Below are 56607 nucleotides of genomic sequence, written 5' to 3'. Positions count from 1 at the left end.
GGATGCCGCGTCGTCCCCTGACAGATCTGGCGCGTGCGAAGCTCGCCGTCTTCCTTCCATTCGCATTCGATATCGTGCCCGGCGCAGTAGGCCTCGACCTCCGCCTTGGACTCCGTGCCGAACACCTGCTGCCAGTCGACGTCGAGCCCGTTGCCGTAGTTCCGCACATACATCACGCCCTTCTCGGCGAAACGCTCCCGTATAGCCGGCGGCATATCGCGATAGATGGCGCGGCTGTCGGCGATCGGCGTTTCGCCGCCCTCCTGCGCCGGCTGCATGCAATAGAACCAGATCTTCATCGGCCAATCGCGCGTATAGGCCTGCTCGTTGTGCAGCGGGATGTGCTGGTGCGGCGGGTACTCCGTGGAGGTGTAGACGCCGGAGGTAACCTGCGAGCGCGGCGTCGATCCAAACTCGTATGTGAGCAGCGGATGACCGAAATCGGCTGCGAACGCCCGGAACGCGTCAGGGCCGTCGAGAGAGAAATCGCGAAACACGATGCCGCCGCAATCGGTCAAATGCCGATCGATGGTGTCGCGCAGCATGGGAAGCGCCGCGCCGAGCGGCTGCCCGGCCTTGTCGGCCTTCAGCAACAGCGGAAGGCTTTTGCCTTCAATGAGTGGCTGGACGGAGAATACGCTCATGATCCTCGCTCCGATGCGAACCAATCGATCGCCCCGACCGTCGGGCCAGGGCCGATCCGATCAGGCCGAGCAGTTCGGCTTGCTGCGTGTGAATGAAGAAGTGATGGCCCGGCAGCGTGTGAAGCGTGAATTCCGCCGAGGTCTCCTGTTGCCAAGCTTGTAGCGATTCGCGGCTGGTCTCGTCGTCGGCGCCGCCGAAGACGTGCACGGGACACGACAACGGATGCCGCCGCCGATAGACATAGGCGCCGCACATCAGAAAATCGGCGCGGAGCACCGGCAATGCCGATCGCATCAGCTCCGCATTCGACAGCGCCTCATCCGGCGTGCCCTGCAGATCGCGGAGCTCCTTCAGCAACGCCTCGTCGCTCAATGGCAGGCGCCATTTGCTGCCGTCTCGAACGGCCGGCGCCTCGGCGCCGGAGGCAAAGAGAATAGCCGGCGCGGGCGCGCCGCGATCACGCAGGAAATGCGCGAGTTCGAACGCAATCAGCGCGCCGAGGCTATGTCCAAACAGCGCATAGGGCGCATCGAGCTGGGCGTGAAGTTCTGCAGCGAGCTGCCATGCAAGCGCGTGGGGGTCCGTCGCCAGCGGCTCGTCCATGCGCGCGCCGCGCCCCGGCCACTCCACCGGGTAGACATCGATCCATGACGGCAAAAGCCTGCGCCACCGCGCATAGAACATGGCGCTGCCGCCGGAGTAAGGCAGACAAAGAAGCCGCATCGGAAGACAAGGCTCCGTTGGCTTAAGCCGACTTCTGCGGGACCGTCTCGTCCATGAATTTGCGCAACGTCAGCGGGCGCATGTCGGTCCACACCTGCTCGATGTGTTCAAGGCATTCCTTCTTGCTGCCCGTCTTTCCCACTGCTTTCCAGCCGTTCGGAATTTCCTTGAACGTCGGCCAGATGGAGTATTGCTCTTCGTGATTGATGACGACGGTGAAGGTGACGTCGTCTCTGTCGAACACCATCATGGTTCGGGCCCTTCTTCAGAAAACGAAAGCAATGGCGTGTTGACTAGGTCAGAAGCAAATCATGGTCAAAGCAATATCGACGACGAAGTTTTTAATAGCTCCAAGTTGGCGATGACGTGACACGATGCAACCTCCGCGCTTGCGCGGCCGAGCTCATGACCAAGTGACTGATGGGCAATGCGATGCGCAGTTTCTTGCAATTCTAACTCGCCAGGCGGGAACCTTTTCGATTTTCGAAATCGCACATCCAGCGTGCGACGATTTTCATCGCATTGTCATCAATTTCGACGAGTCAATTTTGCGACACCATCAGATCAAAGAAATGCCGCCGCGGATGAGATCCGCGGCGGCACAAATTGCAGGTGATTGGATTGACGCGACGCTCAGAAGTTGAACGTCGTCGACAAGAGATAGGTGCGCGGGGCAGCAAGCGTGATAACGCCGCTGTAGGCCGAGGCCCAATAGGCTTCGTTGAAGACGTTCTCGATGTTGGCGCGGACCACGATCGGCTTGCCGTTCCAGGGCGATGTGAAGGTATACCGCGCTCCAATGTCGACTCGCGTCCACTCCGGCAGCGAGAGCGTGTTGGTAATATTGACATATTGCGAACTGGTATAAATGACCCTAGCCGAGAGCGTCAGGTCACGCATGAACGGCGTATCCCACTCCGCTCCGATATTGGCGGTGATTGCCGGAACGCCTACCGCCGTCCTGCCGTCAGTGGCACCATTGGGCGTCTTGATCTGTTTGCCATCGATCAACGCGACACCGCCGAGCAACCGAATCGCAGGCGTGACTTCGCCGAACACATTGAGTTCGACGCCCCGATTGCGCTGCCTTCCGTTAAGCTGCTGGGACGGAGGGATTCCCGTCGCCACCGTGATGATGCTCGGCTGTTCGATATCAAACACGCTCATGGTCGTCGTCAGACGGCCCGCATCGATCTTCACGCCCGCTTCAGCCTGCTGGGTCTGCCCCGGCGGGAATACAGTCCCGGGATTGGAAAACCCCGGACCCACGACATGCGGCGTCTGGAGTCCTTCGATATAATTTGCGTATAGCGAAATGTTCTCGACCGGCTTGACGACAAGGGCGTAAGCCGGGGTCCACACGGTTTCATCCTGAAAAGGATGACTTAAACTGGGCGCAAGGATATTCGTCACCTCGCTTCCGGCCGTCTGACGACGAACACCGACCGTCAACTGAATGCGGTTATTCAGCATCGACATGGTATCGGAAAAGCCGATGCTTTGGAGATTTACGTTGGTATTTTGTCTTAGAGTCGGGACATTCAAGTTCGGACGGGGGACATTCGTCGGCGGGGTGTAGAGATTCCAGGCAATTAGCCCTGCTGAACTCAGGACACTCTGATCATAGGTCCGGTCATTGATCGAATAGTTCATGTTCAGAGCATGATTTATCGGGCCAGTGTCGATCGACGCGCGCACGCCCGTTTCTCCCGCAAAGGTCTCGAACGTCTCATGCCCAAGTCCCGGACGCCCTACCAAAGAGCCGTTGGCGTTGATAATGCTGGGAGAGGGATAAGTATAGTCGATCTTGCTGTCATGATAGCCAAACGACGCATACGCGGTCATCCAGTCAGTCACGTCCACTTCACCTTTTACGGTGGTGAAGAAGTCCTTCGGCTTATAGTAGGCCCACGGCACCTGGAAGTTCGTCCCGGCCTTCGGCGGCGCAGGAATGGATGTGAGGCCCGGGCCAATTCCAAAGAAGCGTAGCGGAGGAGTCAAATTGTCGGCTTGATAACCGACATCGACTGCGATGCGCGCGTTCTCGCCCCGGTAGTCGAGGCCGAGGACGACGTTGCCGAACTCGTCGGTCTGACGGTCCCACGGTGTATTGCCGTTCGAATAGGTGCTGTTGACCCGAACGCCCCATTCCTTGTGCTCGCCATAGCGCCGACTGACGTCCATATTCGCGCCGAACTGCGATTTGGAAACGTAGGTCCCCGTCAGCCGCGTAATGTCAATGTCGAGAGCATGTTTGGTGATGAGATTGATGCTGCCGCCGACCGCACCGCCGCTCGCAACACCGGTACCGCCAGTGGTCATGCCGTTAAGCACGGCGCTCGGGCCTTTCAGAACCTCAACCCGCTCGATGAAATTTGCCCCGATGGAGTAGTATGGCGCGATTCCGTACAGGCCGTTCAGCCCGAAATCGCCGCTGTCATAGTAGAAGCCGCGGACGAACAGACTGTCCGCGCCGCCGCCTGCTGCCTGGATGACCCGCACGGACGGATCATTCGCCAGGACGTCACGGATGGTTCGAGCCTGTTGATTTGCGATCAACTCCGCCGTGTAGCTGGTCTGGTTGAACGGCGTATCCATCACGCTGCGGTTGCCGAGAAGTCCGAGGCTCCCGCCCGTCGCCACCTGTCCGCCGGCATATGCAGGCGGCACTGTGCCAACTGTGCCCCTTGAAGGCACCACATACGGAACCGGCTCCACCCGACTCGGCGCCGGCGCCGCGACGCGCCGCTGCACGCGCGACGTGGACGTTTGCGTTCTCCGTGCTGGGGCGGGCCGCGCGCGTTGCTGGGTTGGAGCATCGACGGTGACGGGCGGCAAATTCTGCGCGAATGCTTTGTGGCCGCCGGCAAAATCCAGAGAGAGCGCAAGATAGCTCACCGCTCCCAGCGAAACAGCGCGCACAACATTTCTGGCAGCGACTTGATACGTCATACTTCCACCCCAAAAGCCCACAAGCAGGTCTCGGCTCGTTCTAACTTCTGAGGTGCAAACGGCGAGTAGAAGCCATCTAAGGTAACGAAGCGTGCACATAACGGATTGCGTTAGTGGCGATGAGGCAACACCTCACGCTTTTCGATTCGTTCTAAACCGTATGAAGTTTTTAAGCGTTCTAATTTGTGAGGTGAACGCGAAGTCGAATGCAGCGGTCGCCGAGTCGTGATGCTTTGTTGTGCAGCGATATCAGGAAATTGATTCGCGCCACATCAACCCAACAGATTGCGCAACGCGCGAATGAAGACCCGCGAGCCGACTTCGATCAGCTCGTCCGGAAAATCATAGTCCGGCGCGTGCAGGCCGGCATGATCAACACCTGCGCCCAGGAAAAACATCGCAGACTTCGCTTTTCGGTTGAACAGACCGAAATCCTCAGAGCCGCGCAGCGGCAGACCCCGCGTAGAGTGCGCGATCCCTTCGGCATCAAGCGCGTTCTTCAGATGAACGACGGCCTCCGGCGCGTTCATGCAGTGAGCGAATACGTCGCGATAGGCGATCTCCACTTTCAGCCGCTCGTCTTCCGCAACGCGCCGAACCAGACTCTCAGCCTGCAAGCGGATGCTTTCCATCTTTGCATCCGTCAGCGTTCTCAGCGTCAACCAAAGCTCGGCATGACCCGGCGAGATGCCAAACGCCGGCTCGCCCAGCCGGGCGTGGGTGACCGTGACCATCGAGAATTCGCTAGTCAGCTCGCCGCCCTGTCCCAGCGCTGGGATTTCGTTCAGCAGCCGGACCATGGCTCGTTGCGGCGAAACGCCGAGCTCCGGATTCGACGCGTGCGCCGTTCGGCCGAACAATGCGATCTGCATGCCGCGCGAGGCGCAATTGGCCAGGCCTTCTGCGATGGCAACTTCGCCCAGCGCAAGTCCCGGCAGATTGTGCAAGGAAAACACGAAATCCGGCTGGACCTGCTGAAATTTTTTGTCGGCAAGCACGGAAGCCGCGCCCGATCCATCCTCTTCAGCGGGTTGGAACAGCAACACGGCCCGCCCGCAGCGCGGACGCGTTCGGCAGAGATCGCGCGCTACGGCTGCGAGGATCGTCATATGACCGTCATGGCCACAGAGATGCGCTTTTCCCGGCACCTCGGACCGATGCGGAATCGCGGACGTCTCTTGAATCGGCAGTCCGTCCAGTTCGGCCCGAAGCATGATCGTCGGGCCCGGCGTACTCCCGTCATAGATCCCGCCCACGCCATGCCCGCCTAATTCCGTAATGATCTTGTCGGCCCCGGCCGCCCTGAGAAACGCCTGTACGGTTCGCGCCGTCTCCTTCTCCTGCCCCGACAATTCCGGCCTGCGATGCAATTCGCGGCGCCAGGCCACCAATTCGGCGAGGTCCTGTTCGCGCAAGAACATGAGCTATCCCAGGTTCGTGACCATCGAGACCATCTGGCGGACGTTGAAAAATTCATCGATCGTACGCAATCTGATTCAACCTCTCCTTCGAGATGTTCCAAACGAGTCAGTCCGCCGGCAGTGACGGAGGCAAAAGGAATTCGTCTCCGGGGAGTGCGGCATAAGCCGTCAAACCATTGCGCAGGGAATGCCGGAAGCCCCGGACGCCATGCGCCGCGGGAACGCTGACTTGCGATCGGCCTTGGGAGGGGAATCGGCGGTTGACTCGGGAACCGCCAGCAATCAGAAAAAGCCCTGAAAAATGAACGGCAAGTATAGTTGGCATAAATAATTGGTCGGAGTGGCAGGATTCGAACCTGCGACCCCTGCGTCCCGAACGCAGTGAGCATCTTCTAACTTATTGATCCTTCTTGATGTGGAAGCCGTATCGGTCGCGTTCTGTTCACGGTCGTTTCACCCAATTCGTTGCGATTTCGTTGCGGCTTTCCTGACCGAGAACGAGACCCGATGAGGAATTGGAATATTCAGATGCGCGCGGCCGAGACCGGGATCTGGGTTCGCCGACACGACGTTTCTTCCGATGGCTGCGTTCCGAATGACCTGAGCGCGCCGCAAGATCTTGGTTTTCGCGGCAGGACGAGCATGATGTCGACAGCACATTCACGCGCATATCGATTGGTTGCACCTGCCGCTCCTGAGCCGGCTTGGCGTCCCGTTTCTGACCACCTGCCATGGGCGCCTGGACTTGCCTGGCCTTCCGGATTTGGTCCGTCGCTTTCCTGATGCGCCGTTCGTTTCGATATCGGACGATCAGCGCGCTCACTTGGGCGAGGCCAACTGGATCGGCACCATTTATCACGGCTTGCCGGCCGACCTGTTTCGGCCTTCGTTCGAGGTCGGCTCCTACCTTGCTTTCCTGGGCCGGCTGACGGCGGAGAAAGAACCGGAAGCCGGAAGACTATCCGAGCTCGATCGGCGTCAGGTGCGAATGCAGTTCGAGGTTTGCCGCAAGACGAATGGCGCAGGACTATCTCCGCCACTACAAGGCACTGGTTCATCCGATGCCAGCGAAGTTCATCCCGGCATCAGGCCCACCTTGGCCCCGTCAGTGCCCGATCGCCTTCCGGCCCCGTAGCAGGTAAGCCAGCCGTCAGTCTCCGCGTGCGTTCCCGACCATTCTGGCCCCACGGGTTGCCAAAATGGCCATGTCGCTCTGGCATCCGGCAGAATTGCGAAGCCGTCGCGGTAGTCCATCAACACCTTGAGGATGGTATCACCTGAAAGTTCACCTGCCAGCCTAATAAGCTACGTTGGGATCGCGCGCCGTTCGCCTGCTTCAGTGCAGGAACCAACCTGCAAAACGGAGGTTGGAACGCAATAGCGACCAGAGAGAAGGCAGCCATGCTGAATTTTCCCCGCCCTCCGTTTCCAAACCAACACCAACCGATGCCCGGCAAGACTGCCGCGATGAAGCCGGCGCCCGATCATGGCGAAACGTCCTACAAGGGCAGCGGTCGCCTCAACGGCAAGAAGGCCGTCATCACCGGCGGCGACAGCGGGATCGGCCGCGCGGTTGCCATCGCCTACGCCAGAGAGGGAGCTGACGTCTTGATCTCCTATCTCGACGAGCACGAGGATGCCCGGGAGACCGAGCGGCTGGTGACGGAAGCCGGCAGAAAGGCTGTCCTGCTTCCCGGCGATATACAGACCTCCAGTCAATGCCGCGCCGTCATCGCGAAGGCCGTATCGGAGCTTGGCGGTGTAGATATCCTCGTCAACAACGCGGCGCATCAGGCCAGCTTCAAATCGATCGATGACATTAGCGACGAGGAATGGGAACTGACGTTTAAGGTGAACATCCACGCGATGTTTTATCTTACCAAGGCAGCGATAAGCCACATGAAGCCGGGTAGCTGCATCATCAACACGGCGTCAATCAATTCGGATGTTCCCAACCCAACGCTGCTGGCCTATGCAACGACCAAGGGCGCGATCCACAATTTTACGGCCGGACTGGCGCAGCTTCTGGCCGAGAAGGGCATTCGTGCCAATGCGGTTGCTCCGGGGCCGATCTGGACGCCGCTCATCCCATCCACCTTGCCTGGGGACTCCGTGAAGAATTTCGGCAAGCAAGTCCCGATGAAGCGCCCCGGTCAGCCCGTCGAACTGGCGACCGCTTATGTCATGCTGGCCGATCCCCTTTCAAGCTACGTATCCGGCGCGACGATTGCCGTCACCGGCGGCAAGCCCTTCCTGTAGAAGGCATTCCGCCGGCTCCTTAAGACACTGCCAAGTCGCCAGTGCTGAGTCAGGCGGCGTTCGACGCCTTGGTGTTGACGCCCTTTCGAAGCGCGATGGTATTGAGCTTCGTGTTCGCCGCCTTTTCCTCATTGAGGTTGGTGGTCAGGAAACGGACGACTTCGTCGTGACCGAGCTTATCGGCCCAGGCAATCAGCGTGCCGCCACAGGCGCCTTGAGGCCCTCGACGAGATCACGGAAAGAGAACGTAACCGCCGTGAAGAACTTCGCCGAGTACCTCGCGCCGGGCGAGCTGGCCGATGTCAGCGACCTGAAGGCCGGACACGGCGCCATCATCCGGCAGGGTACAAGCAAGATCGCAGCCTATCGTGATCCTTCCGGCGCGTTGTATGTCCGCTCCGCAGCCTGTACGCATGCGGGCTGCCACCTGCATTGGAATTCATTCGAGACCTGCTGGGATTGCCCCTGCCACGGATCTCACTTCGCCATCGATGGAACACCGCTCAACACATCGGCCCATTGGCTGAGGTAAGCATCAGGGCGGAACAATGCGGTGACGAAAAGCAGCACAGCGAACCCGGGAACCTCAATCCGTTCGGTAGTCTCAATCGCCTCACCTAGATCCACGGGGCAGACACCCGACGTTGCGCTATACGCTCCTCGGGGGCTGCACGCGGGCGCTCAGATACTGAATGAGCACGACTGTTTTTGCATCGATGATCTCGCCAGTCGCAACCATGTTCGCAGCGTTCTCCAGGGTCGTCTCGACCACCTCGATATCTTCCCCCTCCTCTTTGATTCCGCCGCCTCCGGAAACTCTTTGTGCGGGCGGGAGCAAGTGAAGAAGAAAATCTTCTCCATGATCGATGCAGGACTGACGTAGAGTTCGAACAATCGTTCGACCTCGACAATTCTATAACCAAGCTCCTCTTCAATCTCTTTCCGGATTCGCTCTTCAGCTGTTGTACCGTCAAGCTTCCCGGCGCAGGCTTCCAGCGCGTTCTTTTCTCCATCTTGAAGGAATATGGGCAGCCCTAATTGCCGGGTCAGCAATACTGACTTGCGAGCCGGATCATAGGGAAGAACGACAGCAGAATTTCCACTGTCGTAAATCTCACGCGTGCACTGCTGTTGCTCACCATCGCGCCTGCACTGGGTATAACTGACGCTCATCAGCTTGGCTTTCTTGGTCTGCACGAGCGTCTCGATGTTTCGGATATGCACCATTTCGCCGAACGTTCTCATGGCCAATAAACGCCGACGAGCAGGTTTCGATCCTTAGTCCGGACAGAGCCGACGCTGCTAAGCCCGCGTCCCTAAGCCGGCCATTCCACCCGCACGCTCGCAATAAAAATCTGACCGGCGGACCGTGCCGCCTCTCGCACAGGCGCACGGCATGGATGCGCCGCTGACCTTACCAACAAGCACCACGCGATGCTGCGAAACATAAGTCATCGGATGCCTGCTCTATGAAACGCAAACTGGGCTTCCTGAGCGGTCCAAAGATCCTTCATCGCTCATGACTTTCCAGACTCGTTAGAAGCTCGGGCAAATCATCTGCAACGATGGAGCATCCAGCCTCAAGCAGCGCTTCCTTGGCGAAACCGCCAGTAAGGAGACCGGCGGCTGCCACACCGGCTGACCTCGCGGCCTCGGCATCATACGGAGTATCGCCGATCATGATAGCCTGCTCGACCGAGACGCCTAACCCTCGAATCGCCAACTGCACCAGCCGAGGGTCTGGCTTGCCATGATCGACATCGTCCCCACACGCCACACAGGAGATGAGGTCGTCGACATCCAGAAGCGATCGGTAATGTTTGAGTTCTGGGCCTTTGCAATCCGTAGCCAGCGCAATTCGTCCGCCAGCTTTGGCTATCGCCTCAAGTACATGACGCACGCCCGCGAAGGGCTTTGCCATTGCCAGATATTTGCCGTCGTAAACTTTCTCCTTGGCTTCGAGCACCCTTTTGCGCTCTTCAGCGCTTATAGCGGGAGCAATGAGCTGAAGCGTCTGGTCGCCGTCCAATCCAGAATAGAGTTGCAAAATTTCATAGGGTACCGTTGCGCCAAAATTGGCCAATGACTCCTGCAGGCTCAGCAAATTCTGGCGCACACAGTCGACTAGCGTACCTTCCACATCGAATATGTAGCCCGAAAACAGCATACAGCCTCCCACACCTTACACCGCGAGCGGCCTGACGATGATAAAGCTGTGCGGTCGAAACGGTTCCTAGACAATGGCAAAGCAATCATGCTTCGATCTGAAGCGCCTTTTGTCGCGTTGGATCTTGGGGTTCGGGCGAACCGGCCGCGATATCAAGGCTCCCGCGGCGAGTCCGCGGCCAAGCTCGCAAAGCATCGATTGCCCGGTCAAGGTCAACTCCCAACCTGGAGTTAGACGCTTTGGAGCTGTTCAGTATCCAGGATCCCTGCGGTTGCCGACATCGCAGTGGAATGTGGTTGCATAGCACGTTTCCTTCCGCTTTCGCTAATGCAGCGAAGCGCGGCCGTCGAAACCAGCCGGTTACGATACCCGTCAAGAGGGCCGAAACCAACGGTTGCGAATTTCAATTCGTCCGCGGCTACAACCACTGCTCGCGACCTTATGTTGCACGAGCGATCACTTGGCTACGGATTCGAGGCGCTCCCGCAGGGCGAGAGACTGCGGAGATGACCGCCGCCTCCTGCTGGCGAGCTCCAAATGAGTTCCGCCAGCGGAACGTTTGTGGCGGCTGCCGATTTATCCGTCCAGATACGTTGCAAAGGAGGTTTGACATGGGGCCCGACGAGGTCCTGCGGGGAATGTTGATGTACTTCGTGCTGCCGCTTTGGCTGGTCGCCGGCTTTGCCGATTATCTCTGTCATCGCGCCGCCCATATCGAAAAGACAAGCGGATGGAGGGAGTCGGTCCTGCACCTTCTTCAGTTCGGCGAAATGGCTCTTCCGGTGCTGGCCGCGCTTTTTCTTGAAATTACATCGGGCGTGATCCTAATTATGACCGTTTCTCTAATTCTCCATGAAGCAACTGCCATTTGGGATGTCCGCTACGCATCGGCAACGCGCGAGATCCAGCCGGCCGAACAGCACGTCCACAGCGTTCTCGAAATGCTTCCCCTAACGGGCTTGCTGCTGGTGGTTGCACTTCACTGGCCGGCCTTCGCAGCTTTGTTCGGCTTTGGCACGCCGGATTTTTCACTCACGCTGAAGCAGCAACCGCTACCCGTCCCCTACATCTTCACGATGCTGGTCTTGACCGCGCTGCTCGAAATTTTCCCCTACGTGGAGGAGTTGATCCGCGGTCTGCGTCACCGGGATCGGCCAGCACAGGATTAATCCATGCGCATCCTGATCGCGGTACGGGTTTATTGGATCTGCCATTCACGCACGGCTTTCCGCTGAGGGCATATCGGTGTCGCCCTCGCCGACGGGGCTGGGCAGGCCGCGTCACCTCGCCGCTGACCTTGCTCAGACGACGGGCCCTACCAACTGGAGGCCAATTCTCAAAGGCATCGACCGCCCGATAGCCTCAGCGTTCGCCCATGCCGTTGCGGTTGGTGAAGCGGGCGTTGCCCAGACCGGTGCCGATCGTCAGTACCCCCCACCGCTTCACGTCCTGCATGAATGGGACCTCGGAGAGCCCCTGCACGACGCCATCATTGTGCATGACGACGGCCGTGTCGTGCTCGCCGATCCGGGGGATCGCTTCGACAAGACTTGCCGGCAGATTGAACTTGCTGCTCTCCCAGTTGCCCGGCAGGTTCTGCGCGCCCTTTTTGATCGAGCCGTCGCTCTCGATGACGCCGGGGCACGCGACGCCGATGAACGGTGCGAGCTTGAATCCCTCGTCTTCCGCCTTCGCGATCAGGTCTTGGAGCATCTTGACGAGGCGCTTGACGGCGTTCTCACGGGTCGGCTCGTCGTCGGCATGACGCCACAGCTCGAACTTCCACACGCACGCCTTGGAGAGGTCCGGCGCCTTCTTGCGACGGGTTTCCACGACGCCGCAGCGGATGTTAGTGCCTCCAATGTCGACAGCAAGGATGGAGTCATGAGCTTCGAAAACCCAGGAAGGAGCGAGATGTAGCGCGCCGATAAGGCCTGCGTCGTCCGGGTGACGGTGGATCGGCAACATCTCGACCTTGAAGTTCTCGGCCTTGAGGAGAATTTCGGCGCGCGCGATGGCGAGTTCGCCGAGCCGGCTATCGCGAAAGCCGCCGCCCACTACGATGCGCTCGGTCTTATCCCAGGCCTTGGTCTTGAGGAAGCGGCGCGTTACGTGGGCGAGATCCTGCGCGAAGTCCTCGACGGCGCTGTGGACTACCGCTGACGCCTCGGTGTCGTCGCCAATCAGGATAGCGTCGAGTTCCTTCTTGCTGATGTTTTCGGAAAGCTCCTTCCCGAACGGGTCGTTGCCAGACTTGCGTAGCGGCTTCCGCCACTCTTCGAGAGTTTCCCGGAAGGCGCCTTTGCTGGCGCGGTCCCCGAGGAATCCTTCCTCATCCTTCAGTTCGAGGTTGAAACTGTCGATCTCAACCCACGGGAGGCGGGAGGCGCCGTGAGCCGCGATGCCAGTGGTCGTGATCGTTTCGTCGGCCATGCTGAACCTTGAACAAGCCGCGGGCAACTAGGGCGGTTTGCATTCAACACGCGCCCCGGACCGCGGTTCCTCGCGTCCTTAGGCAGGCTTCGCCCGGGGGCACAATCCGGGGTGACGATTGTGTAGCAGGCGCGCTAGCTCCTTCCGCTCCCTCAACCCCCTTCATTGCGGTCTCGAAAGCGCTTCCTGAATGTCGCGCGGGATTTCGCCCCAGACCTCGACCAAGCAGGCGGCAATCTCATTCATCCGCCATTTCGGTTCTCCCGACGTATCGTCTTGAATGGAACAGCCGGCGGCCGGCGGCGGGAGGCCGACGAGATCGCGGGCGAACGAGACAAGGGCCGTGCCCGATCCGCCATCGTCGCCGCCGCTCGGGCCATCGAGCACTATGAGTGCTGCGATATGGGACGTTGATAGCCCAGGCCGAGGAGCTCGGCCAGGCGAGATCGAGCGTTTCCTCACAACGAACTTGATTGAAGAAAACGCGGCCTACACCAAACTTATCCAAGACTTAACACGGGGCGCTACGCAAAGGCGTCCAGGCCAAGGCTTCGACCGCGGCTTGATGCCGCCATCGTCCGATCAGTCGTGGCGGCGTCGCGAATTCGCGGAGCTGCTGGTCTGTTCCACTGTCCGCACCGATCGCATTTTCCGGCGCGCGTACCAAGCTACCACTGCGATAGTTAGCCACGCGAGCGACGCGCCGACGAAGGCGGCGGGTACGCTGCTGCGTATTACTAGCACCGAAAAAGCGATCGCAAAGGCCAGCATGCCCATCGCGCCGAGCGCGGCGCCAGCGGCGTCGACGGCGGCCGCCATTTGCCCGCGGCGCTCACCCGCGAGACCCGCTTCGCGCTTGCGGCGGATTTCATGCTTCTCGATCAACGTCGCGCTTGCACAGAATATGGCCGGAAGGGCGAGAAAGAGGCCACCGACGAATGCTCCATAGCGGCTGCTGACGAGGCCGGTGAAGACGGTCGCGGCGCCGCCGAGCGCGAAGCGGATCAGATATTCGTACCAGCGTCCTTCCTTGAGAGATGACGGCGAAAAGCGGATCGGGGTCATGTCTGACCTCCGGCGAAGATTAGTAGCCCGAAGGCGACGATCAGCCAGACGACCAGCGACAATAACGTAGCAGTCACCGCTCGCAACTTCGCGCGGACAAGCAGGTGGCACACGATGACACTGTAGATGGCGAGCGCAATCGCTCCTGCAATCATTGCCTGGGTTTGCAGGGCGGCGTAGTCGGTCCCGTGCTGATACACCGCGATTCCAAGCGTGGCGAGCGCGACCGACGGAGCTGCTCCGAACAAGCCCGCGAAGCTCTTTGGACGCAGAAGATCTCCCAGCATCGCGAAGGCCGATACAACGGCGCCCCCGACCAGAAAGCGGATGATGTACTCAGTCATTTCGCTCTCTTCCAGAGTTTTGAGAGCGGTCCACCGGCCCCGTAAACCGGATCCTTGCGTGGCACCGGCACCTTCGGGATGGTTTTCAGCGCGCGCGGGTGGTCCTCGACGGTCGTGCACTCGTCGTATGTGCCGGTCGGCGGGTAGGCTCCGATGACGAGGAAATCATCGTCCGCTGAAAAGCACTGATGGCCGGTGCCGGCGGGGAGAATGGCGACGTCGCCAGCTTTCAGCGTGTAGATCCTGCCCTTGTTGCCGCCGAACCGAACGCGCCCCTTGCCGCGCGCGATGCCCAAGACCTCATGAATCCTGGAGTGATAGTGCACGTAGTCGTAGATGCCGTCGCGCCAGGTGTCGCCCCATCCATTAGCTTCGAACAGGTCCTCGATCATCGCCGCCGGATCATGGCGCTCGTCAAGATCGACGGCGCCGCGATAGATGATCAGCGGCCATCGCGGATGATTGGGAACGAGACCGTCATCTTTGAAGCGGGCGGCATGGGGTTTTCGCGCCTGGACGTGTTCCGGAGCCTTTGGTTTGCCGGGGCGTCGGAGGCCGGTGGCGCGCTCAGCATATTCCTTCAGATCTTCAAGAATCGGCATCGTCATTCTCCATTGAAGCTTCGACTGGGTAAGGTCGTGGTATCCCGAAGTGCGTCCTCGCTCGCAGAAAATTTCAGGTCTGCTCGGCCGGTCTATACGCTCGGCTGAACGTCGGCTGCGGTCGGAGTTCCCTCATACGCGACTGCTCGAACGCCGGCCGGAATGCGATCGTTGCTGCCCAGAACCCTTCAGTCGCGCCGTTTTAAGGAGCCGCTGTGCTTTGAGTAACTGTGGGTGACCTCGGCGCCCATCAGGATGATCTGCGACGTGTAGTAGACCCAAATCAGCACGACAACGATCGAGGCTGCCGCGCCATAGGTCGATTCGAGTCCTTGCTTACCGATATAGAAGCCGATGGCCGCCTTCCCCGCCTCGAAGAACAGCGCCGTAAGGAACGCGCCCAGCCAGACGTCGCGCCAGCCAACGGACACGTCGGGGAGCCATTTGAACATCATCGCGAAGAGCACCATCACGACGCTGAACGAAATCAGTATGCTGACGACGTGAGGTGCTCCCTCCGGCAAGTAGCTGGCGGCATATTTGCCGGCCGCGGCGAGGCCCGCACTCACGACGAGCGAGATCAGAAGGAGAAAGCCGAGCGCCAGCACGGCGGCGAACGACAGCACGTAATTGCGGGCGAAGTGCCAAAGCTCGGTCTCCTCGGACTCGCCCACCTCCCAGACCACGTTGAGCGCGTCCTTCAGCTGCACGACAACGCCGATGGCCGCGAACAGCAAGGCTCCGAGGCCCAGGACGGTGGCTAGAGTACCGGCGGCCGGGCGACTAGCCCCCGCCAGCATCGCTTCGACGGCCTTGGCCCCCGTTTCTCCGAGCATCTCCTTGATCGCTGACATGACTTGGGAAGTGACCGCTTCATGGCCGAAAAGTAGGCCCGCTACCGCGATAGCGATCACAATGATGGGGCCGAGTGAAAACACGGAGTAGTACGCGAGGGCGGCCCCTTGCCTGGCATCCTTGTGGCTCGACCACTTGGTCGCCGCCTCTTTGACCACCGTCCACCACATGTCCGGTCCAACAGAAGCTGTCGCGCTCCGATTAATAAAGGCCGTGGGAATGGAATGTTCCTGTCGGCTACGACTGAGCGGAACCGGCACTGCGCCTAAACGGAGGATTCGCGCGCGGCGGATATACGTCGATACCAGCAAGGAAGTTGGCGATGTTGATCACATCAAGGTCTTTGCGAGCCAAGATGTCGAAGCCTGGTTTAGTGAAAACGATCCGGAAGGCGTGGCGTTCGAGTATGAGGTTTTGGAGTGAACCGGATCAATCGGATCGGCTGCCGAAACCAAATTGAGTCACTAATCCGGAACAAACCCTGCTCGGGAAAATTAGGCGATTGTTAAGAGAAGGGACCTTTGCGGCCCCAGCGCACGCATCCTCCGAAGCACTCCCCGAAGGACTGGGGCCGTTTTTGGGGTGGCTGTGCGCCTCTTTCTATTGCCCGGGGTGCACATTCACTCTCATCGGCCCCAGCGTCTCCCTCCCCGAGGTGCTGGGGCTGATCTGTTCAGGGCTCGCGGCCAGATCGTCTCGCAGGTGCTCGGATCGCAGTAGCGGCCCCGGCAATACGCAACGCACCGGGGCCGCCGACCTTGGAGATACCCCCGGCTAGGGGCTTGGGGGCATTTTAGCCAGGGGCCGTACAGAATAGACCGCCAGTTGGGGACGGTCGGTACGGTCACTGACAAGGCAGGCCCGCCAGCGTGAACCGGCGGGCCGTAGATGCTCTACAACTACCGCCGAAGCCGCCAGCACTCGTCCCGCAGCGGATGTCGGCAGATCAACAGCCGGATCAGGTGATCCCGAAGGCGTGGCTTTTGATTATGAGGTGATCGGCCCAGAATAAAAATGGCCCCAGCGCGAGGCCGTGCGCCGAGGCCATCAAAGTATTCCCATTTCAAATTGCCGGACAGGGTAGTGGGTACCCGCCAAGCACCCCGACAGAACCGGGAAAAAATGGCAACGTCTTGTCCAATAGTGAACGGAACGCGGGAAGATCCGTCGAGCTCCCAGCCCTGCGTCGGACCCTTCTTAGGAACCTACCGCTTTACTGAGAGTCGATTCCACCTCTGCGATTGAGAGGATCTTTTCCGGGCCCGGAGACGCAAAAGCCGCCGCTGGGATAATCCCGCTAGGTTAAGGATCGGCTGGTCGCTTATGACCGAACATTCCAACCACTATTATATACTTGCGTTTCCGAAGGGGGCGGAGAGCCTCCTCAAGAAATAGTTGATGACCACGTCTTGATGGTAACCTGCTCAGGCTTGAACGCCGCTGCTCGCTCGACAACGCGTTGCCACTGCTACCGACGGTGACGTTCGCGTGCCATCGCTTCGTGCGCAAGCACGGTTCTAATCGCTTCGTCTAGCTCGCTACCCGACATCGTTCTGCGCATCCTCAGAATGATCTGTAGCGACATCAATGTAGTCACGTGTTCGGACAGGAGATCGAGCGCCTGGCGCTCGCAGAACCTTAGAACTGTTCGATAGCTTCAGGTGACCGGCAAACTAATGAGACAAGCTCAATTGCCTGACGCCGATCGTCGGAAGCGAAGCAGGGCTCATCGAACAACATGCCTTCGCCTACTTCACCCGCCATCAGTTCGACGCGGGGAGACCCCTTTGCCAACTTATTCTTCGCACTTCGCCATTCGTACTTCAGTAGTAAACGACCAAGATTCAGTTGGGCGCGTAGCGCGTCCCTAGAACCGGATAGGCGTCACTCGTTCGCACTTAGCGGACACCTTCGGTTGCTCTCGCGCACAACTTTATACGCCGCGGTTCATCGATGAATTTCAGAAGGGCTAAGTCGTGGAACTAAGAGCGCACTTGTATCAGCATCGGTTTAAATTGGGTGACAGGGTGCGCCTGAGCCAGCTTGGGAAGCAGCGAACGCGAAAACCGACGACGGAAACGGGTACCGTTGTCGGCCTCGTCAATCACAATACTGGCAGCGTCCGAGTCCTGTTCGATGGTTTAAGAACAGCCAAGAGTTTGCACTGGACCTACATCGAGTCGCTATGCGAGCGGGCAGATTAATTCAGCCCCTTCTTTCCTCTCGGTGGTGGAATGACGACCATCGACGGCGGCCGCCTGGCGCGGGTTGCGAGCCGGCACGGAGCAACCACCAGTCAGATTGCCTTGGCCTGGTTGCTGGCTCTCTCGCCGGCAATGATCGCAATTCCCGGCACCGGGTCCATTGCTCACTTGGAAGAAAACACCGCCGCCGGCGACGTCGTCCTCACGAAAGAAGACCGAGCCGACCTTGCCTCGATGAGCCCGTCATCCCTGATCAAGCCGCTGGACGCTTCCACGCGGCACCGACTGACCCTGCGGCGGCGGGGGCATCCAAGGTGGCCTCTGTGGTGCCGTCCATCCTCCTCCCCTGAGTACCCGTACCCACTCCACGCATTCCCATCGGATTGGGGAGCCTGTCGGTGGAGGCTGAGGCCCGGAACCAGCGCGGCAACCAGAAGGCCGCCATGGTATGGGGACGCGGAGCGAATTCCTTCAATGGAGGAAATGCCCTTGAGCCGCCATAAGGCGCCGCCGTCGGCTCACCCATTTCGCCGGCCTCGGATCCAGTCGAAATCACGACGCCGCGGGAGACGTTGCAGATGCGGCAGATACTGATGGCCGAAGGCGCATCGAAGCGCAACGAGCTGCGGTAGTGGCCAGACGCTTGGTCGATTTCAAACCACGTTTTGTCATCCTTGTCATGGCTAATGGTACGCTGACGATGCAACCGAACGTCTGAGGCCGTCCCTGGATTGGCTTCTGGAATAGGGTTGCCGTTACCCTATCAGGCCCGCTCGAACAGCGGATCACTTCGAACCCAATTGGAACCTTCGACGTCACGCAACATTGATCAAGGGGACAGGGACTTCCAAATGCGGCGACAGGAGAAGTTATGGCAAAACGAGCGAAGAAGCGAAGATCGGCGGCGCGTCGCACGAGTCGGCCGCAGAAAAAGCTGAGCGATCTTTTCCACGAGATGCTCAAGGACATCTACTTCACTGAAAATAAGATCATCAAGACATTGCCCAAGATGACGAAGGCGGCGCAGTCCAAGGATTTGGCTGCAGCTTTTAATAAACACCTTCGGGAGACCCAAGGTCAGGTCAAACGTCTGGACCGCGTCTTTCGTATTATCGGCAAGCCGGCCCGCGGAAAGCCCTGCGAGGCGATCAACGGCATCGCTGATGAGGGTGCGGAAATCATGAAGGAGTTTCGTGGGATGCCTGCTCTCGACGCCGGACTTGTCGCTGCCGCCCAAGCGGTCGAGCACTACGAAATTTCCCGCTACGGCACCCTTCGTACCTGGGCTGAACAGCTTGGCATGTCCGACGCCGCACGTCTATTTCAGGAGACGCTGGATGAGGAGGAAGCAACCGACAAGGCGCTGACCGAGCTTGCGACGTCAGTGATCAACCTCGAAGCGGAGCAAGAGCAAGCGGAGGCCGCCTGACCTGAGGAGCCCGCGAATCACGGGGTGCCAAGGCTGGATACATTGGCCCTCCGACGCCGCGCCGGCTTGGTGTCTTGCAGCAAGGATGCCGTGGAACGACCGCGTTCAGCTATGTTGGACAGGCGAACACACTGACGTTTCCGGCTAGCGGAATCCATGGCGACGATACTGGCTTGGCTGCTGTTCGCATGTATGAGCACTTCGCCGGATGCTCGGATCGAGTGGCGCGTTCAATTGGCACGCCGCGCCGTTTTATCTGCCCGCCAGTTCTGCGCCGGTCCAACGGTATCGGCCATACGAGCACCACGAGCTCCCATTGGTTCGGCCACTCCCGTCGTCGTGTCGCGTGCGGTCTGGTGCTCCATTTCGGCGTTGAGTTCGGCCCCGATTAGGATCACGATCGCAGACAACCAGATCCAGGTCACGAACCCGATGACCGCGCCCAGGGAGCCGTAGGTCCGATTGAAGCTCCCGAAATTCGCAGCGTACCATGAGAACAGCATGGAGACCGCAATCCACGCAAAAGCGGCGAAGGCGCTCCCCCACGTGATCCACTGCCATCGCGGTTTCTCGCGGGATGGTGCGTAGCGATAAGCGAACGCAAGCGCCAACGTGAGAACGGCGAACAGTACCGGCCAGCGACCGGCCCACACAAGAAATTCTGTCAACTCCGACAGGCCCAGATACTTGAGTGCGGACGGCAGAACGACCAAAACGGCGATGGCCACGAGCGCGAAGACGATGCCGGCCGCGGTGAACGCAAGCGAGATGGCGTTCAGCTTGATGAGGCTTCGCGCCTCTGTTTCGGCGTAGACGATGTTGAGGGTGTCGAAGACCGACTTCATCGCCGCGTTCGCGCTCAACAGGGATACGGCAAGCCCGACGATGAAGGTTAGCCCGAGCGCGCCGCCACGCTGGGATGTGACCCAGTGAGTTCGTCCCGGATGACGTCGATCGCGCCGCCTGGCAGCAAACCCGACAGCTTTTCCAGATGAATGGTGAGCGTTGCGGGGTCCGAGAACAGCCCATAGACGGCGACCAGGGCCGCGATGGCAGGAATATTGCCAGCAGAGTGTAGAACGTCACGCCGGCGGACAGAGCAATGATCCTGTGTTCCGAGATGTTGTGCAAAACCCGGAGCAGAATGTCCTTCCATCCGCGCGCCGAAATCTTCGAGGGCTCGCTTGCCAGACGGCCGCGCCCTTCATCCGATGCCGGAGGCCGTAGCGTATGATCGATTGGTAGTGGCGAAAGCCGCCGCGGTGACACGAACGACCAGGGTGTCGAAGGTCCTGGCGCCCAACGGTCGCGCGGCGCCGTCTCCTGTCAGAAGTCTCACGCGGCGGATCGCGCGCAAGAAGTACAGGCCGAAGCCGACGCCCGTCGCGATGAGGCGCCGGAACAACCCTCCTGCATAACATCGTTTGTCGCCGTCCTAGCAGGCAAACAAAACGGCCCCACCGCCTCGGGGAGCGCTGAGGCCGTTTTGCATGTGTCCGGTATCCTCCAGACGCCAGCACAATTCGGGATCATTGCCACTTGTTCCCGATCGGTCAGCCTTGAGCAGGCATTCTGCCCGCCCAGAACTCGCAGCCAACCGTCGGACTTAGGCCTCCAGAACCGCCACGATCTCGTAGGTCTCGGGATCCACGATCACGATCTGCTCCTTGATGAGGATGTACTTATACCTGCGCCATTCCGGATAGATCGTCACCACTCGCTCCGGCAGCGTGTGGAAGGTCACGTCGCGCGGCACCTTAGTGCCGACCGAAATCGAGAAGTTCACGTTCGTCACCGGCTGAACGCGGGTCTCCTTGATCGCGCTGGTGATCTGGGTGCGTTGCTCGGTCGAGAGCTTCGCGGCGGCGCCAGCCTGGCCTGTCGTGGTGGCCTCCTTGCCCGCGGCTCCGCCCTGCGTCTGAGTCTGCATACGGTCTTCCTTGCCCTGGGCCTTCTGGTCCTTCTGAGGCGTAGTCTGCTCGCGGCCTTGGGTCGTGCTCTGATCACGCTGCTGCGTCGTGCTCCTATCGCGGTCTTGGTCACGTTGGGTCGTGCCCTGGCCGGTCGTCTGCTCACGATCACCCTTTTGTTCGGCCTTCATGCCGCCGCGGTCCTCCTTGCCTTCGGCTTTCATGCCCTTGTCTTCGCGGCCTTCCGCCTTCATGTCCTTGCCGCCCTTCATCTGGCCTTCGGCGCCCTGGCTCTTCTCAGCGCCCATCGACTTCTGTTCAGACTTCATGTCGGACTTTTGTTCTGCCGCGCCACTCTGCTGCGTTGCGGCACCGCCCGACGGTGATTCACGGCCCATCCCAGTTCCCTGCGCATTGGCGAAACCGGTCCCAGCGATCAGAGACGCCGCAGCGACCGAGATCAAAAAACGCTTAGTCATGGAAATCCTCCTCCACAGTTTGCACTGCCCTCGGCGATTAACGAAAAGGAGATTATGACGTTCCTTGGGTGCGTCCCATGCTCGAAATCCCTAGCGCCCCCACATGCGTTGAAACAAAGGTTCCAGCATTGGCTTATCTCTCCGTCTGGCGCACATGCGGAATGGAGAAAGTCCATGTCGATCAGTACGGTCATTCTGATTATTCTTGTGATTGTGTTGTTGGGTGGCTTTAGCGGCATCGGCGGCGGCCCATTTTATGGGACCGGCTACTACGGCGGCGGTGGATTGGGGCTCGTAATCATTGTCCTGCTGATTTTAATTCTGCTGGGCAGAATCTGAATCGTTTCGCGCAGCCCCTTTTGCAGTTTACCGGCACGGACAGGTTGCCCGGATTCCTGGAGCACATTTTGTTTGTCCGCCTGCCAAGTCCGGTTGCAGCAAAAACCGCCTTTGCAGTGTGGCAAGGCGGTTTTAAGGACACCGAGCGAGTTCGCGTTTGTCCTAGACGCGAGGTTCAGGGCAATGTCGAAAAACAATCATCAACATCCTTACGGGCTTGATCATTGGCGCAGCCGTAGCGCTTTTGCAGCCGACCTGCGAGCTCATCGCGCCGGCCGTACCCGCCGCAGCCCGCGAATGGCTGCAATCGGGAAATGGGTGCGTCCGGAGGAGGAGGATTACCTACCTTCCGGCGCCCTCGATTCCATCTCGAGCCGATCAGCATCCACATTCGCAACCACGGCCGCTGTTGCAGTGACGGCAAGGAGAGTCACGATTGCGAAAGCAAACCCGTTAATCCACTGGTATCCGCCATTTGGGCCCTCGTGGCGATAACTGGCCTTGCCCCAGTGAAGTTTCAATCGTGGCGAAACCCCATTGAAAAGCATGTTGGAGTGACGCTGTGAGACCGCCTGCCATGAGACTAGCTATCGCGAACAGCGTCCATTCTGGTCGGGCGCTGCGAGCAGCGAGACGGTTCAGAGCCTCTGCCAAGTTTGCCATCCTCCTTTCACCACCTCTCAGATCCTAGTCGTGCTAGATAGGAGGCCGCAGCATCTCAGTTCTTCAGGATCACTTTCAGCAGCTCTCCATTTTCCACTTAGGTTCCTCTCAAGCGAGCAACGCGTCAACCATCGTTGTGCGTTGCCAAATGCAAGGACCAAGTTCGATCCAAACAGCAAGCTTCAGCGGTAATTCTGAACTCCAAATATCCGTTCTAATTTCAATTCGATGGTCGGTTAAAAGTTGCCGCTTTTTCCCGATGTTGTTGATGTTTCTGAACACGGAACCTCGAATTTGCGCGCTTTGCCCGATGCTCAGCCTCGTGGCCGACCGGCACCTCGTCTACGGCTTCTTGACGAATCGCCGAACTCGGTCGTCGAGCCGATCCATCCGAATGCCATGCCCCAGAGGAACCCTCGTCCGACGCCATCGTTTTCTTCTTTTGAGGACAGCGTCATGAACGTACTGGACGAGCACAGCCGGTCCATCTGGATGGATATCCCGATCGCCCAAGCTCCGGCACTTTCGAGTGCGGCACGCGCCGACGTCGCCGTGATCGGCTCCGGAATTGCCGGGCTATCCGCGGCTTATGAGCTTGCCAACCGCGGGCGTTCTGTTGTGGTGCTGGACCGCGGCAAGATCGGCAGCGGCATGACCGCGCGCACTACCGCTCATCTGGCGTCGGCGCTCGACGACGACTACAAGGAACTGGTCGGCGTGCGGGGCCAGGACTGCGCCCGGCTTTGCTACCAGAGCGTCGCAGCCGCGATCGATCGCGCCGAGGCTATTCAGTCGACCGAAAACATCGATTGTGATTTTCGGCGATTGGACGGCTACCGGGTGCTGGCGCCGGGCACGCCCGCATCCCACTTGGACGAGGAATTTGATTGCTGCACCAAGCTCGGGATTCCTGTCGAGGACTGCAGGACACCGACGCCGCTCCACGTTGAAGGCATTGTGCGGTCCTTGCGCTTTCCGCGACAGGCGCGTTTCCATCCCACGAAATATCTCGCCGGGCTCGCAACCGTGCTGCAGCGTCGCGGTGCGCGGCTCTATGCTGACACCTGTGTCAAGAGCATCGATCAACAGCAGGGCGAGATTGTCGTAAAGACCATGTCCGGGCACGACGTCCGCGCGACCGACGTGGTAGTCGCAACAAATTCGCCTGTTAACGTGCGCGTGGCGATCCATACCCAGCAGGCACCTTACCGAACCTATGTGATTGCGGCGAAGAATCCGGCCGGCACGCTCGCGGATGCGCTCTACTGGGACACGCTCGACCCCTACCACTATGTCCGTCTGCAGCCGTTCTCTGACGAGGACGATCTCGCGATCATCGGCGGAGAAGACCACAAGTCCGGCGAAGCGGACGATGGCGAGCAACGCTTTGCCGCTCTTGAGCGCTGGGCGCGCGACCGGCTGCCAAACTTGCGCGAGGTGACTCACCGCTGGTCCGGCCAGGTTCTGGAACCGGTAGATTTTCTAGGTTTCATTGGTCACAGCGCCGACGAAGAACACATCTTCCTCGTCAGCGGCGATTCCGGACAAGGCATTACGAACGGGCTGGTCGCCGGCATTTTGATTAGGGACCTGATTACGACCGGATCGAGTCCCTGGGAACGGGTATATTCGCCGTCTCGAAAACTCCAAAAGAACATCGGCGAGTTCATCAGCGAGAACATTACGGCGCTGAAGAATTTCGCCGAGTACCTGACAGCCACCGAGATCGCATCCGTCGAACGGCTTCGGCCGGGAGAAGGCCGCCTCGTCCGCAGCGGGCTAAAAAAGATAGCGGCTTGCCGGGACCGCGGGGGCGCGCTGCATTTGCATTCCGCAAGTTGCACCCATCTCGGTTGCGTGGTGCACTGGAATTCCCTGGAGCAATGCTGGGATTGCCCCTGCCACGGCTCGCAATTTGCGCCCGATGGGACTGCCCTCAATGGACCGGCCGTTTCGCCGCTTGCCGGCATCCAGCCGCCGGTCAAGCACGAAGCGGCCGAATAGCGCGGCCGACTACGAGTCCGAATCGACGTCACTCTCGCCAGCTCTCGATCGGTGCGCGGTGCGGCCTTGGCTTGCAGAGGACAAGCATGGCTTCGGCGACCCTCTTCGGGTCCCCTTGGAGCGTGACCCGCAGCCTGACGTCGCGGCAACTCACGTTGCCTTCGGACGTTTTGTACTTCCCCGAGCATCCGAGGTTCAACGGTAACGGATATCGCCAATTGGAACCTTGTCGATGCGGCGCTCGCGCGATTCGCGATCGACTGAGTTCAAAGTCGCAGCCAATCGCATGCGCATTGTTTCACCGAGCGGTATGCACGCTGCGGCGGATCTCGATTTGGTCGGGGTCGCGCCTTAGTCGCCGCAAGCTGTGAGCGCCAAGCTCAAGCTATCGGCGATCCGGTTCAACGTTTCGAGCAGCTCCATTACCCGTCCAATAAGCACGATGAACAAACGTTCATCTAGTTCAGATGCTCGACCGACCTCCGGCCGGCGCAACTTCCGGGAGGTTTCGGACTTATTGCGATGGGAAAAAGCGGAAGAAGCGTTCGGGAGGGACGCTCATCAACTTTGCTGTGCCGTTGCAAGTTTACGGCAACCCCGACGAGGCCGCGTTCCCGCTCTCGAGAACTGCAAAGGTGACCCTTCGATGTCCATACTCACCTCCGCCGTTCAACGGTCCAGCCTCGGGCTTCATACGCTCGAACAGTACGAGCCGCTCATCGGCACTGCGACGATCGAGCGCATAGCAGCGAAGGCCGATCGGGTACGCACGATGCGCGTGGCCCATATCAGTTCGACGTTCTACGGCGGAGGCGTCACCGAACTGCTCACGCCGCTCACCCTTATGATGAATGCGACCGGCATCGAGACCGACTGGCATTTGATTCAGGGAACGCCGGGCTTCTTTGGCTGTACGAAGAAACTGCACAATACGCTGCAGGGCACCAGCTCGGAGTTTTCCGACGCTGAAAAGGCGATCTATGAACAGGTCGTGTTCGAAAATGCCACGCGGCTTCATCTCGACGAGTGCGATGCGGTCATCGTGCATGATCCCCAACCTCTGCCGCTCATCACGCATTTTTCCGATCGGGAAACGCCGTGGCTCTGGCAATGTCACGTCGATCTGTCGTCGCCGCACGTCCCGGTTTGGGCCTATCTGCGTCAATTCATCGAGCAATATAACGCAGCGGTCTTCTCGCTACCCGAATACGGCCAGGATCTTCAGGTCGGACAGCATTTCGTCACCCCGGCGATTGATCCGTTCTCGGCGAAGAACCGGGAGATGTCCGACCGCGAGAGACGAGAATTCCTGGGCAACTACAAAATTCCGACAGATCGTCCCTTGGTGGCGCAGATTTCCAGGTTCGATCGGTGGAAGGACCCGATGGGCGTGATTGAGGCCTTCCGCAAGGCTAGAGAGCAGGTCGACTGCACGCTCGTGCTCGTCGGCAATAATGCCTCCGATGATCCCGAGGGCGGAAAAATCCTCGAGACGATCGAGAGCGTCGCCGATGACGGCATCATTGTTCTCAGCGTCGACGATCCAACGCTGGTGAACGCGCTGCAGCGCTCTGCCGCCGTGGTGCTGCAGAAGTCGATCCGCGAAGGCTTTGGTCTCACGGTCGCCGAGGCAATGTGGAAGGGCGCCGCCGTCATCGGCGGCGACGTCGGAGGCATCCGGCACCAAATCAAGGACGGATGGAACGGATTTCTGGTGAGCACACCCGATCAGGCGGCGGCGAGAATGGTCGAGCTCTTGAAGAATCCGAACCTGCGGGAGGAGCTCGGTGCGCGTGCGAAAGAAAGTGTGCGGCAGAACTTTTTGATGAGCCGACTATTAGAGGATTGGCTCGACCTGCTGTCCAAATACGAACGGCCGGTGGTTTGACGGTTTGGTTCGATCTCGATGGTAGAAAGCCCATGCGGATTGCCCAGATAGCGCCTCTGGCCGAAAGCGTCCCTCCCAAGCTTTACGGCGGCACCGAGCGCGTGGTGGCATGGCTGATCGATGAGCTGGTGAGCCTGGGGCACGAGGTGACGCTGTTTGCCAGCGGGGACTCGGTAACGTCAGCCCGGCTTCATGCCGTTTGGCCTCGGGCTCTTCGCCTTGGCCGCCCGCGGACCGACCCGATGGTTGCCCAGGCGGCGTTATTGGAAGCGGTAGCCCGCACTGCGAATGAGTTCGATGTCATTCACGCGCACATCGATTGGCTGCACCTGCCGCTCCTGAGCCGGCTTGGCGTTCCGTTTCTGACCACCTGCCATGGGCGCATGGACTTGCCTGGCTTTCCGGAGGTGGTCCGCAGCTTTCCCGATGCGCCGTTCGTTTCGATATCGGATAATCAGCGCATTCCGTTAAGCGAGGCCAACTGGATCGGCACCATTTATCATGGCTTGCCGGCCGACCTGTTTCGGCCTTCATTCGAGACCGGCTCCTACCTTGCTTTCCTGGGCCGGCTGACGGCGGAGAAAGGACCGGAAGCCGCCATCCGGATCGCACGCGCCGCCAAAATGCCGCTTCGTATCGCCGCAAAGGTGCCGCGCGGGGATAGAAGCTACTTCAAGGAACAACTCGAGCCGCAGATCGATGGCGAGCGGGTCCAGCTCACCGGTGAGGTCAATGATGACGCGAAGCGGCAGTTTCTGGCGGGCGCGGCGGCGCTATTGTTTCCGATCGATTGGCCGGAGCCGTTCGGGCTCGTCATGATCGAGGCCATGGCGTGCGGCACGCCTGTCATCGCGTTCAAATCAGGCTCCGTGCCCGAAGTCATCGACAACGGCATTACCGGCTTTGTCGTTGCGGACGAAGCAGAAGCGGTCGAAGCGATCGGAAGACTTTCCGAGCTCGATCGAAGTCAGGTGCGCAGGCAGTTCGAGAAGAGGTTTACCGCCAGGCGCATGGCGCAGGAATATCTTCGCCACTACAAGGCCTTGGTCCAATCGAATGCCGGCGAAGTTCATACCGGTCTCAGGTCCACCTTGCCTAAAGGTTCAGTGCCCGATCGCCCTGTGGCTCCGTAGCGATCCCGGCGATTCCAAACCGGCGCCCACAGGGCCTCAGCGCACTTTCGACTCGTGGCACTTTTCCCGCTCCAGCATCAGCTTTCCGATTTCAATTTGTATTGGGTATTGCTGGCGGCCGCATTGGCCGCCAAGCCATTTAGCGCGTGTGCCCAAAGCAGGAAATTACATTGAACGACGAACGCCTACTGCCAGAGGTTTGGCGATCGTACCAATCGTTGATCTCCCTCTCCGCCTGGTCTTTGGCATAGCCATAACGTTGCTGAAGACGGCCTGCGAGCTGATCTTGCTTGCCTGCAATGACATCGAGATCATCGTCGGTTAGCTTGCCCCATTGCTCCTTTATCTTGCCTCGGACCTGCTTCCAGTTTCCTTCGACGCGATTCCAATCCATGGTCGGCTCCTTCGAACTGATTGAATTCATTAACGGCATTTTTGAACGTTCGTTCCTCGTCTGTGAGTGTCGGTGCCGACAGAGTTCGAGAAGCGCACGGCCGGTAACTGAGGCTACCTTCCCGGCCTTCTAAGGCTTGGATCGCCAGAGCGGAAATCTGCGCCGGATCATGGACACCAGTTTGCACGAGCTTGATGATCTTCGTGGCCATCCCGTTTGAGGGGCGGTCCTTAACGCCTAAGGTATTCGGCGCTTGCTCACAAGCTGCTATGATGCGACTGGCCGCTGTCCCAACGGGCAGTTTCTAAGTAATGCGATAATGGCCATTCTGATGGACCTGTTTTAACTCAAGGCCGGCGAAGCTAGCCATCTTCAATTTGCTTGCTCAGGCCACGCTTCATTATCAGCGGCCTTGCAATGCCACCAGCTTATCGGAATGGACGGCAGACCCTAGCGACTGCGCAGCAAATTGCATACTTTTCCCGGGTAAACACAAAACCCGCGCACTGCACCACTTACGTAACAGGTCGTGCCGCTTCTTTGACAGCCTGACTTGTAGTTGCCATTCCGGCCGCATAGGCGGCTCCGGCGCCCAGCAGCAGCGCACAGAAGCTCGCAAACATGGCGTAGGCAAAGTGTTTGCGGGCCTCCTCGATCTGAGCTTGCGTCGGAGACCTAGCCGTTGCGCCGACAGTCTCGCGCCCGGGAACACCAGCCAGATACGTAACGCGGGCGCTTGCCGCGTATGAGGGACCCACCAGATTGCTTGCAATGCTGGTTGCAGAAGCTGGAAGCAAGGCGGCCGCCGTGACCACGACGACAGTTGCTACTGACCAGGCGGCCAAGGCATGTCCGACCCGGCCAAGATCCGTCTGATCGGGCGAGTTGGCCGCAGCAACTGCGCCACCAACAAAAGCGGCGATGATGCCGGAGACCGCCCACCATACGAACGCTGCCCAGCTAGCACCGGCAGGTGCAGCCTGCGCAGTTGGGACATCAATTGCCAGCAAACCGATGCCGAAGCCTAACATGGTCAACAGAATTTGGACCACTAACGAGGCAAAAACGCCAGCCAGCACGGCCGACCATGTCCAACCAAAAAAGGCGTTAGGTATTGTGCGAGAGGCCATGATGATACCTCCTTCAGAAGATGATCCCGATTTCCCAACGCACCGGTCAAACCCGAGTTCCTGCGCGGAACCGCTGGTGTTCTCCGGTTGTTGAGAGTCTGCAGAAACACTATGGAAGGAGCGGATCATGACATTTGGTAGAGGCGCCCTGCTGTGGCTTCTTGGCATTCCTCTTCCCGTCATCCTGCTGCTTGCGTTGTTCTGGCGTTAGCCGCAATCGGTGAGGTTGAGCCGAAGACAAAGAATGAATTCCAGCATGGCCTCATGCTTGAGAAGCTGCCGCGCATTGCTGCGGGCGACGACGCACCGCCCCGGGCTTTGCAGGCATCAGCCGATCAGCCAGGAACAGCTTGTGAGGAAAGCCTTCAGTAACGAACGCGTACATGCGAAAGCCAGGCGGTGGAATTTTGAGCGGTCCTGAGGATCCAAGGCGGCGATAGGTGCCGAAACGCGCTGCTGTCAGGAGGCGTGAGTTCTAGCTTGGATCTCCGCAAGGAACGCCACTAGCGCATCATCCACGCAGGCTCCGCTTTCGGGTGTCAAAAGTGTAATTCCCCAGTGGGCGAGCAACGCCTCCTGCAGGGGGTTCGACGAGGGGCATGAAGACGAACGACTGGGGGCGATGATTTTTGTGACCTGATTTTTCCCAAGTCCGCCAAATGCCATGTAGCAGGAGGCGGATATTGGGATCCGACATGCTACACCCAATGAACAGGATGGTGCGGCCCAAGGCGTCCGCGCGAAACTTGATGTCCATAGGAGAATCGAAGGATAATCGATCGAGAAAATTGGTCTCGGTAAGCACCAGTGACGCGTCGTCATCAAAGTCGCCATGGTACTTTATGATGTGTGTCACGTCGTCCGCCGCGTCTGCCATCTGCTTCGCATTTGCGATCTTTGCATAGGCTTTATTGTGGACTTCGAAAGCTGTTTCGAGGTTCCGGTCATAGCTGGTCGTATAAATAGCGGGAAAGTCGAGCTCGACAATGAGTTTATGAAGCTGCGACGCCGAGACGCGGTCTGGCGCAACTTTCCAATTTCGATCCAGCCAGCTTCGCAAAGGACCCAAGCCCCCTTGCTTCAGCCGATAGAATTCGGCCAACATTTGATAGCCATCGTTCATTCCGTCGCAAGTCTTTGTGCCGAGATAAAGCTGCAACAAAATGCCGGATCGCCTGATCACGTCGATGACGCGGACGGGGTTGCCCTCGTCAATGAAATCATCGAGGCACTCGGGCAGTAGCGTCCATTGCCCACGATCGGCCTCCTCAACGAAGCGCCTCATCGATCCCCCCTAGAATCACGGGAGAATCATAACAGCGGCACGGCGTTTTCACACAGGGTCATAAGCGGGCATCCAAAGCACCGAAGCCGAAGTCCGCTTCACCTTGCACTGCGGCCTCACCGCTCCTCATCAGGATGCACCCACTTGTAAGGCTTGATCTCTCGCTGCTCAGTCAACTTGATCATGCGAACCGGCGGCTTGCAACGGCGCGTTCCGCACGATCGGCAGCGGAACGAAGGCTCCAGCTTCCAGATCGGCGTATCACACGCCCTGCGGATAGCATCCAACGGCAGGCTCGCCGTCGTCTTGCATCGGCAGCACTCGATCTCCAGCCAGCCGTAACCGCCGTTCAGGCATTGGCCGATCGTTGGAGACGGCTGGGCCGGGCCGCCATAGCCTTCCATGCGGACCGACCACGCTTCTGCCTCGGCTCGGTCGGCGGCGCGGGTGGCTTTCCTTCCTTTTGGCGCGCCGTTTGGGCGCGCATATCCGCGCCCAGCCCATGGCCGCCCCAATCACTTCACGTTTCTTGGTGCTCATGGCTGGCAATTACAGCGGCTTGGCCGAGCTGAGCAACTTTACTAGTCTTTGGGGCAAGGAACGGATTTGGGACGCTATAAGTACGGCCCGTGTGTAACCTTTATTCCATCACGACCAACCAAGAAGCCATCCGCGCCCTCTTTCGCGTGATCAACCGCTTCGTCGGCAGCCTGCCTCCGATGCGGCTGCGCAACATCCGAACGGAATGGACTAATCGGCATCTCCCTCGCCCCCGCGCTGCCATTCTTCAGCACGATCAGCGATCTTGTCATATTCCTCCGCAACCCGCAGCATTCGCCGAATCTGTCTAGGATCGTAGTATCGCTTCGCCTTCACGCGCGTCGCTTCTGCGCGGTCTCGCCAGTACTTCGGCTCTTTGATTGGGTCACGCATTCATCGGATAAATCAATACCCGGTACGGCGTTCCTAAACATGTGTATCGCGCCAAACACCTATAACTCACAGATTGTTAGTAATTAGAACAAGGCGGTGAGACTTCTATCCGAACGCATAGCGAAGCGATGCGGCGATGCTGGTCGACAACAGGCTTCCGCTTGATAGCTCGAGCGTGGAACCACCCTGTGGCACGACATCAGGATTTTACGGGATGCCGATTTCCTTGATCGCCTGAGCAGAGATGTCGGCCGGCTCGCGGATGCCAGTCTGCGCGACCTCGATGATTTTCTTGGCGAGAAGTTCAGCCAGCGGATCGCCTCGGTCAACGATGCCAATGGCGCGCAATGCTTGCTCATAGGCGGTCGTCAAGCGGTGGATCTCTTCCGGCCCCATCGGCATATTTTGCAACAGGCGATAAATCGGCATCGGGCTCCCCGGCAGCTTTTGGTAAAGCATCATACCACGGGAACTTGTGGCGGGAACAAGTGGCAATCGACCCACGTTTATCGATGAGGGCAGTCTGATAAGGAGGAGGCGTAAATGCCAGTTCTACTGCCATGGGCCGTCCCGACCGTCATCGTTGTTGGCGGCGTCGGATACTATTTACTTCGTGCTGTTCACTAGTGGAATTCGGATACTAGTTACTTCGTGCTGTTCACTAGTGGAATTACGAGAGGGAGGCTCACGTCAGGCTCCTCAAGCCCATCCGCACTGACACGGCATGCCCGCCCCACACTGGCAACCCAGCTCGTCGCTCCAAGCCCGCTTGGGATGATTTTCGCAAACCCATCCTACCCCAAAGCAGGTGCGGCAATTAGGATTGATCCTTCCGAGAAAGTCCTTTGAACGAACTGGCACGTAGTAAGCCTTCCGATGTGATGTCTCGGTACTCAACGTCGGCAAAGAATTTCGGTTCGTCCCATGTCGCCTTCGGCTTCCTGATGGCTTGGTTAGTTTTGACTTCGGGCTCACAAGAGTATCGAGCTACTTTCTGATCGAGGATCGAACTTGTTTCGCTACCGAAGCTAGCGACGGGAGTTGCAATTGAAGAGGCGCCTGCTGCGGGTAAGTGACAAACCTGCCAAACTAAGACATCGCCAGACGCTGTGTTTCAAACACTGTTTCAAGCACATACTTTCATCGAACTACATCTGAGAGTCCAAAAGCGAGCCGACACCTGAACGCCCATCGGTATGTTGATGGTACGCAACTGGGGGGCGGAGACGCGACCGTGTTGGAAGTGTTGATTACCAAGCGAAGCCTGACAAGGTGGGAATGGCGAGTCTGTGACCGCTACGGCGCGACGATTATGGGCGGGTTTGAAACCACCCGACCAGCGGCCAAATACAGGGGTAACCGGGCGCTATTTCTCCTGTTATCTACCCGCTGGATGTTACGGTGATCGCTCAACGTCGCGGCCCAGAGCGCGAAACAGCGTTCGCTGGCCGGGCAGTTAAGGGACATCCCATTTCCACTCGCAGTGGACCGTTTTACTTCCAGAAACCGGACATGAGCGACCTTTCCGCTCATGCCAGCCATGGGCCAATAGCTGCCGACGTCATGGATGCAAGGCAACAAAGAGCGTCCAACAACTCATAAAGATTAAGATCAGAGAACCCACCGTCCAGAGTGTCGCGCGTGTATCGTGAGTCCTTGCTGTAAAATAGGCTGCGAAATGTAAAAGCCGCGAAACGACGTAGCCATACAGAAGCCATTGGGCGAGCGCTACTGATGGCTCGGTCAGGATGAAGAGGAATCCAGCAACCAGGAAGAACGGCAGGTTTTCTAGATCGTTTAGCTGAATTCGCCGGATGCGATCCACGTATTCATTGGGTGCCAGTTGTTCGGAGCTTGGATTGGGGTTGAGGATCGTCTTCTTGATGTCCTCGGGCGAGCGAAACCCGGCCTTTACCTGCATCATCCGAACAACCGTCAACCAAGACATCATGACGGCTTTGAGAATCATTATGCAGGCAGCGACCGCATAGGTACTGAAAAGCGGATTGTGAAAGCTGAGCTTGTCCATAGCGCTTGCCTTCGCGTTCTGGCGATCCCCGATCATTCAATCACACGAAGACGCGGGTCGGCTAGAGGCTGAATGTCCGATCAGGGTCAAACGCGTCATTTCGACAGTGCGCCGATAACTTCCGATCTACCCCGATAAGCAGACATTTTCAGTGTCCGTCGGCATGTCTTAAAGGTGCCATCGCGCGCTTGGCTTGACTGTGCCTGTGTCGCGAGGGTCAATGTGCTCCGCGACGTGGCTGACGAAAGCAGACCGTGAAAGATGCAGGCTCTTGAAGATCGCCTGTGGCTGCACGATAATCTGTCTCCTGGACGGCGCGTCGCTCCGCAGCCCGCGCGAGGATGCCGGAGGCATCCGGTAGAGCCTAAATGACCGCAACGATCCGCTCGACCACGCCTCATGTGCCGACCTCATGTGGCTGCTCCGCCTCAGCCCTGTCCGGATGCATGTGATGTTGCAGCTTGGCACGCCGGCGCAGCGTCGGCGGCCTACCGCTTGGTGACCGTCGCGGCCACCGACCACCAGACGGTCTCGACACTTTAGGGCGAGCGGTGGATTTGAGGAGTCAACCCATTGGTCGAGGGAGGATGTGCTATGAGAGCACCGCCAAACTATTCGCGTCGTCGCTTTCTTCATGCTGGCACGGCCGGGGTAGCGGCGACCGTCGCCGCGGCGACAACGCCCGTTCGTGCGGCCGCCGAGGCCGGCATGCAACCGCCACCCCCGACCGCGACGGCGCCGCGGATCCTGCGCAAGCCACCGCTGCCTGAATTGGAGCGCATCGCCAAATCTTACAACTTGGCTCTCAGCCGCGACGATCTGACGTCGTTCCGCAACCTCATGGACGGCGTGCTCGCGTCGTACCGTCGATTGGACCAGTTCGCGGAGCCGACATTGGCGGTGAAGTACCCGCGGGACGCGGGGTTCCGTCCAGGTGCCTCGGACAATCGGCTCAACGCTTGGTACTGGAGGTGCTCGATCAAAGGCGCAACTTCGGGGCCTCTCGCGGGCAAGAAAATCGCCATCAAAGACAATGTGTGCGTTGCCGGCATCCCGATGATGAACGGTTCCAATGTGCTGGAGGGCTACGTCCCTGACGTGGACGCAACCATTGTGACCCGCATCCTCGATGCCGGTGGGGAGATCGTCGGCAAGGCGGTGTGCGAGCATCTTTGCTTCTCGGGCGGTAGCCATACCTCCGACACTGGGCCGGTGCTCAATCCGCACGATCCGAAGCGATCTGCCGGAGGCTCCTCCAGCGGCAGCGCGGCGCTCGTCGTCGCCGGCGAGTGCGACATGGCCATTGGGGGCGACCAGGGCGGGTCGATCCGAATTCCCAGCTCTTTCTGCGGGGCGGTTGGCCACAAGCCCACCCATGGGCTTGTGCCATACACAGGTGTCTTCCCGATTGAATTGACACTTGATCATACCGGGCCCATTGCCCGTACCGCCGGCGATGCCGCCCGGCTTCTCGAGGTGCTCGCCGGGGCCGATGGCCTCGACCCGCGCCAACCGGCGGGACTGCGCACGGAAGCATATACCAAGCAGCTCACCGGAGACGCCCGCGGCCTCCGGATCGGGATCGTTAAGGAAGGGTTTGGCTGGCCCAACTCCGAGCCCGATGTCGACGCCATGGTACGCGAGGCGGCACAGCGCTTGACGCGAGCGGGGGGAGCCGTGAGCGAGGTATCGATCCCTCTCCACCGCGATGGCATCCATATTTGGAACGCTATCGCCGTCGAGGGCGCCACGGCGCTGATGGTCGCGGGCAACAGCATGGGAACCAACTGGAAGGGGCACTACACGACTTCGCTGCTGGACTTCTACGGCCGGAGCCGGCGGGTGCGTGCCAACGACCTTTCGGAGACCGTCAAACTCGTCGTCCTGCTTGGCCAGTACATGCAGGACAATTATCAGGGCCGCTACTACGCGAAGGCCCAAAACCTCGCGCGCGTGCTACGCGCCGCCTACGATGAGCAACTCAAAGGCGTCGATCTCTTGCTCATGCCGACGTTACCTTTGAAGGCCACGCTACTCCCAGCCCCGGACGCAAGCCGCGAGGACTACGTTGCGCGGGCACTCGAAATGATTTCCAACACTTGCCCGTTCGACGTCACTGGTCATCCGGCCGCCACGGTTCCAGCAGGCATGTCGGCAGGGCTCCCTGTTGGCATGATGCTGATCGGACGCCACTGGGAGGACGGCACGGTGTTGCGTGCGGCTGACGCGTTCCAGATCGTCGGATAGACGGCAGTCGCGAATTGCCGGCTAACGGCAACGCCGGCGTGCAAGGTTCGGAAACCGGAGGCCCGCGCGCTATCTGACATGAGCCTCTGCCGTTCAGGAAGTGATCCGTCAACGACATTGCCCCACATAACCGCGGGTGAGCATGAAGGTTACCACTCTGGTATGTTGGTCGGAAGCCAACACGCCTCGAGAGGCGCGACCGGCGAAGAATCTCGGGGACCGTGTTTGAGAAGATCAGCAATTCCAAGCTCGGTTGCGACCGGCAAACTCGGCGAGGCAAGATACCCAACACGTGCCCATGACGCACAGCTTTCGTTGGTGATCAAATGACGCATAGCGGCCAAAAGGGTTTCGGCATGACCAAGCACGGCCGATCGGGGCACGCGACCCAATCGCCGCGTTTCCGTTTCCTGCAGAAGCTCGAAGCACAGAAGAACGATCGCAAGGACCGTTCTCGGATCAAGAACCCGAAACAGTCCGTCGAAGAGCTATTCCATCCCCGGAAGCCAACACGAACCTGACGAACTATCCTTGGATGAGCTCCGGGGGTTGGGCACATTCGGAACTTCGGGTCTTTGTGCTCAGCACGCGATCGGAGCTGAAGGACCGATGCCATTAATCGCTGGCGCGTCAATGATCTGGATGCCATCTGATGCAGTGGCCAAATGCCCGGTTTGGGTCAACAACGGACGTCGCATTCATTCGATCACTTCGTTGCAAATGGTCGAGCCTGGCTGCTTTTTGTCATTCGGGCAGTCCGGCTTGCCGCAATCCTTCTTCCAATCGCGAGAGGTCTTCGGCACGCCGAATAGGGGGGAGCACGTCTTTGAGATTGGAAATACGTAGCGCGGGATTGAGTTGCCGCAGCCGAGCCATTGCCTTATGTGCTTGCTCCGGTCGTCCGGCCATTGCGTTGCTTGCGGCGGCGATACGTAATCCAGTTTGATGGTCCGGATTGTCCTGCGATGCCATTGCCGCCCACGATGCCGCTTCGTCATAGCGGGCCAGGAGGAAATGGGCATATGCGGTCCCGGCTCGCATTGCTGTCACCCGCGGATCAAGTGGGCTCAGGCGCATGGCACGCGCGAAGCGCTCGATCGCCGGTTCCGGCTCGCCGAGCCAATTTTTTACCCAGCCGCCCCAATTCCATGCCTCGGCCGAATTGGAATTGAGCACAAGCGCGCGGTCGATTAAGGCGGCGCCTAGCTCAAGATCCCGAACAACAAACGCTAGCGCCCACCCGCTGGCGGCGAGCGCGATCGCGTCATCCTTGCCCAACTCAACCGCCCGCCGGGCGAGCCTCGTCACTTCGGCAATCTCGTTCGCTGTGTCTGAAAACCAGCCATTGGTCTTGGCCCAGAGGTAGCAAAAGGCTGCACGACCGTAGGCGGAGGCAAAATCTGGGTCGAGCTCGATCGCGCTGTTGAACAGGCGCAATGCCTCGTCGTTCGCTTGTCGACTTCTAAACTGATAAAGCTTGGCCAAACCGCGCAAATAGATGGCGTACGCGTCGAGGCTCTCGGTCGGCTTGCGCTTGGCACGCTCGATCTCGGCCTTTTCCACCGCTGGCGCGATCGCCCCGACAACGCTCTCAGTTACCTGGTCCTGCAGTTCGAAGATGTTGCCGAGCCCACCATCAAACCGGTCTGCCCAAAGGTGTATCCCCGTCGCGGCATCGATCAATTGGCCGATAATGCGGACTTTTCCGGCTGCCTTACGAACACTGCCTTCAAGCACGTAGCGGACCCCGAGTTCGCGCCCGACCTGCTTGATATCGACGGCTTTGCCCTTGTAAGTAAAACTCGAATTGCGCGCGATCACGAATAAAAATTTGAACCGCGACAACGCTGTGGTGATTTCGTCCACCATGCCATCAGCGAAGTAGTCCTGATCGGGATCACCGCTCATATTCTGGAACGGCAGTATCGCTATCGACGGGCCGTCAGGTAGAGGGAGTGCAGCGTGACCATCGCTGGATGGATACGCTGAGATTACTAGAGAGGAGGCGCGGTTTTTCTGAATACGCCAGACGCGAATCGGTTCGGCGATATTCTTGAGAGTTTGAGCGCCCATATCCTCTAAGGTGCTCTCAACCTTGCCACGAACCTGCCGGTGAGCATCGTCGGAAATGCAAATCCCACCCGGCTCTGCGATCCCTTCGACACGCACTGCAATATTGACCCCATCACCAAAGATATCGTTCTCTCCGACAATAATATCGCCGACGTGAATGCCGATGCGAAATTCGATCCGTTTGTCCTGCGCCACATCGGAATTGTGTTCGGCCATGCCGCGTTGAATTTCGTCGGCACATCGCACGGCGTCGACCACGCTCGCGAACTCAACAAGGGCGCCGTCCCCAGTGTTCTTGACGATGCGTCCGCGATGATCAGTGACTTTGGGATCAAAAAGCGTCTTTCTAAGAGTTTTCAGTTGCGCCAGCGTGCCTTCTTCGTCGATCCCTATCAAGCGGCAAGAGCCCGCGACATCTGCCGCCAGAATAGCTGCCAGTCGCCGCTCTACGTGCTCTCTGCTCAAGATGCACCCCGGGCTCCAGGAAATTGAATGTTCATATAGCACAATTATGGGCCGATGTCCGACTACGCCCGCGTCCGAGATGGGTCCATTAGCGGATATGCAAAGCACCGACGCCGAGGTCTGCTTCTCCTTGCACTGCGGTCTCATCGCTCCTCATCAGGATGTACGCACTTATACGGCGTAATCTCCCGCTGCTCGGTCAACTTGATCATGCGGACAAGCGGCTTGTAACGGCGCGTGCCGCAGGACCGACATCGGAAGGATGGTTCTAGCTTCCAGATCGGCGTATCACGTGCCCTGCGGATTGCATCCAGCGGCAGGCTTACTCGTGTGTGGCATCGGCAGCATTCGATCTCTAGCCAGCCGTATCCGCCGTTCAGGCATTGGCGGATCGTTGGGGATGGCTGGGCCGGGCCGCCATAGCCTTCCATGCGGACCGACCATGCTTCTGCCTTGGCTCGATCAGCGGCACGGGCGGCCTTCTTAGCGTTTTGGCGGGCTGTCTGGGCGCGCATGTCGGCGCCCATGATCCGGCCGCCCCAGATGACTTCGCGCTTTTTCGTGCTCATGGGTGGCAATTACAGCGTCACCGAAGCCCCCTGAGCAATCCACGAGACCTAGCTGCTTCTTGGGCCTGCGCCGCTTTAGCTTGGTCAAGTGCTTCGCTGCGCTCTTTGCCAGCGGTAAATTAGGAGGGCGCACAACCTAGATCTGTGTTGCCTTTCGGTAACCCATGCTCTGCTCGCAAACGATAAGTTCAGTCGTTTTTAGGAGGTAGGCATATGGATGTGTATTTGAACACCAGACGTGATCTGCTTGTCGTAGAGAAGGGATCGCCGATACCGCCTGTTGCGCCGCCGGGCAAATGGCGCAAGAGCAGGAAAAGGGTTGTCAAAGTCAGCGAGGAGATTAGGTCAGCGCTTCAGACGCAGGGCTACTATATGCGCAAGCTGAAAGACCTGCATATTGATCGAGACTAGCGGGAAACATCTATCGGCGGCCGCCAAATGTGCAACCTCTACAGCATCACCACAAACCAAGAAGCCATCCGCGCGCTCTTCCGCGTGATAAATCGCTACGTCGGCAATCTGCCGCCGATGCCCGGCGTGTTTCCCAATTATCCGGCGCCGGCGTTCCTGGACTCGCCGATGCTGTCAGGCTTGTTGAGGAAGTAGTCTCGATTGCCTAGCGCCTTCTCGGCGTACTGATCTATCGCGACTGTGATGGCCTGCACATGCTGATAGCAATGGCCCTCGCGCGTGGCCCGATGGCGCACTTCGGCGAGCGCCCTAAGCCATGACGAGTTGTCTGCCTTGTCATCGTACCATTTGAGCGGCTCCGCCATCACCAGCTCCGGCCGCCAAGCACGCGCCCTTTTGTTGGACCGTGCTGCTCTGCCTTGAGCCGATCCCGCTCGGCGCAAAGGCCCTCGATCTTGGCCAGCATCCTCGTTAGCAGCAACTCGGCCGACGCAGTCGAGATGCCGGCGCGCTGAAGCTGCAGGATCTCCTTACGCTGTCTTCCGACTTGGCCGCGCATGTGCTCGATCTCGGAACGAACGTGATCTAGGCCCATAACGCTCCTCAATGCTCTCTCGATCGTTCGGTAAAGGCCTTCGGCCTCGCGCCCGAGCTGGTCATACAGGCGCAGGCGCCTGAGAAGGATCTCGATTTCACGGTCGTTTTTCACGGTGAGGCAGACAGTACAAAACGTGAACGAGATGACAAGCCGCTATGAGGCGGAATACCAATTAATTGCCCGAGTAGATTTGATTGCCCTGGTCCACCCCGTTTGACGACCCGATTCCGCTTCCAAATGGCCGCTGGCTCCACACGTTGAAGGATGCCGCCAGCCACATAATGAGGCTGCCGAAGGCCGAACACTCCGCGCCGGAATGGCAGGCTGCCATGCAGGCACTGATTCTCGTTGCAGAAAACGATGGCCCGACGATGTTCGCCCGCATCGGCGTCATGCGGGCGTTAAACCGTCACATCGAGCGGGTCTTCAATCCCGATCGCAAAAGTCATCACTGGGGCAAGCGCAAACTGAAGAGGGATCAATGACGACGGTTTGGATATACGTCGATACCAGCAAGGAAGTTGGCGACGTTGATCACCTCAAGGTATTTGCGAGCCAAGACGTTGCCGAAGCCTGGTTTAAGGAGAACGACCCGGAAGGCGTTGCCTTTGAGTATGAGGTTCTGGAATGAACCGCATTGGCGCCAGATCGCCTACGCGATGGTAGTGATCTTGGTGCTGGTGATTATCTGGCATGTGCTGGGGTCGCTGTAGGGCCGCCAACTGAGGCGACCCTAGTTCTAGGTAGGGGGCCTAAGCCCGGGGGATGAAAGCCACTCGTTGATGTGATTTGCTGTATCCATCAGACGCGCCCGGCGAATGAGGTCATCACGTTCTCGACCGGGTGGCAGCTTGCTCGCTCGTTCCTCTAGATCTTTCGCGACTTGCAAGACCCGCTCTTCAAGAGCGGGACGATTCGCGCGCTCTTCCTCCGAAAACCGATTCCTGCGTTTGATGGGGGTCGATTGGCCCATTCTGGTTCCTCCCGTTGATGGAGGGGTAACGACCGGGAACGATCTTTGATCCAAATCCATCCGGGTACTGGCGGAAATAGGCCCACCAGAACAAACCCGGGCCGGGAAAATTAGGCAATGATTAGGAGGGGGACCTTACGGCCCCAGTGTGCACATCCCCCGAAGCACTGGGGCCGTTTTTCTGGTGACTGTGCGCGCCTCTATCTGTTGCCCGTGGCGCGCATTCAGCGGCCCCAGTGTTTCCCTCCCCGAGGCGCTGGGGCCGTTCGCCCTAGTTTAGGCGGTACCGACGAAGAACCGCCTAAAGGGCGATCCGCAATATCCGTGATCTTACTTCGGTGGTTGTTGCCCGGCTGGTGGCGTCGTTGGCGACGGTGTCTCACCCCCGAACCAGCCGCCAGTCCAACCTATCAGCCCAAGAACAACGATAACGGCCGCGACAACACCGGCAATGATCCGATTGTCCATGTCCCGTTGCCTCCATGTTTGCTGGCTGCATCTACGATAACGCGTCATGCAGAAGTCGTTCCGAGTAAGGCGTGCAAGGTTTTAACTGACTTGACGGCTTGCGCTTGGCGCGGCAGCCCTGATCAGCTCGATCGGAAGATAAGGCCCGCTAGCGTGAACCGGCGGGCCTTCTCGTCTCAGATCACCATGGACCGGCGGGTGAACCGCCACCGTTCGAACTTGAGCCGGGCGGGCGCCAGCAGTAGCCGGATCAGGCGCATTCGTTGCCCCCCGATCAGACACTCATTTCCCGGGCCCTTTGTTGCTAGGTGTCGGCGGGCTGGGTGGCATTGCTGCATTCGATCGTTGGAGGCTGTCCAAGCGAGCGGAAAGCCCACCCAGCTGTCCGAAAGCAATTTACGCTGGCCCTGCTCCGCCGATATCTGCCGCTGTAGACCGCTGATCTGTTCCGAGGCACGTTCCTGTGCTGCCCGGAGCTCTTGGATCGTTTGCTGGAGATTGGCCACAGCATCTCTAGCCGTCTTGTCAGCGATTTCAGCAGCCAGAGACGGCTCAGCATTGGGATGAACAGCCGCTAATGGAGAGGACTCGGATCCAATTCGATTGCTGGCCCAAAGCACAGCAACGATAGCAACCGCGAGGAGAAGAAGTAGAATCCAAGGCAGTATGCGGCGCGATCGTCCTGGTTGGCTGCGATTCTGCGGCGTGAAGTCGCTCATTTGGCTACTAAGCCGATAGTGATCGATTCGTTCCGAACGGGTGATAGCCGTGGCCGTTCTCGCGTGCGCCTTCCCCTCAATGTGGCTGCCGCGGAAAAATGGTTCGATGAGAACGACCCTGAGGGCCTGGCGTTCGAGTATGAGGTTCTGGAGTGAACAGAACCGGCGGCAGCTTGGATCCGAGCAGAGCAAAGGAACGATATTCACCGCAGTGCTTGGGGCGCTTTAGGAACCATCGCCAGGGGGATGTGATTGAATCGCGCTTAGTAAGGCGCGCACCATGAACACCCCGGATCAGGATATCATATTGCGGGCTATGGAGGATGCCAGGCGCATCCTCGGCGAATACATTGCACCTGGTCCGCGCGACGCCACGGCAACGGTGCACCGGCTGATAGCCGTTCTCGATCGAGACGAAGTTGTCCACGCTATCGATCGCATGAAACGGCGCCGGACCATGCGGCTCGTGGAATGAAGCGGCCCCGGCAATACGCAACGCACCGGGGCCGCCGGACCACTGGAGATTACCCCCGGCTAAGCTCTGGGGGACATGTAGCCGGGGGCTTTTGCAGAATAGCCAGCCATCGGGGCGCGGTCTGTACGGCCGCTGACAAAGGGCAGGCCCGCCGGTTCACGCTGGCGGGCCTAAGACGTTCTATGTCCCTACCCGCGACATAAGCTTGGGCAGGATATCGACAAGGCCTGCAGCCACGAACAAATCGTCTGCCCACACGTCTTGGGGCCAGCCCATGCCGTGAGTAGCGTCGTCATAGTCACAAGCATAGGTCAGCAAGGCAATGACGCCTGCCGGGGTAGTTGGGTCGATCTTGAGCAGCTCGTAAGCCGCATCCTGTTCATCACCCCACGCTTGATCTAGCGCCGCCTCGATCGTCCATCGCGCTCTCCTTTTCCCGCAATTAAGCGCAGCAACCATATGACGCTTCGGAACCGCGTTTATTGGGCGTCCATCATTCCGAGCCGCCACAATAGCTTTCGCTCATATTTGTTCCGCCATGTGTAACACAGCGGACAGACCTTCACGCTCCCACGGGAATAACCTGTAAAGTTCTGAGTGGTGCGTTGGTGGGAGGATTAAAAGATGGATCAGTTTATTTCAAGGGAGCAGCGTCTCTCGCAGATAGACCTCGATCTTTCCCACCGCATGGCCGAACTTCAAAAGCTCAGAGAAGCGGTCCGCATTGCAGAGGCGCTGCAAGCGTCAACGGCGCAAAGGCGTCCCCCACATTCACCGAGCGACACCGCTTCGTACACCGAATCTCGATTGGCGGTTTAGTTAGGTCGGCGGCTTCACACGTCGAGTGGGCTTCGCGCTTGCTGCATCGCTCGGTGGCTGGTTGAGCTGACACAATCGATCTTCTAGTGCTGCCTTTTTGGCGATCAGTTTTTCGCGGAGAATCGACTGCATCTGCTGGTGCAGTTCGAACAGTTCTTCGATCGACATTGACTCCCACTCACTCCGCATGACGCGTCCCGGCGATCATGAAACCGTTTGAATTATTGCTCACGATAGAAAACTTCAGAGATATGGGAGAGAGGCTCAGTCTCAATGCACTGAAGAAAATTTAATGAGCACGGCAGACGGTCCCGACCGCGTAGTCCGTTTTTCGAGCTGTCTATCATGAAGAAAAATGGCCCCAGCGCCAGAGCGCCGAGGCCATCCAAGTTACCTTCCAGGCAGACAGGAGTAGTGGAGCCTACCTAGCACGCACACGGAAGCGGAAAAACGTGGCAATATCTATGCGATAGTGAACACATCTCCGAGTTTGTAGCCTCTGGCTTATCTCGGTTCCTGAGTCAGAAGCCGAACAGACGATCGCTTTTGAGCAGACGTATGCTCGCCCCTTTCGTTCCCTGAACGGAGGGGCCGCAATGGAAAAGAAGGTCCGCGTTTCAAAACGGAAGCCTAAGCAGCTATGGACGCCTCAACGCTTAGCCGAGGTGGCGGCGGAGTTAGATAAGCTAAAACAGCAAGTCCGGGTGACTGAAAGTGCCAAATCCAGGACACCGCGATCAATACGATTGCATGGTTAGTCAGTGCTTTGCGAAGTGGATGATTACCATTACATGGTGCCAAAGAGAGACCGCCTTCGGTCAAAACGCTCGCCAAGAATCTGCATCCTAGCGGAGCATTCATCCCAATTAACTCGGCGCCTTAGGTCCTATTTGGGCCGCGACGAATCAGGCATTCGAATGGCGGAATCAAAATCAGCTTGATTACAATCTCAAGGCGCATTTGGAAAAAACGGCCAAAATCCCTCTAGCAATTCCAATAGCTTGGCAGCTGTTTTCAAATGAAAAACAGCCCTCCACGGAGGGTCAGTCCTGGCAAAATCTGGGGTGAACCGCGCGGACATAAGGCCGCCTTCGACGAGATCATGGCGACCGCCGTCAGCACGAACCCCAGCGCATCGTCCGCGACCTGCTCAACGCCGAGATCAACGAGAGGCCCGTTCGATCAAGTACCAGTTCACTATCGCCAAGCTGCCGATGGCCAAGGATCTTGAGGACTTCCAGTTCGCGGCACGCCGATCAACCGGACGCTGTCAATCACCTCGCCGCCGGCGGCTTCATTGCCCAGCAACGCAACGTCGTGCTGGTCGGCGGCACCGGCACCGGCAAGACCCATCTGGTCATCGCAATTGCCAGAAGCTGCATCCGATCTCGCGCTCATGGGCGCTTGTACAACGTGGTCGACCTTATCAACCGCCTCGAGATCGACACCCGCAATGGACGGCAGTGGCGGCTCGCTGAGCATTTGAACCAGACGGACTTCACCGCTCTGGACGAACTCGGATATCTGCCCTTTGCCCAGTCCGGCGGCCAGCTTCTGTTCCATCTCGTCAGCCGGCTCTACGAGCGCGCCTCCGTCACCACCATCTCGCCTTCAGAGAATGGCCCAGCGTGTTCGACGCCAAGATGACGACCGCGCTGCTCGACCGGTTGACCCATCAGTGTTACATCGTCGACGCTGGCAATGACAGCTGGCGATTCAAAAGCCGCGACGATGATCACGCAACCCGCGCTCGTTTCGTCTCCGCAATCCCGGCCAGCTCCGACGAGCCGAGCGCCACCGCCAAACCCCGCCGCTCAAAGGGGCCAAAATTAGAAGCCGATGAGGGGTCAAATTTGAACGCCGATTGACATGATGGAATCCAACATAAGGGCGTGGGGACGTCCGCGCAGCGGGGCGCAGGGAACTAGGGAGCTGAGCCAATCCTTTGAAGCGCCGATCGCTATAGTGGGCCGTCAGGGGCCCAATGGCTGACGGCCGATCGGCGGCTCATCTCAAAACCCAGCCGCGATTTCGGGTGTGGCTAGACAGCTCCGGTCATCGGGGTGCGGCCTGGAGGGGCCGAAAGGGACAGCGCAGGAACGTCTTTGCATTCTGCCCGTTGGCCTTCGGGTCCGGACCACGTAAGTAGGACGAGGGCCGCCGACCAAATGGAGTTCGATTGTGCCCGCAGTGCGTGATGCTTTCACCCGTGGACGGAGCCATTTCGGTGGCCCCGCACACCCCGGGGTTGGACCCGCTTCGGCATTTCAGAACGGCGCAGCATGGGTCGCTCGGGTTCTTGTTCCCGCGATCGAACAAGGCAATGCAGAGCTTGAGCCGGAGCACGTGGCCTTCCGGTTAGACCTCAATCTTGACCCGCAATCGACCAACCACGCGCATGCCGACTTCTGGCTTGCCGAGCTCGACGGGCGGCGCGCGCAAGGCCTCCGGTACTCCGTCAATGTCATCGGCGGGGATTCGGTGTGGCTATACCAGCCGGGCGAGCCAGGAAGAGCGCTCGGGCCGGTTGCAGAGTGCGACGCGGACCTGGTCGGGGACATGCTCCGGAGCGCAGCGGAGGAATTTGGAGAGCAGATCGGGTCAATCGAGGGACGCTAGTTCACTGGGCCCAACACGAACGGCATTGAGGGCCATGGAGGTAAGATCCAACCCAGCGAAAAAGCCAGCACGCCTCAAGGACGCACTCGAGCGCAGCCAGCGTGACCTCGAGGATTTCTTTGAGAACGGCGCAGTCGGACTGCACTGGGTCGCCTCCGACGGTTCTATCCTCCGGGTCAATCAGGCGGAACTCGATCTTCTCGGGTACACCCGCGAGGAATATGTCGGCCGCCATATCGCGGAATTCCATGCCGACAAGCCCGCGATCGACGACATTCTCGCCCGCCTGACCCGGGGCGAAAAGCTCGACAAGTACGAAGCGAGGCTCAAGGCGAAGGACGGCTCGATCAAGCACGTGCTGATCAGCTCCAATGTGCATTTCCATGACGGCCAGTTCATCAACACCCGCTGCTTCACCCTCGATGTCACCGACCTGAAGAAAGCGGAAACCGCGCTGCGCGAAAGCGAGCAGCGCCTGCGTGCTACTCATGAGCGCGCTTTCGCGGGGATTGCCGAGGTCGATCTCCAGGGCCGGTTCCTTAGGGCGAACGCCCGGTTCTGCGAAATCACAGGGTACTCGGCCGATGAGTTGCCGAACCTCAGCTTTGGCTCGATTACCCATCCCGAGGATGCAGGCTCGGACATGGATAAGTTTGCCGCCCTCGTCTCCGGCCAGACCGACACGTACCAGACCGAGAAACGCTTCCTTCGACCAGATGGGACAGCAATCTGGGTGGCCGTCTCCGCCTCGATCGTGCGGGATGATCTTAGCCAGCCGCTTTACGGCATTCGTGTTGTGCAGGACATCACCGAACTCAAGCGCGCGCAGGCCCGCCAGAAACTACTGCTCGACGAATTGAACCACCGCGTGAAGAACATGCTGGCGACCGTCCAATCCGTCGCGATGCAGACCCGGCGCAGAGCAACCGATCTCGATGGCTTTACGCAGGCCTTCGAAGGACGGCTCATGGCGCTCAATCGCGCCCATGAATTGCTGACGCGGGAGATCGGGACTGGCGTACTGTTGCGTGACCTGGTCCTCGAGACCGTCGCGCCCTATGAGACCGCTGCGGGAGAACGCTTCCGCCTGAGGGGCCCCGAGATCCGGCTCGGGTCTGAGGTAGCGGTGACGCTCGCCATGGCGCTGCATGAGCTCACCACCAACGCCGCGAAATACGGCGCGCTCTCCACCCCTCACGGCTGCATCAGCATAGAGTGGTGGAACCCCGCACCCGATTCCCTGACGATTGACTGGGCGGAAACGGGCGGGCCCCCCGTCGTAAGGCCCACGCGGCGAGGATTCGGCTCGGACCTCATCGAAAGAGGACTGGCGCGGCAGTTTGGCGGCACGGCGATCCTAGACTTCAACAAGGCAGGACTGCGCTGCCACATCGCGTGCATGTTACCGCAACGCGACGATGGCATCGCGTGACATAGCCCTGCAGGGCACCGTGCCGACGATTGCTTCCGATGCGAACATGCCTGAGACGTTGCCCGGTCGCTCCTGGCACCGAGGGCTTCGAGCAGTTGCGACGGGAGCGCAAGAGGATCGAGATGCGGTTCGCGCATTTGGAGCGCATCCTGAGACTCGGTCGGCTTCGACTTCGCGCCCCGCGAAGCGCTTAGGATGAGCTTGTTCTGTCCGACATCGCTCAAAATCTGCTACGGCTCGCATAGCTGGTCGCCGGCCACCGCCCACTCAGGCCCTGTGCATCGCGTAGGTTGTAGTTGCGTAAGGAGCGTCCGGCGGACCAAAGCCGGCCGCTCTTAATGAAATGGCTAAGGTGAAAAGCATAAGATGGCTCCTCGAAAAACAGACAGGCATTAAGCGGCATGACCTCATTAGCGCGCAGCCAGAGCCGGATTGATGCAAGCTGAACGAAGGCCAGGTAGTTGGCTGCAAGTTTGTCGTAGCGCGTCGCCACCCGGCGACATTGCTTGATCCTGTTGAAGAACCGTTCGACCCCGTTGCGATTGCGGTAGAGATAAGGGCTGAAGCAGATCGGATTGTTGCGATTGCTTTTGGATGGGATATTGGCCCATGCGCCGTTCTTCATAGCGAGCTCTCTATCCAATCGGAGTCGTAGCCACGATCGGCAAGCAGCATCGATCCGGGCTGTAGGCGAGACAGGAGCTTTCCGGAACCGCACCATCGGTCATCGGGCAGCGAAGGAATAAATTTGAAATTGCGCCGGCTCCGCAGGATGTTACGCTAACGCGATGCCGGCGGTCGAGCTTAGGCAAGCTTAGGTGTTCCAGCCGTGAGGGTGTGATGAGTAACGCCGAACAAGACGCCATCGATTCGTTGCTGGTCTCCCTGCAGAAGCCCAATGTACATCAAGGGGCGTGGGGATCCGACGAACTCTTGCAGGCTCTGCCGGCAGCGCTCTACATGACGGATGCCGCTGGCCGCATTACTTACTACAATGAAGCGGCGGCGCAATTGTGGGGCTGCCGGCCGACGCTCGGGACTGCCGAGTTTTGCGGATCATGGAAGCTCTATTGGTCGGACGGCACTCCCTTGCCGCACGCCGAATGTCCGATGGCGCTGGCTTTGAAAGAGCGGCGTCCGATCCGTGGCATGGAAGCGGTCGCCGAACGGCCGGACGGCACGCGCGTGCCGTTCATTCCGTATCCAACTCCCCTATTCGATGCTTCAGGTGCTTTGGTTGGCGCTATCAACATGCTGGTGGACATCACCGAGCGCCGGGAGACTGAACAACGGCTTCGAGAAAGCGAGGCGCGCTATCGAGCCATCGCTGCGATCGTTGACTCGTCCGACGACGCGATCATTTCGAAAGACCTCAACAGCATCATCAAAAGCTGGAATCAAGGCGCGGAGCGGCTGTTCGGCTATAGTGCTGAAGAGGCGATTGGGAAGTCGGTCACGATGCTAATCCCTCCCGATCGTCAGGATGAGGAGCCGGCCATTCTTGCCCGCATCCGGCGCGGCGAGCGCGTCGAGCACTACGAAAGCGTTCGTCAACGCAAGGATGGCAGCACTATCGACATTTCGCTGACGATCTCCCCGATCAGGGATAAGGACGGCAAGATCGTCGGCGCTTCGAAAATAGCCCGTGACATTTCATCTCGAAAGCGAGCAGAGGAGCAGCAGCGGCTAATCTTCCGAGAGATGGACCATCGCATCAAGAACCTCTTTGCTGTCGCTGGCGGCGTGGTCACGATGAGTGCCCGATCGGCGAAAACAGCGGAAGAACTCGCTTCTGTGGTGCGCGACCGCTTGCTGTCCCTCGCGAAAGCCAACGACCTGACGTTGAAGCTGACAGCCGATGGCACTCATCGAACGCAACAGTCAACGCTGCTTCATACGTTGATTAGGACGATTCTCTCCCCTTATGACGGCGGCACCGACAAAGGCGGGGCACGTGTCGCGATCAGTGGACCCGACATTCCAATCGCGGGCGATGGGGTGACTGGCTTTGCGTTGCTATTGCACGAGTTTGCAACCAATGCCGCAAAGTACGGGGCACTTTCGACCCAAAGTGGCTCCATCAATATCGCGTGCTCCGAAAACACTGACCAATTTGCGGTAACCTGGACGGAACGCGGAGGACCCCCGGTCGGTCGCCAAGCAGAGGTAGAGGGCTTTGGTACGCTACTCGCCCGTGCGACGGTGCAGAGCCAATTCGGGGGCGTGATCGCGTGGAATTGGAACCCAGCGGGCCTGACAATAGAACTTTCTTTTCCAAAGGACCGCGTCGTGACGCATCCCTAGCGCTCAGATTTTGATGAAATCAAGTTGTACAAGAAATCACCGGACGGCCTAGCAAAATCAATCTCGCGCGGCCGTGGTGATCCTGTCCTTTCCTTGGCACCAAATCTCAACATCTGAGTAAGGCACCGTTGGTCGGTTTCGCGCGCAGCAGGCATATGGAATACACGTCCGCTTTGCACCGCAACCGTCCGCATGCTGTAGGTCGCCTTCATGGCACTTTGCGGACCTGACGTTCGCGTAACGCCAAGTCTTTCGGAGGGGGCAAGCGGACATCGCTCAGGAGTGAACCGAGGTCCGAATCGGATGTCGGTTACGCATTCTCGCAGCCGCATAGTTCGTCCAGATGGGCTGACGTGAGGCTCGCTCTGCCTCCGAGAGCAGACATCCCTGACGTCGCTCACCAGATCCGTTTGATACCAAATTCAGGCTTTCGCTCTCTATGAAGCGCCGGTGAAGGCGGCATTGTGCCACGCGCTGCTTCACGTTGGTTCCAGCCGGCTCACTTCGCTATGGGGTCTTTGCTCGTTTTCAGGGTGGCGAGCAAACCCTCCGCTGACCAGTGAAAGGCGATCGTGCCGCCGAGCGTGCGGCCATGCTCCGATGCACTAGTTTGCTACCAAAGCCTTCCAGCGTGGTGGTCCGCCCCGTTCGGTCCACATAATCACGACCTCGTCGTCCTCGGCATTGCACGACACGTCCAGCGTGCCACTTGCGACCGACAGCGATCCGTATTTTGCCGAGTTTGTTGCCAGTTCATGGAGAACCAGGGCCAGCGTCGTGCTCGAACTCTCCAACATTCATCTTTGGCACTGAAACGCGAATGCGAACGCTGGCTCCCTTCTCATCATAGGGAGCAAGCAGAACCGAGATAAGATCACCGAGAAGCGCGCTTCTCTTTCTCGGCCTGGGATGGGACGAATGAGGTCCTGAGCACGTCCTGACGCCATCAGCCGGCTGGTCAGCTCATGGGCCATATCCTCTTTAGACCGCGAAGTAATTTGAGTAAGCGCGGTTGCAATGGTCAAGAGATTCTTCACCCGATGGCTCATCTCGCCCGCGAGCAATTCGCTAGCCTCTTCGGCCTGCTAGCGTTGAGTGACGTCGAGGAAGATTCCAAACATAATTCGGTCGGATATGTCCGCGTCGTCGCCTTGGCCTCGAGCGGAGATCCAGCGGATATCGCTGCCTGACAGAATCCGGAAGTCAACTTCGTAAGCGCCGACTACTGCACGCGTAGCGGAAAATGCAGATCTGCCCCTTTCCAGATCGGCCAGATGAATGTTCTTGGATAAGATCTCGAATGTGATCTGCTTTTCGTCCTTCGAAACTTCCCATAGGTCATATGCGCGTTCATCCATGGTGATGGCGTCAGTGTCGACGTTCCAAGACCACAAAGCCACGCCTGCGGCGCGAGTTGCGGCCCGCAAGTGCTTTTCGTGACACACCGGCATGGATACCTCGTCAGAAGACAGCCGGCTTTGCTTCATTTGCTTCCTCGACCAGTTTCTGTCAGCCCGACGCGGACCTCGCGATCGCCACTTCCTCGATTGCAGACATGACTACACCGGTTGCGGTCTGATGGATCATGTGGCCGGTTCCAGGAACGCGGTGAAAACTGCTTTGGGGAATATCGCGGTGCAACCGTGCCGATTGCGCATCAATGTCGACCAATCGGTCTCCCTCCCCTGCGACGATGACCACGGGCATCTTCAAATTTGCGTACTCGTCGTGAAAGTAAAATGCGTCTGGAATCATAAGCGCCGACTCCGCAGCCGATGCGCGAATCTGAGAAGGACGAAGGGCCATCTCTTTCGGGAAGCCCTGAAACTTCTTGGGCACGGACCGCGGACCGAAGATTTTTGCCATCAAGAGCGGCCACATAACCCGGCTTAGAATCGGTGAGATAGTGTGCCCCAGGACATCGCCCACTAAAGGCACCGCTGGAGCGGACAACGCAACCACGTCAGGACGCAACGTCGGATAGTAATATCCCGAGGCAAGAACTAGGCCTTTGACCAGGTCCGGATCTTTGAGTGCCAGCGCGACTGCGACAGAAGCGCCCCACGAGTGCCCCAATACGATTGCATCTGAGACGCCCAGCCGTTGGAGGGCGCCGTTAACCAGTTCAGCCTGTGCCGCTGGAGTCCAGACAACATTGCGCGGCCGATCGCTATGACCGAAGCCCGGACGATCGAAAACGATGACGCGATGGTTCTTGGCGGCTAAATCGATCAAACCGCTGGACTCGAAATCCTGTATCATGCTGCCATTGCCGTGCAGCAGGACCAGCGGCATGCCTGAGCCACGTTCGACATAGTGTAGCCGGACGCCGTTTACCTTAAGGAATTGGCCAGCGGGGCGATTGTCGTATTCAGCATTATTGGACAGGCGGCGGTTCACCAAGGCCAATATGGCCAAAGCTCCTGCGGTCGCGGCTGCAGCTGCTAAATAAGGATGCGCCTCGGCGATCATGCGGCCTTTATGGGCAAGGGATCTTAGCGAGCGTGTCTGGAGGTGGGCTGCGGTCATCGTATGCACTCAAAGGGGCGTGCACGAAATCCGGGAGAATCCAAGAAGTGTTGCAGCGCAGGATGAACAGTCACCCCTCAGGTTCGTTCCTCGCAATCAGGGCTAATCTGATGCCGGACTGAAGCAACTAACAACACCGCAGCTCAATGGACCGGGGCCATGGCACCCACGGCCTAAATTGGGTTGTGAGCGGACAGCCTTGCGGCTCTGGATGATCTCCGCTTTGCCTCGCCTAACAGACATCGCCGGGAGGCGGGCCGAAAGATTTAGAGCGCGGACAGGTCGTTTTATGCGTGACAATGTCACATAGCGAACGCCCGCAGGTGAATGAGCGCCCCTGGAGTCCGCGAAATGTTTGCTACGCAAATCCCGGCAACATCACTAAAGCGTCGCACAGGGGGCATCGATTGGTGCAAGCGCATAATCCGCTTAGTGCCATAAGCTGCGGTGGGCACCGATGGGTGGATCAAGACCGCTCGGACCTCGGAATCGACACTCCCTGAGAGACGGCTGATCAGCCTGCCGTTACCTGGGTGCGGATCTCTCGATCGCATCCCCGCGGACACGTGCATGTCCCGTCGTCCGTGAAGCCGACGATTTATTGCCGGTGCCAAACTCGCGACACGAATGGCAAGAAGGGAACTAGCTGGGTCCGTTCGTGTTTTCGTGTGAGGCGGAGCACAATGCATAATTTGCCTACAGCCTCAGGGCTTCCATCACCAAGCCAGGTCCGCGCGGACCCGGTCACGTCTCGCCAACTGGATATTGTAAGAGTTGCGGCTGCCCTGGTGTCAGGCGCGGTCATCCTTGCTGCCCTTTATTTCGGCCGTGAAATACTCATACCACTCGCGATCGCATTCCTGATCACATTCGCGCTGAACCCGCCCGTCACATGGCTTGCCCGGCTCGGCGTGCCCAGACTGCTCGCGACGAGCCTCGTCATGGTGACCGTCGGATGCGCTCTGGTTGGACTAGGCGTCATTCTCGGCGCACAGGTCCGTACGATCGCCGTCGAATTGCCGGCCTACCAATCGACGATACTGACGAAGTTGGCGGATCTACGCCAGAATCTTAAGGCACCCGGATTGTTTGACGGCGTGCTGAAGACGGTCGAACGCGTACAGAAGGAGGTCGAGTCAAAGGACGACAAACCCGCGGAAGGCCCAGCGCCACAGCGTGTCGAAATCGTTCCCATGCCGCAAACGCCGCTCGAGCAGGCATTTGCCTGGCTTGTGCGGTCAGCGGAGCCTCTGGCCACCGCCGGTATCGTGTTGATCTTCGTCTTTCTGGGGCTGCTTGATATTGGCGACCTTCGCGACCGGTTTCTACGCCTGTTGGGTGGAAACTTCCATCGGTCGACGGATGCTATTCAGGAGGCCGGGACGCGTATCAGCAGATATCTTCTGATGCAACTACTCGTAAACGTCAGTTACGGCGTGCCGCTCGCTCTCGGTCTCTGGGTCATTGGTGTGCCCGGCGCCATGCTGTGGGGCGCACTTGGTGCCGTCATGCGATTCGTCCCTTATGTCGGCCCGCTGATTGCTGCGATCTTTCCAGCCGCGATCGCTTTTGCCGTTGACAGTGGCTGGACCATGTTGCTCTGGACGGTCGCGCTGATCGTCACCCTTGAGTTGATAAGCAACAACATTGTCGAGCCGCTGCTATATGGTTCCAGCACCGGCCTGTCGGCCATATCGCTGATCGCCGCGGCGATATTGTGGACAGCGCTTTGGGGTCCCGTGGGGTTGATCCTCTCCACTCCCCTCACCGTTTGTCTGCTAGTCCTCGGACGCAACTTGCCGCAGCTGCGCTTCCTCGACACCATGCTCGGCTCGACGCCTGCACTGGATGTTCCGACCCGCATCTATCAGCGGCTGATTGCAAATGATGCAGACGAAGCAGTCGAGATCGCAAGCACCGAGATCGAAAAATCTTCGGTGCTAGCATTCTACGATGCAATCGGCATCGAGGTCCTTCGTCTGGCAAGCGAGGAGTATCTCCAGAACGCAAGCGCCGAGCACCGCCTGCGTCTGGCAAGCGGAATGGATGCGCTGCTCGACGATCTTAGGGATCAATACCCGTCATCCCTGAGCTCGGAGGCAACGCCAACGGTTCTGTGCATCGGAGGAAAATGGGAGATCGATGCCCTCGCCGGCGAGATGCTGGCCCACGCGCTCGCCTTCGAAGGGATCGCCGCGACCTCTCAATCCCCTGCATGCGTCACTGCCGACTATCTGGCCAAGCTTGATCTGAAGGGCGCGGACATTGTCAGCCTTAGTTACTTTACGTCGAATCCAGCCATCCCCGCTCGTCAGGCCTGCCGGCGTCTGAGAAAACGATGGCCGAATGTGCGCATCGTTTTGGCGCTATGGAGGGCCCCCCCGGAACTGTTGTCCGACGAATCCCTCGAAAAGCTCAAAGCCGATGCTGTCGTCACATCGGTTGAAGAGGCGGTCCGTCGTATTCACCGCATTGTCGACCCCGAGGAAGCAAAGGCAGCGCAACAAGCCCCCGCGCCGGACAACGACGCAGCGCGTGTCGATGCGCTGAAAGCGACCGGGGTCCTGGAAGGGGGCAAACGCGAAGCGCTGGATGCACTCGCCAAACGCGCGGCCGACGTATTCAATACTAGCGCTGCCGTGATCACCACTATCGATAAGGACCGCGAATACTTCGTCGGACAAAGTGGAAAATTGCCGGATGCCATCACCGACGATACAGGCACGCTGCTGCCGATGGACCGCGAACACGCGATCTGCAACTACGTTGTGGCCAAGGACGAGACGCTGGTGGTTTCGGATATCGAGCGCGACCCACGGTTTGCCGATAACAAGACGATCGAGCAATGGGACGTGCGCTTCTACGCTGGGGCGCCGCTACGCGCAGCTGACGGTCTAATAATCGGAGCGTTATGCATTCTCGACTCCGAACCCCGTACCCTCGAAGCAAATGAGGTCGCATTGCTTGAAACGATGGCGGCCGATGTCGTAGCCACCATTACAACGAGTGATGCGGACGAAGAAGCGTCGGTGAAATCAGAACCTGCTGCCTCATCGGGAACGGTCGGGCAGGAAGTGCCTCAGTAGCCTGAGCGGCGCCAAGTCCAGGGTTCTGAACGCGGAAGGCTAGCTTATGATGAAACCTCTGATCGCATCTTCCTCACGTGAGCTCGCCATTGTGAAGTGCGGCTCGCGCTCTTCTTGGCGGTTGCCGGCTACGCGGAATGAAATGATGTTGCCTGTTCCGTTCAGCGCCAGGCTTGGACCGTCCTCTCTGAGGTGCACTTGAAGCCCAAGGTCGGTCCTTAGCGCCTCCGCAACCTGCGTCGCCAGTTTTGACAATACATCGGACCAATGCTGTCGCGCATCAAACCAAGCGCAGTCCCCCGAGGCTTTATAGCCGATGAGCGCATAGGCTTTTCTTATCGAGCCAAAATGCTTGACGTAACATTGGGTAGAGGGAAGTCCGGCTGTATTGCGGATGATGCTATCGCTAAGCTTTCCCTTGCGAGCGAGCGTTAGTCGCAGCCGACGCAACATCTCGTCTTCCGGGATGCAAATATGCCGCTCGGCCATGATTTTTTGGCACGTGCGAAGAGGTCTTGCTCGACCATCGGATCGACCGCCGCCGCGCTCCGAACCCACAGATGATGAGGATTGTTTACCAGCTTCTGTCCAAGCCGGCGGGACGTACGCTTGTAGACGAGATTCCCGACGTAGTTTTCGTTCTTGAGAATAGCCTCGATCATGACGTCGGTCCAAGGACGCCCATCATGATTGGTCACGTTCACTCGATTGAGCCGTCGTGCAATTTCAACGTACATTCTCCGCTCAACAGCAAACTGCTGGAATATCCATCTGACGACGGCGATCTCTTCGTCAGACCCTGGCCGAAGTCGCACACGGTCCGTTTTTCAGGGCCTTGCATTCCCCCTTCGCCAGCTTGCCTTTCGAACGCTAGTTCTCATCGACCATCTACCTGTAGAGCCCGAACGTGAGCGCGCCACCAACGCGATAGCCAAGGCCCGCTATCCGGCAGCGCCCGCCGCACCTTCACGCCAAGCTCTCGGCTATACTTAGCCGCCATGACACGCTTGATGTGCTTGACGATGCTCGACAGAAGGCTTCCGTCATTATCGAATTGCTCAGCGCAATAAGCGACCTTGATGCCGTTTCGCTTGCAGACAAACGCGTAATGCGCGCTCTCGTCGACGTCCTGAGAGTGCCGGCGTAAGTCCGAACGATAGTGGTTGCGTTGCTGAGCGTATGCTGCGATGGCGGCAGCCTGGTTCCGTATCGAATAGCGCTGAAGTTCGGTCGACATGTGAACGTACTGTGCCGCGCGAAGAACCTTCTGGGCTTTTGCCAGTTGCGTATTGCGGCGGATGATAAGCGCATTGTCCATGGCCTAACGACCTCTGCGATATGCGCGAAGCTTTTCTGCACGATATCGAACTGATCGTGTTCTAATGATATTGAGACACCACCTTTATCGTCCGCAGCGGTTTGCGCTGTTCGTCCTGAACTTGGATTGACCATTCCATATCTGGTTCTAAACCGCCGTCCAAGTCGCGGACAATCTCTCCGGCCGTCTTAGTTGCCTGCTGCCAAGCAGCGTCCA

Annotated in this window: 50 protein-coding genes and 11 pseudogenes (2 of these 61 cut by a window edge); 23 read left to right on the top strand and 38 right to left on the bottom strand. The window is 58.9% G+C overall.

Annotated features, from left to right (window positions below; translation table 11 throughout):
- The 5 genes from V1278_RS12890 to V1278_RS12870 all read right to left on the bottom strand — a co-directional run.
- Positions 1-644 carry the 5' portion of a TauD/TfdA family dioxygenase gene (locus V1278_RS12890; protein WP_334380983.1) on the bottom strand. The gene continues 325 nt to the left of window position 1, outside the view, so 644 of the gene's 969 nt are visible here — the first part of the coding sequence; its start codon is at positions 642-644; the stop codon falls past the left edge of the window.
- Complete coding sequence (locus V1278_RS12885) at positions 613-1368, bottom strand: thioesterase II family protein (protein ID WP_334380982.1); 756 nt, start codon at positions 1366-1368, stop codon at positions 613-615. The genes V1278_RS12890 and V1278_RS12885 overlap by 32 nt, the downstream gene beginning before the upstream one ends.
- A gap of 22 nt (positions 1369-1390) precedes the next feature.
- Positions 1391-1618, bottom strand: coding sequence for an MbtH family protein (locus V1278_RS12880; protein ID WP_334364273.1), 228 nt, complete (start codon positions 1616-1618; stop codon positions 1391-1393).
- A 383-nt stretch (positions 1619-2001) separates the two neighbouring features.
- On the bottom strand, positions 2002-4320 hold the full coding sequence (locus V1278_RS12875; protein ID WP_334380980.1) for a TonB-dependent receptor: 2319 nt from the start codon (positions 4318-4320) through the stop codon (positions 2002-2004).
- 272 nt (positions 4321-4592) lie between these two features.
- Positions 4593-5741, bottom strand: a complete 1149-nt coding sequence (locus tag V1278_RS12870) for an amidohydrolase (RefSeq protein WP_334380979.1) — start codon at positions 5739-5741, stop codon at positions 4593-4595.
- A gap of 658 nt (positions 5742-6399) precedes the next feature.
- Here V1278_RS12870 and V1278_RS12865 point away from each other — a divergent pair.
- Together V1278_RS12865 and V1278_RS12860 are read left to right on the top strand one after the other, a co-directional pair.
- A pseudogene (locus V1278_RS12865) lies at positions 6400-6750 on the top strand (glycosyltransferase family 4 protein); the annotation flags it as partial.
- Between the two features lie 392 nt (positions 6751-7142).
- A complete protein-coding gene (locus V1278_RS12860) occupies positions 7143-8000 on the top strand; it encodes an SDR family oxidoreductase (RefSeq protein ID WP_334380978.1) in 858 nt (285 codons plus the stop codon).
- Positions 8001-8049: 49 nt separating this feature from the next.
- On the opposite strand, the pseudogene V1278_RS12855 reads toward V1278_RS12860, so the two are convergent.
- A pseudogene (locus V1278_RS12855) lies at positions 8050-8202 on the bottom strand (DUF892 family protein); the annotation flags it as partial.
- Positions 8203-8241: 39 nt separating this feature from the next.
- On the opposite strand from V1278_RS12855, the pseudogene V1278_RS12850 reads away from it, so the two are divergent.
- Positions 8242-8532 (top strand): annotated as a pseudogene (locus tag V1278_RS12850) (Rieske 2Fe-2S domain-containing protein); the annotation flags it as partial.
- A gap of 149 nt (positions 8533-8681) precedes the next feature.
- On the opposite strand, the gene V1278_RS12845 reads toward V1278_RS12850, so the two are convergent.
- Positions 8682-9245: an NUDIX domain-containing protein gene (locus V1278_RS12845; RefSeq protein WP_334380977.1), complete on the bottom strand. Its 564-nt coding sequence runs from the start codon at positions 9243-9245 to the stop codon at positions 8682-8684.
- Between the two features lie 265 nt (positions 9246-9510).
- On the bottom strand, positions 9511-10167 hold the full coding sequence (locus tag V1278_RS12840) for an HAD family hydrolase (protein ID WP_334380976.1): 657 nt from the start codon (positions 10165-10167) through the stop codon (positions 9511-9513).
- A 611-nt stretch (positions 10168-10778) separates the two neighbouring features.
- On the opposite strand from V1278_RS12840, the gene V1278_RS12835 reads away from it, so the two are divergent.
- Positions 10779-11336 carry a diguanylate cyclase gene (locus tag V1278_RS12835; RefSeq protein ID WP_334380975.1) on the top strand — a complete coding sequence of 186 codons (558 nt, stop codon included), beginning with the start codon at positions 10779-10781 and terminating at the stop codon, positions 11334-11336.
- Positions 11337-11529: 193 nt separating this feature from the next.
- Here the strand turns inward: V1278_RS12835 and V1278_RS12830 are convergent, their stop codons facing one another.
- From V1278_RS12830 to V1278_RS12805, 6 genes are all read right to left on the bottom strand, one after another.
- The gene (locus V1278_RS12830; protein WP_334380974.1) at positions 11530-12600 is read right to left on the bottom strand and encodes an ROK family protein; all 1071 of its coding nucleotides are present in this window, start codon (positions 12598-12600) and stop codon (positions 11530-11532) included.
- A gap of 162 nt (positions 12601-12762) precedes the next feature.
- Positions 12763-12987 (bottom strand): hypothetical protein, encoded by a 225-nt coding sequence (locus V1278_RS12825; RefSeq protein WP_334380973.1) that lies wholly within the window; start codon positions 12985-12987, stop codon positions 12763-12765.
- Positions 12988-13182: 195 nt separating this feature from the next.
- Entirely contained in the window at positions 13183-13665 is a 483-nt protein-coding gene (locus tag V1278_RS12820; RefSeq protein WP_334380972.1) for a DUF3147 family protein, read from the bottom strand.
- Positions 13662-14009 (bottom strand): DUF3147 family protein, encoded by a 348-nt coding sequence (locus V1278_RS12815; protein WP_334380970.1) that lies wholly within the window; start codon positions 14007-14009, stop codon positions 13662-13664. Before V1278_RS12815 ends, V1278_RS12820 begins: the two co-directional genes overlap by 4 nt.
- Positions 14006-14611, bottom strand: a complete 606-nt coding sequence (locus V1278_RS12810) for a cupin domain-containing protein (RefSeq protein WP_334380969.1) — start codon at positions 14609-14611, stop codon at positions 14006-14008. Before V1278_RS12810 ends, V1278_RS12815 begins: the two co-directional genes overlap by 4 nt.
- A gap of 188 nt (positions 14612-14799) precedes the next feature.
- The gene (locus V1278_RS12805) at positions 14800-15636 is read right to left on the bottom strand and encodes a YihY/virulence factor BrkB family protein (protein ID WP_334380968.1); all 837 of its coding nucleotides are present in this window, start codon (positions 15634-15636) and stop codon (positions 14800-14802) included.
- A 2064-nt stretch (positions 15637-17700) separates the two neighbouring features.
- On the opposite strand from V1278_RS12805, the pseudogene V1278_RS12800 reads away from it, so the two are divergent.
- The 3 genes and pseudogenes from V1278_RS12800 to V1278_RS12790 form a co-directional block, all read left to right on the top strand.
- A pseudogene (locus tag V1278_RS12800) lies at positions 17701-17892 on the top strand (aldo/keto reductase); the annotation flags it as partial.
- Positions 17893-17945: 53 nt separating this feature from the next.
- Positions 17946-18143, top strand: a pseudogene (locus V1278_RS12795) (DUF3313 domain-containing protein); the annotation flags it as partial.
- 398 nt (positions 18144-18541) lie between these two features.
- Positions 18542-19099 carry a YciE/YciF ferroxidase family protein gene (locus V1278_RS12790; RefSeq protein WP_334380967.1) on the top strand — a complete coding sequence of 186 codons (558 nt, stop codon included), beginning with the start codon at positions 18542-18544 and terminating at the stop codon, positions 19097-19099.
- A gap of 230 nt (positions 19100-19329) precedes the next feature.
- Here the strand turns inward: V1278_RS12790 and V1278_RS12785 are convergent, their stop codons facing one another.
- From V1278_RS12785 to V1278_RS12775, 3 genes are all read right to left on the bottom strand, one after another.
- Positions 19330-19962, bottom strand: a complete 633-nt coding sequence (locus V1278_RS12785; protein WP_334380966.1) for a YihY/virulence factor BrkB family protein — start codon at positions 19960-19962, stop codon at positions 19330-19332.
- 29 nt (positions 19963-19991) lie between these two features.
- The gene (locus V1278_RS12780; RefSeq protein WP_334380965.1) at positions 19992-20255 is read right to left on the bottom strand and encodes a hypothetical protein; all 264 of its coding nucleotides are present in this window, start codon (positions 20253-20255) and stop codon (positions 19992-19994) included.
- A 450-nt stretch (positions 20256-20705) separates the two neighbouring features.
- Complete coding sequence (locus tag V1278_RS12775) at positions 20706-21488, bottom strand: DUF1236 domain-containing protein (protein ID WP_334380964.1); 783 nt, start codon at positions 21486-21488, stop codon at positions 20706-20708.
- A gap of 174 nt (positions 21489-21662) precedes the next feature.
- Between V1278_RS12775 and V1278_RS12770 the strand changes: the two genes are divergently transcribed.
- Entirely contained in the window at positions 21663-21827 is a 165-nt protein-coding gene (locus V1278_RS12770; RefSeq protein WP_334380963.1) for a DUF3309 family protein, read from the top strand.
- A gap of 175 nt (positions 21828-22002) precedes the next feature.
- On the opposite strand, the pseudogene V1278_RS12765 reads toward V1278_RS12770, so the two are convergent.
- A pseudogene (locus V1278_RS12765) lies at positions 22003-22104 on the bottom strand (CsbD family protein); the annotation flags it as partial.
- An 842-nt stretch (positions 22105-22946) separates the two neighbouring features.
- Here V1278_RS12765 and V1278_RS12760 point away from each other — a divergent pair.
- The 3 genes from V1278_RS12760 to V1278_RS12750 all read left to right on the top strand — a co-directional run bounded on the left by V1278_RS12760 (position 22947) and on the right by V1278_RS12750 (position 27515).
- On the top strand, positions 22947-24494 hold the full coding sequence (locus tag V1278_RS12760; protein WP_334384167.1) for an FAD-dependent oxidoreductase: 1548 nt from the start codon (positions 22947-22949) through the stop codon (positions 24492-24494).
- A gap of 442 nt (positions 24495-24936) precedes the next feature.
- Entirely contained in the window at positions 24937-26382 is a 1446-nt protein-coding gene (locus V1278_RS12755; protein ID WP_334380962.1) for a glycosyltransferase, read from the top strand.
- A gap of 32 nt (positions 26383-26414) precedes the next feature.
- Entirely contained in the window at positions 26415-27515 is a 1101-nt protein-coding gene (locus tag V1278_RS12750; protein ID WP_334380961.1) for a glycosyltransferase family 4 protein, read from the top strand.
- Between the two features lie 139 nt (positions 27516-27654).
- On the opposite strand, the gene V1278_RS12745 is transcribed toward V1278_RS12750, so the two are convergent.
- From V1278_RS12745 to V1278_RS12730, 4 genes and pseudogenes are all read right to left on the bottom strand, one after another.
- Positions 27655-27909: a CsbD family protein gene (locus tag V1278_RS12745; RefSeq protein WP_334380960.1), complete on the bottom strand. Its 255-nt coding sequence runs from the start codon at positions 27907-27909 to the stop codon at positions 27655-27657.
- Positions 27910-28424: 515 nt separating this feature from the next.
- Positions 28425-29168 (bottom strand): hypothetical protein, encoded by a 744-nt coding sequence (locus tag V1278_RS12740; protein WP_334380959.1) that lies wholly within the window; start codon positions 29166-29168, stop codon positions 28425-28427.
- A gap of 330 nt (positions 29169-29498) precedes the next feature.
- Positions 29499-30171, bottom strand: a pseudogene (locus V1278_RS12735) (SIR2 family protein); the annotation flags it as partial.
- A 269-nt stretch (positions 30172-30440) separates the two neighbouring features.
- Entirely contained in the window at positions 30441-30728 is a 288-nt protein-coding gene (locus tag V1278_RS12730) for a hypothetical protein (RefSeq protein ID WP_334380958.1), read from the bottom strand.
- Between the two features lie 225 nt (positions 30729-30953).
- Between V1278_RS12730 and V1278_RS12725 the strand changes: the two are divergent.
- Positions 30954-31046: pseudogene (locus V1278_RS12725) on the top strand (SOS response-associated peptidase); the annotation flags it as partial.
- A gap of 418 nt (positions 31047-31464) precedes the next feature.
- Here the strand turns inward: V1278_RS12725 and V1278_RS12720 are convergent.
- The 3 genes from V1278_RS12720 to V1278_RS12715 form a co-directional block, all read right to left on the bottom strand.
- The gene (locus V1278_RS12720; RefSeq protein ID WP_334380957.1) at positions 31465-31686 is read right to left on the bottom strand and encodes a hypothetical protein; all 222 of its coding nucleotides are present in this window, start codon (positions 31684-31686) and stop codon (positions 31465-31467) included.
- A 388-nt stretch (positions 31687-32074) separates the two neighbouring features.
- Entirely contained in the window at positions 32075-32263 is a 189-nt protein-coding gene (locus tag V1278_RS36930) for an ATP dependent DNA ligase (RefSeq protein WP_442894648.1), read from the bottom strand.
- Positions 32264-32818: 555 nt separating this feature from the next.
- Positions 32819-33286, bottom strand: coding sequence for an MAPEG family protein (locus V1278_RS12715; RefSeq protein WP_334380956.1), 468 nt, complete (start codon positions 33284-33286; stop codon positions 32819-32821).
- 708 nt (positions 33287-33994) lie between these two features.
- On the opposite strand from V1278_RS12715, the gene V1278_RS12710 reads away from it, so the two are divergent.
- Positions 33995-35533, top strand: coding sequence for an amidase (locus tag V1278_RS12710; RefSeq protein WP_334384165.1), 1539 nt, complete (start codon positions 33995-33997; stop codon positions 35531-35533).
- A 744-nt stretch (positions 35534-36277) separates the two neighbouring features.
- Here the strand turns inward: V1278_RS12710 and V1278_RS12705 are convergent.
- Positions 36278-38071 carry an adenylate/guanylate cyclase domain-containing protein gene (locus V1278_RS12705; protein WP_334380955.1) on the bottom strand — a complete coding sequence of 598 codons (1794 nt, stop codon included), beginning with the start codon at positions 38069-38071 and terminating at the stop codon, positions 36278-36280.
- A 143-nt stretch (positions 38072-38214) separates the two neighbouring features.
- Entirely contained in the window at positions 38215-38640 is a 426-nt protein-coding gene (locus tag V1278_RS12700) for a hypothetical protein (RefSeq protein WP_334380954.1), read from the bottom strand.
- 438 nt (positions 38641-39078) lie between these two features.
- Between V1278_RS12700 and V1278_RS12695 the strand changes: the two are divergent.
- Positions 39079-39201 (top strand): annotated as a pseudogene (locus tag V1278_RS12695) (SOS response-associated peptidase); the annotation flags it as partial.
- On the opposite strand, the gene V1278_RS12690 reads toward V1278_RS12695, so the two are convergent.
- Positions 39189-39416 carry a hypothetical protein gene (locus V1278_RS12690; RefSeq protein ID WP_334380953.1) on the bottom strand — a complete coding sequence of 76 codons (228 nt, stop codon included), beginning with the start codon at positions 39414-39416 and terminating at the stop codon, positions 39189-39191. The pseudogene V1278_RS12695 and the gene V1278_RS12690 sit on opposite strands and share 13 nt — an antisense overlap.
- Positions 39416-39646, bottom strand: coding sequence for a hypothetical protein (locus tag V1278_RS12685; RefSeq protein ID WP_334380951.1), 231 nt, complete (start codon positions 39644-39646; stop codon positions 39416-39418). The genes V1278_RS12690 and V1278_RS12685 overlap by 1 nt, the downstream gene beginning before the upstream one ends.
- 197 nt (positions 39647-39843) lie before the next feature.
- Here V1278_RS12685 and V1278_RS12680 point away from each other — a divergent pair, with 197 nt between their 5' ends.
- The 3 genes from V1278_RS12680 to V1278_RS12670 all read left to right on the top strand — a co-directional run bounded on the left by V1278_RS12680 (position 39844) and on the right by V1278_RS12670 (position 42284).
- Positions 39844-40134, top strand: a complete 291-nt coding sequence (locus tag V1278_RS12680; protein WP_334380950.1) for a hypothetical protein — start codon at positions 39844-39846, stop codon at positions 40132-40134.
- Positions 40131-40280: a hypothetical protein gene (locus V1278_RS12675; protein ID WP_334380948.1), complete on the top strand. Its 150-nt coding sequence runs from the start codon at positions 40131-40133 to the stop codon at positions 40278-40280. Before V1278_RS12680 ends, V1278_RS12675 begins: the two co-directional genes overlap by 4 nt.
- A gap of 1809 nt (positions 40281-42089) precedes the next feature.
- Positions 42090-42284, top strand: a complete 195-nt coding sequence (locus V1278_RS12670) for a hypothetical protein (RefSeq protein WP_334380947.1) — start codon at positions 42090-42092, stop codon at positions 42282-42284.
- 180 nt (positions 42285-42464) lie between these two features.
- Here the strand turns inward: V1278_RS12670 and V1278_RS12665 are convergent, their stop codons facing one another.
- On the bottom strand, positions 42465-42743 hold the full coding sequence (locus V1278_RS12665; RefSeq protein WP_334380946.1) for a hypothetical protein: 279 nt from the start codon (positions 42741-42743) through the stop codon (positions 42465-42467).
- Positions 42744-42908: 165 nt separating this feature from the next.
- On the opposite strand from V1278_RS12665, the gene V1278_RS12660 reads away from it, so the two are divergent.
- The gene (locus tag V1278_RS12660) at positions 42909-43103 is read left to right on the top strand and encodes a hypothetical protein (protein ID WP_334380945.1); all 195 of its coding nucleotides are present in this window, start codon (positions 42909-42911) and stop codon (positions 43101-43103) included.
- Here the strand turns inward: V1278_RS12660 and V1278_RS12655 are convergent, their stop codons facing one another.
- The gene (locus V1278_RS12655; RefSeq protein WP_334380944.1) at positions 43104-43271 is read right to left on the bottom strand and encodes a hypothetical protein; all 168 of its coding nucleotides are present in this window, start codon (positions 43269-43271) and stop codon (positions 43104-43106) included.
- A gap of 966 nt (positions 43272-44237) precedes the next feature.
- Here V1278_RS12655 and V1278_RS12650 point away from each other — a divergent pair.
- The 3 genes from V1278_RS12650 (at position 44238) to V1278_RS12640 (ending at position 47154) form a co-directional block, all read left to right on the top strand.
- Positions 44238-44750: an ATP-binding protein gene (locus V1278_RS12650; protein ID WP_334384164.1), complete on the top strand. Its 513-nt coding sequence runs from the start codon at positions 44238-44240 to the stop codon at positions 44748-44750.
- Positions 44732-44971: an ATP-binding protein gene (locus V1278_RS12645; RefSeq protein ID WP_334380943.1), complete on the top strand. Its 240-nt coding sequence runs from the start codon at positions 44732-44734 to the stop codon at positions 44969-44971. Before V1278_RS12650 ends, V1278_RS12645 begins: the two co-directional genes overlap by 19 nt.
- 503 nt (positions 44972-45474) lie before the next feature.
- On the top strand, positions 45475-47154 hold the full coding sequence (locus V1278_RS12640) for a sensor histidine kinase (RefSeq protein WP_334380942.1): 1680 nt from the start codon (positions 45475-45477) through the stop codon (positions 47152-47154).
- A 415-nt stretch (positions 47155-47569) separates the two neighbouring features.
- On the opposite strand, the pseudogene V1278_RS12635 reads toward V1278_RS12640, so the two are convergent.
- Positions 47570-47707: pseudogene (locus V1278_RS12635) on the bottom strand (transposase); the annotation flags it as partial.
- Positions 47708-47994: 287 nt separating this feature from the next.
- Between V1278_RS12635 and V1278_RS12630 the strand changes: the two are divergent.
- On the top strand, positions 47995-49458 hold the full coding sequence (locus V1278_RS12630; RefSeq protein ID WP_334380940.1) for a PAS domain S-box protein: 1464 nt from the start codon (positions 47995-47997) through the stop codon (positions 49456-49458).
- Positions 49459-49957: 499 nt separating this feature from the next.
- Here the strand turns inward: V1278_RS12630 and V1278_RS12625 are convergent.
- Both V1278_RS12625 and V1278_RS12620 read right to left on the bottom strand, forming a co-directional pair.
- Positions 49958-50909, bottom strand: a pseudogene (locus V1278_RS12625) (sensor histidine kinase).
- Positions 50910-50967: 58 nt separating this feature from the next.
- Positions 50968-51987, bottom strand: coding sequence for an alpha/beta fold hydrolase (locus V1278_RS12620; protein ID WP_442893662.1), 1020 nt, complete (start codon positions 51985-51987; stop codon positions 50968-50970).
- A gap of 788 nt (positions 51988-52775) precedes the next feature.
- Between V1278_RS12620 and V1278_RS12615 the strand changes: the two genes are divergently transcribed.
- Positions 52776-55073, top strand: a complete 2298-nt coding sequence (locus tag V1278_RS12615) for an AI-2E family transporter (protein WP_334380939.1) — start codon at positions 52776-52778, stop codon at positions 55071-55073.
- A 39-nt stretch (positions 55074-55112) separates the two neighbouring features.
- Here the strand turns inward: V1278_RS12615 and V1278_RS12610 are convergent, their stop codons facing one another.
- The 4 genes from V1278_RS12610 to V1278_RS12600 form a co-directional block, all read right to left on the bottom strand.
- Positions 55113-55562 (bottom strand): hypothetical protein, encoded by a 450-nt coding sequence (locus V1278_RS12610; RefSeq protein ID WP_334380938.1) that lies wholly within the window; start codon positions 55560-55562, stop codon positions 55113-55115.
- The gene (locus tag V1278_RS36925; protein WP_442893663.1) at positions 55505-55888 is read right to left on the bottom strand and encodes a recombinase family protein; all 384 of its coding nucleotides are present in this window, start codon (positions 55886-55888) and stop codon (positions 55505-55507) included. Before V1278_RS36925 ends, V1278_RS12610 begins: the two co-directional genes overlap by 58 nt.
- A gap of 62 nt (positions 55889-55950) precedes the next feature.
- Positions 55951-56391, bottom strand: a complete 441-nt coding sequence (locus tag V1278_RS12605) for a hypothetical protein (RefSeq protein WP_334380937.1) — start codon at positions 56389-56391, stop codon at positions 55951-55953.
- A gap of 61 nt (positions 56392-56452) precedes the next feature.
- Positions 56453-56607 carry the 3' portion of a DUF6894 family protein gene (locus tag V1278_RS12600; protein WP_334380936.1) on the bottom strand. The gene runs 76 nt beyond the window's last position, so only the last 155 of its 231 coding nucleotides appear in the window; its start codon lies beyond the right edge, outside the window — the gene reads right to left on this strand; it ends in the stop codon at positions 56453-56455.

The organism is Bradyrhizobium sp. AZCC 1577 (genome assembly GCF_036924575.1).
In the GTDB taxonomy this organism is placed as follows: Bacteria; Pseudomonadota; Alphaproteobacteria; order Rhizobiales; family Xanthobacteraceae; genus Bradyrhizobium.
This window is presented reverse-complemented; position numbering and strand designations above follow the sequence as displayed.

What these genes read in the sequence shown, in the direction of transcription:
- V1278_RS12630 (WP_334380940.1), top strand. Translation starts at nt 47,995, where the DNA reads ATGAGTAACGCCGAACAAGACGCCATCGATTCGTTGCTGGTCTCCCTG.
- V1278_RS12710 (WP_334384165.1), top strand. Translation starts at nt 33,995, where the DNA reads ATGCAACCGCCACCCCCGACCGCGACGGCGCCGCGGATCCTGCGCAAG.
- V1278_RS12745 (WP_334380960.1), bottom strand. Translation starts at nt 27,909, where the DNA reads ATGGATTGGAATCGCGTCGAAGGAAACTGGAAGCAGGTCCGAGGCAAG.
- V1278_RS12790 (WP_334380967.1), top strand. Translation starts at nt 18,542, where the DNA reads ATGGCAAAACGAGCGAAGAAGCGAAGATCGGCGGCGCGTCGCACGAGT.
- V1278_RS12660 (WP_334380945.1), top strand. Translation starts at nt 42,909, where the DNA reads ATGGATCAGTTTATTTCAAGGGAGCAGCGTCTCTCGCAGATAGACCTC.
- V1278_RS12655 (WP_334380944.1), bottom strand. Translation starts at nt 43,271, where the DNA reads ATGTCGATCGAAGAACTGTTCGAACTGCACCAGCAGATGCAGTCGATT.
- V1278_RS12810 (WP_334380969.1), bottom strand. Translation starts at nt 14,611, where the DNA reads ATGCCGATTCTTGAAGATCTGAAGGAATATGCTGAGCGCGCCACCGGC.
- V1278_RS12740 (WP_334380959.1), bottom strand. Translation starts at nt 29,168, where the DNA reads ATGATCCGCTCCTTCCATAGTGTTTCTGCAGACTCTCAACAACCGGAG.
- V1278_RS12750 (WP_334380961.1), top strand. Translation starts at nt 26,415, where the DNA reads ATGCGGATTGCCCAGATAGCGCCTCTGGCCGAAAGCGTCCCTCCCAAG.
- V1278_RS12670 (WP_334380947.1), top strand. Translation starts at nt 42,090, where the DNA reads ATGAACACCCCGGATCAGGATATCATATTGCGGGCTATGGAGGATGCC.
- V1278_RS12720 (WP_334380957.1), bottom strand. Translation starts at nt 31,686, where the DNA reads ATGCCGATTTATCGCCTGTTGCAAAATATGCCGATGGGGCCGGAAGAG.
- V1278_RS12730 (WP_334380958.1), bottom strand. Translation starts at nt 30,728, where the DNA reads ATGGAAGGCTATGGCGGCCCGGCCCAGCCGTCTCCAACGATCGGCCAA.
- V1278_RS12690 (WP_334380953.1), bottom strand. Translation starts at nt 39,416, where the DNA reads ATGGCGGAGCCGCTCAAATGGTACGATGACAAGGCAGACAACTCGTCA.
- V1278_RS12675 (WP_334380948.1), top strand. Translation starts at nt 40,131, where the DNA reads ATGACGACGGTTTGGATATACGTCGATACCAGCAAGGAAGTTGGCGAC.
- V1278_RS12860 (WP_334380978.1), top strand. Translation starts at nt 7,143, where the DNA reads ATGCTGAATTTTCCCCGCCCTCCGTTTCCAAACCAACACCAACCGATG.
- V1278_RS12870 (WP_334380979.1), bottom strand. Translation starts at nt 5,741, where the DNA reads ATGTTCTTGCGCGAACAGGACCTCGCCGAATTGGTGGCCTGGCGCCGC.
- V1278_RS12770 (WP_334380963.1), top strand. Translation starts at nt 21,663, where the DNA reads ATGTCGATCAGTACGGTCATTCTGATTATTCTTGTGATTGTGTTGTTG.
- V1278_RS12780 (WP_334380965.1), bottom strand. Translation starts at nt 20,255, where the DNA reads ATGGAAGGACATTCTGCTCCGGGTTTTGCACAACATCTCGGAACACAG.
- V1278_RS12875 (WP_334380980.1), bottom strand. Translation starts at nt 4,320, where the DNA reads ATGACGTATCAAGTCGCTGCCAGAAATGTTGTGCGCGCTGTTTCGCTG.
- V1278_RS12685 (WP_334380951.1), bottom strand. Translation starts at nt 39,646, where the DNA reads ATGGGCCTAGATCACGTTCGTTCCGAGATCGAGCACATGCGCGGCCAA.
- V1278_RS12700 (WP_334380954.1), bottom strand. Translation starts at nt 38,640, where the DNA reads ATGAGCACGAAAAAGCGCGAAGTCATCTGGGGCGGCCGGATCATGGGC.
- V1278_RS12760 (WP_334384167.1), top strand. Translation starts at nt 22,947, where the DNA reads ATGAACGTACTGGACGAGCACAGCCGGTCCATCTGGATGGATATCCCG.
- V1278_RS12845 (WP_334380977.1), bottom strand. Translation starts at nt 9,245, where the DNA reads ATGAGAACGTTCGGCGAAATGGTGCATATCCGAAACATCGAGACGCTC.
- V1278_RS12880 (WP_334364273.1), bottom strand. Translation starts at nt 1,618, where the DNA reads ATGATGGTGTTCGACAGAGACGACGTCACCTTCACCGTCGTCATCAAT.
- V1278_RS12775 (WP_334380964.1), bottom strand. Translation starts at nt 21,488, where the DNA reads ATGACTAAGCGTTTTTTGATCTCGGTCGCTGCGGCGTCTCTGATCGCT.
- V1278_RS12840 (WP_334380976.1), bottom strand. Translation starts at nt 10,167, where the DNA reads ATGCTGTTTTCGGGCTACATATTCGATGTGGAAGGTACGCTAGTCGAC.
- V1278_RS12885 (WP_334380982.1), bottom strand. Translation starts at nt 1,368, where the DNA reads ATGCGGCTTCTTTGTCTGCCTTACTCCGGCGGCAGCGCCATGTTCTAT.
- V1278_RS12620 (WP_442893662.1), bottom strand. Translation starts at nt 51,987, where the DNA reads ATGACCGCAGCCCACCTCCAGACACGCTCGCTAAGATCCCTTGCCCAT.
- V1278_RS12755 (WP_334380962.1), top strand. Translation starts at nt 24,937, where the DNA reads ATGAACAAACGTTCATCTAGTTCAGATGCTCGACCGACCTCCGGCCGG.
- V1278_RS12605 (WP_334380937.1), bottom strand. Translation starts at nt 56,391, where the DNA reads ATGGACAATGCGCTTATCATCCGCCGCAATACGCAACTGGCAAAAGCC.
- V1278_RS12610 (WP_334380938.1), bottom strand. Translation starts at nt 55,562, where the DNA reads ATGGCCGAGCGGCATATTTGCATCCCGGAAGACGAGATGTTGCGTCGG.
- V1278_RS12835 (WP_334380975.1), top strand. Translation starts at nt 10,779, where the DNA reads ATGGGGCCCGACGAGGTCCTGCGGGGAATGTTGATGTACTTCGTGCTG.
- V1278_RS12665 (WP_334380946.1), bottom strand. Translation starts at nt 42,743, where the DNA reads ATGGTTGCTGCGCTTAATTGCGGGAAAAGGAGAGCGCGATGGACGATC.
- V1278_RS12830 (WP_334380974.1), bottom strand. Translation starts at nt 12,600, where the DNA reads ATGGCCGACGAAACGATCACGACCACTGGCATCGCGGCTCACGGCGCC.
- V1278_RS12815 (WP_334380970.1), bottom strand. Translation starts at nt 14,009, where the DNA reads ATGACTGAGTACATCATCCGCTTTCTGGTCGGGGGCGCCGTTGTATCG.
- V1278_RS12820 (WP_334380972.1), bottom strand. Translation starts at nt 13,665, where the DNA reads ATGACCCCGATCCGCTTTTCGCCGTCATCTCTCAAGGAAGGACGCTGG.
- V1278_RS12715 (WP_334380956.1), bottom strand. Translation starts at nt 33,286, where the DNA reads ATGGACAAGCTCAGCTTTCACAATCCGCTTTTCAGTACCTATGCGGTC.
- V1278_RS12805 (WP_334380968.1), bottom strand. Translation starts at nt 15,636, where the DNA reads ATGTGGTGGACGGTGGTCAAAGAGGCGGCGACCAAGTGGTCGAGCCAC.